At 36.7% G+C, this 57671-nt stretch carries 55 protein-coding genes, 2 pseudogenes and 2 riboswitches (2 of these 59 running past the window's edge); of the genes and pseudogenes, 17 read left to right on the top strand and 40 right to left on the bottom strand.

Features of this window, described 5'->3' with window-relative positions:
• Window positions 1-492 carry the 5' end (the start) of a malolactic enzyme gene (locus H3R29_RS07655; protein WP_198202981.1) on the bottom strand. It extends 1152 nt beyond the left edge of the window, so the window shows 492 of its 1644 coding nt (coding positions 1-492); it begins with the start codon at window positions 490-492; the stop codon falls past the left edge of the window.
• 202 nt (window positions 493-694) lie between these two features.
• Window positions 695-1849, bottom strand: a complete 1155-nt coding sequence (nagA, locus tag H3R29_RS07650) for an N-acetylglucosamine-6-phosphate deacetylase (protein ID WP_174794721.1) — start codon at window positions 1847-1849, stop codon at window positions 695-697.
• A gap of 157 nt (window positions 1850-2006) precedes the next feature.
• Between nagA and H3R29_RS07645 the strand changes: the two genes are divergently transcribed.
• The 4 genes from H3R29_RS07645 to H3R29_RS09260 all read left to right on the top strand — a co-directional run bounded on the left by H3R29_RS07645 (window position 2007) and on the right by H3R29_RS09260 (window position 6298).
• Window positions 2007-4994, top strand: a complete 2988-nt coding sequence (locus tag H3R29_RS07645) for a TIM-barrel domain-containing protein (protein ID WP_198202980.1) — start codon at window positions 2007-2009, stop codon at window positions 4992-4994.
• A gap of 311 nt (window positions 4995-5305) precedes the next feature.
• On the top strand, window positions 5306-5566 hold the full coding sequence (locus H3R29_RS07640; RefSeq protein WP_198202979.1) for a hypothetical protein: 261 nt from the start codon (window positions 5306-5308) through the stop codon (window positions 5564-5566).
• Window positions 5560-5928: a type II toxin-antitoxin system PemK/MazF family toxin gene (locus H3R29_RS07635; protein ID WP_198202978.1), complete on the top strand. Its 369-nt coding sequence runs from the start codon at window positions 5560-5562 to the stop codon at window positions 5926-5928. The genes H3R29_RS07640 and H3R29_RS07635 overlap by 7 nt, the downstream gene beginning before the upstream one ends.
• 289 nt (window positions 5929-6217) lie before the next feature.
• Entirely contained in the window at window positions 6218-6298 is an 81-nt protein-coding gene (locus H3R29_RS09260; RefSeq protein WP_366125493.1) for a putative holin-like toxin, read from the top strand.
• 186 nt (window positions 6299-6484) lie between these two features.
• On the opposite strand, the gene H3R29_RS09255 is transcribed toward H3R29_RS09260, so the two are convergent.
• The 7 genes and pseudogenes from H3R29_RS09255 to tenA all read right to left on the bottom strand — a co-directional run bounded on the left by H3R29_RS09255 (window position 6485) and on the right by tenA (window position 12507).
• Complete coding sequence (locus H3R29_RS09255) at window positions 6485-6610, bottom strand: hypothetical protein (RefSeq protein ID WP_366125492.1); 126 nt, start codon at window positions 6608-6610, stop codon at window positions 6485-6487.
• Window positions 6611-7374: 764 nt separating this feature from the next.
• Entirely contained in the window at window positions 7375-7890 is a 516-nt protein-coding gene (locus H3R29_RS07625; protein WP_198202977.1) for a hypothetical protein, read from the bottom strand.
• Between the two features lie 641 nt (window positions 7891-8531).
• A complete protein-coding gene (locus H3R29_RS07620; protein WP_198202976.1) occupies window positions 8532-9506 on the bottom strand; it encodes a Fic family protein in 975 nt (324 codons plus the stop codon).
• A 39-nt stretch (window positions 9507-9545) separates the two neighbouring features.
• Window positions 9546-10367: pseudogene (locus tag H3R29_RS07615) on the bottom strand (Fic family protein).
• Between the two features lie 17 nt (window positions 10368-10384).
• Entirely contained in the window at window positions 10385-11080 is a 696-nt protein-coding gene (locus tag H3R29_RS07610; RefSeq protein ID WP_198202975.1) for a Fic family protein, read from the bottom strand.
• Entirely contained in the window at window positions 11073-11495 is a 423-nt protein-coding gene (locus tag H3R29_RS07605) for a helix-turn-helix transcriptional regulator (protein ID WP_187157081.1), read from the bottom strand. The genes H3R29_RS07610 and H3R29_RS07605 overlap by 8 nt, the downstream gene beginning before the upstream one ends.
• 352 nt (window positions 11496-11847) lie before the next feature.
• Complete coding sequence (gene tenA / locus H3R29_RS07600) at window positions 11848-12507, bottom strand: thiaminase II (protein ID WP_198202974.1); 660 nt, start codon at window positions 12505-12507, stop codon at window positions 11848-11850.
• A gap of 199 nt (window positions 12508-12706) precedes the next feature.
• Window positions 12707-12804: riboswitch (TPP riboswitch) on the top strand.
• Window positions 12805-12880: 76 nt separating this feature from the next.
• Here tenA and thiM point away from each other — a divergent pair.
• Genes thiM through thiE form a run of 3 tightly spaced genes read left to right on the top strand, consistent with a single transcriptional unit; the run spans window position 12881 to window position 15160 of the window.
• A complete protein-coding gene (thiM, locus tag H3R29_RS07595; protein WP_110446763.1) occupies window positions 12881-13669 on the top strand; it encodes a hydroxyethylthiazole kinase in 789 nt (262 codons plus the stop codon).
• 11 nt (window positions 13670-13680) lie between these two features.
• Window positions 13681-14484, top strand: a complete 804-nt coding sequence (gene thiD, locus H3R29_RS07590) for a bifunctional hydroxymethylpyrimidine kinase/phosphomethylpyrimidine kinase (protein WP_198202973.1) — start codon at window positions 13681-13683, stop codon at window positions 14482-14484.
• 10 nt (window positions 14485-14494) lie between these two features.
• Complete coding sequence (gene thiE / locus H3R29_RS07585) at window positions 14495-15160, top strand: thiamine phosphate synthase (RefSeq protein ID WP_370567393.1); 666 nt, start codon at window positions 14495-14497, stop codon at window positions 15158-15160.
• A 99-nt stretch (window positions 15161-15259) separates the two neighbouring features.
• On the opposite strand, the gene gap is transcribed toward thiE, so the two are convergent.
• Window positions 15260-16279, bottom strand: coding sequence for a type I glyceraldehyde-3-phosphate dehydrogenase (gene gap / locus H3R29_RS07580; protein WP_110446766.1), 1020 nt, complete (start codon window positions 16277-16279; stop codon window positions 15260-15262).
• Window positions 16280-16384: 105 nt separating this feature from the next.
• Between gap and H3R29_RS07575 the strand changes: the two genes are divergently transcribed.
• Window positions 16385-17116: a LysR family transcriptional regulator gene (locus H3R29_RS07575; RefSeq protein WP_198202971.1), complete on the top strand. Its 732-nt coding sequence runs from the start codon at window positions 16385-16387 to the stop codon at window positions 17114-17116.
• Between the two features lie 89 nt (window positions 17117-17205).
• Here H3R29_RS07575 and H3R29_RS07570 read toward each other — a convergent pair whose 3' ends face one another.
• From H3R29_RS07570 to H3R29_RS07560, 3 genes are read right to left on the bottom strand one after another with little or no spacing between them, the layout of a single operon-like run.
• Window positions 17206-17541, bottom strand: a complete 336-nt coding sequence (locus tag H3R29_RS07570) for a hypothetical protein (RefSeq protein WP_198202970.1) — start codon at window positions 17539-17541, stop codon at window positions 17206-17208.
• 16 nt (window positions 17542-17557) lie between these two features.
• Complete coding sequence (locus tag H3R29_RS07565) at window positions 17558-18373, bottom strand: LiaF domain-containing protein (protein ID WP_198202969.1); 816 nt, start codon at window positions 18371-18373, stop codon at window positions 17558-17560.
• Window positions 18373-18834 (bottom strand): LytTR family DNA-binding domain-containing protein, encoded by a 462-nt coding sequence (locus tag H3R29_RS07560; RefSeq protein ID WP_110446771.1) that lies wholly within the window; start codon window positions 18832-18834, stop codon window positions 18373-18375. The genes H3R29_RS07565 and H3R29_RS07560 overlap by 1 nt, the downstream gene beginning before the upstream one ends.
• A gap of 269 nt (window positions 18835-19103) precedes the next feature.
• Here H3R29_RS07560 and H3R29_RS07555 point away from each other — a divergent pair, with 269 nt between their 5' ends.
• Both H3R29_RS07555 and H3R29_RS07550 read left to right on the top strand, forming a co-directional pair.
• Window positions 19104-19376, top strand: coding sequence for a type II toxin-antitoxin system RelB/DinJ family antitoxin (locus H3R29_RS07555; RefSeq protein ID WP_038524621.1), 273 nt, complete (start codon window positions 19104-19106; stop codon window positions 19374-19376).
• 12 nt (window positions 19377-19388) lie between these two features.
• Window positions 19389-19706, top strand: coding sequence for a type II toxin-antitoxin system PemK/MazF family toxin (locus H3R29_RS07550; protein WP_198202968.1), 318 nt, complete (start codon window positions 19389-19391; stop codon window positions 19704-19706).
• A gap of 112 nt (window positions 19707-19818) precedes the next feature.
• Here H3R29_RS07550 and H3R29_RS07545 read toward each other — a convergent pair whose 3' ends face one another.
• The 4 genes from H3R29_RS07545 to H3R29_RS07530 form a co-directional block, all read right to left on the bottom strand.
• Entirely contained in the window at window positions 19819-21630 is a 1812-nt protein-coding gene (locus H3R29_RS07545) for an FAD-binding protein (protein ID WP_198202967.1), read from the bottom strand.
• Between the two features lie 36 nt (window positions 21631-21666).
• On the bottom strand, window positions 21667-21894 hold the full coding sequence (locus tag H3R29_RS07540; RefSeq protein WP_198202966.1) for an aryl-alcohol dehydrogenase: 228 nt from the start codon (window positions 21892-21894) through the stop codon (window positions 21667-21669).
• Between the two features lie 167 nt (window positions 21895-22061).
• A complete protein-coding gene (gene purB / locus H3R29_RS07535; RefSeq protein WP_198202965.1) occupies window positions 22062-23357 on the bottom strand; it encodes an adenylosuccinate lyase in 1296 nt (431 codons plus the stop codon).
• 3 nt (window positions 23358-23360) lie between these two features.
• Window positions 23361-24650 (bottom strand): adenylosuccinate synthase, encoded by a 1290-nt coding sequence (locus tag H3R29_RS07530; RefSeq protein WP_198202964.1) that lies wholly within the window; start codon window positions 24648-24650, stop codon window positions 23361-23363.
• 196 nt (window positions 24651-24846) lie between these two features.
• Between H3R29_RS07530 and H3R29_RS07525 the strand changes: the two genes are divergently transcribed.
• Window positions 24847-25839 (top strand): GMP reductase, encoded by a 993-nt coding sequence (locus tag H3R29_RS07525; RefSeq protein WP_046325668.1) that lies wholly within the window; start codon window positions 24847-24849, stop codon window positions 25837-25839.
• A 254-nt stretch (window positions 25840-26093) separates the two neighbouring features.
• Here H3R29_RS07525 and H3R29_RS07520 read toward each other — a convergent pair whose 3' ends face one another.
• The 4 genes from H3R29_RS07520 to H3R29_RS07505 all read right to left on the bottom strand — a co-directional run bounded on the left by H3R29_RS07520 (window position 26094) and on the right by H3R29_RS07505 (window position 30187).
• Window positions 26094-26408, bottom strand: coding sequence for a PTS sugar transporter subunit IIB (locus tag H3R29_RS07520; RefSeq protein WP_198202963.1), 315 nt, complete (start codon window positions 26406-26408; stop codon window positions 26094-26096).
• Between the two features lie 10 nt (window positions 26409-26418).
• Window positions 26419-27870 (bottom strand): sialate O-acetylesterase, encoded by a 1452-nt coding sequence (locus H3R29_RS07515; protein ID WP_198214721.1) that lies wholly within the window; start codon window positions 27868-27870, stop codon window positions 26419-26421.
• Between the two features lie 69 nt (window positions 27871-27939).
• The gene (locus H3R29_RS07510) at window positions 27940-29340 is read right to left on the bottom strand and encodes a PTS sugar transporter subunit IIC (RefSeq protein ID WP_198202961.1); all 1401 of its coding nucleotides are present in this window, start codon (window positions 29338-29340) and stop codon (window positions 27940-27942) included.
• A 130-nt stretch (window positions 29341-29470) separates the two neighbouring features.
• Entirely contained in the window at window positions 29471-30187 is a 717-nt protein-coding gene (locus H3R29_RS07505) for a GntR family transcriptional regulator (protein ID WP_198202960.1), read from the bottom strand.
• Window positions 30188-30360: 173 nt separating this feature from the next.
• Between H3R29_RS07505 and H3R29_RS09250 the strand changes: the two are divergent.
• Window positions 30361-30429, top strand: a pseudogene (locus tag H3R29_RS09250) (IS3 family transposase); the annotation flags it as partial.
• Window positions 30430-30575: 146 nt separating this feature from the next.
• Here H3R29_RS09250 and H3R29_RS07500 read toward each other — a convergent pair.
• The 13 genes from H3R29_RS07500 to lysA form a co-directional block, all read right to left on the bottom strand.
• Window positions 30576-32477 carry a helix-turn-helix domain-containing protein gene (locus H3R29_RS07500; protein ID WP_198202959.1) on the bottom strand — a complete coding sequence of 634 codons (1902 nt, stop codon included), beginning with the start codon at window positions 32475-32477 and terminating at the stop codon, window positions 30576-30578.
• Window positions 32478-32531: 54 nt separating this feature from the next.
• Complete coding sequence (locus H3R29_RS07495; RefSeq protein WP_198202958.1) at window positions 32532-33590, bottom strand: tyrosine-protein phosphatase; 1059 nt, start codon at window positions 33588-33590, stop codon at window positions 32532-32534.
• Window positions 33590-34081: a PTS sugar transporter subunit IIB gene (locus tag H3R29_RS07490; protein WP_187157064.1), complete on the bottom strand. Its 492-nt coding sequence runs from the start codon at window positions 34079-34081 to the stop codon at window positions 33590-33592. Before H3R29_RS07490 ends, H3R29_RS07495 begins: the two co-directional genes overlap by 1 nt.
• The gene (locus H3R29_RS07485) at window positions 34056-34499 is read right to left on the bottom strand and encodes a PTS sugar transporter subunit IIA (RefSeq protein ID WP_046325672.1); all 444 of its coding nucleotides are present in this window, start codon (window positions 34497-34499) and stop codon (window positions 34056-34058) included. The genes H3R29_RS07490 and H3R29_RS07485 overlap by 26 nt, the downstream gene beginning before the upstream one ends.
• 18 nt (window positions 34500-34517) lie before the next feature.
• On the bottom strand, window positions 34518-35354 hold the full coding sequence (locus H3R29_RS07480; RefSeq protein ID WP_046325673.1) for a PTS system mannose/fructose/sorbose family transporter subunit IID: 837 nt from the start codon (window positions 35352-35354) through the stop codon (window positions 34518-34520).
• The gene (locus H3R29_RS07475) at window positions 35351-36169 is read right to left on the bottom strand and encodes a PTS sugar transporter subunit IIC (RefSeq protein ID WP_198202957.1); all 819 of its coding nucleotides are present in this window, start codon (window positions 36167-36169) and stop codon (window positions 35351-35353) included. The genes H3R29_RS07480 and H3R29_RS07475 overlap by 4 nt, the downstream gene beginning before the upstream one ends.
• Before the next feature lie 204 nt (window positions 36170-36373).
• The gene (locus tag H3R29_RS07470) at window positions 36374-37444 is read right to left on the bottom strand and encodes an aspartate-semialdehyde dehydrogenase (RefSeq protein ID WP_198202956.1); all 1071 of its coding nucleotides are present in this window, start codon (window positions 37442-37444) and stop codon (window positions 36374-36376) included.
• Window positions 37441-38628, bottom strand: a complete 1188-nt coding sequence (locus H3R29_RS07465; RefSeq protein ID WP_198202955.1) for an aminotransferase class I/II-fold pyridoxal phosphate-dependent enzyme — start codon at window positions 38626-38628, stop codon at window positions 37441-37443. Before H3R29_RS07465 ends, H3R29_RS07470 begins: the two co-directional genes overlap by 4 nt.
• A 16-nt stretch (window positions 38629-38644) precedes the next feature.
• On the bottom strand, window positions 38645-39403 hold the full coding sequence (dapB, locus tag H3R29_RS07460; RefSeq protein WP_198202954.1) for a 4-hydroxy-tetrahydrodipicolinate reductase: 759 nt from the start codon (window positions 39401-39403) through the stop codon (window positions 38645-38647).
• A complete protein-coding gene (gene dapA / locus H3R29_RS07455; protein WP_198202953.1) occupies window positions 39403-40326 on the bottom strand; it encodes a 4-hydroxy-tetrahydrodipicolinate synthase in 924 nt (307 codons plus the stop codon). Before dapA ends, dapB begins: the two co-directional genes overlap by 1 nt.
• Before the next feature lie 18 nt (window positions 40327-40344).
• Window positions 40345-41484: an N-acetyldiaminopimelate deacetylase gene (locus H3R29_RS07450; RefSeq protein WP_198202952.1), complete on the bottom strand. Its 1140-nt coding sequence runs from the start codon at window positions 41482-41484 to the stop codon at window positions 40345-40347.
• A 4-nt stretch (window positions 41485-41488) separates the two neighbouring features.
• On the bottom strand, window positions 41489-42199 hold the full coding sequence (gene dapD / locus H3R29_RS07445) for a 2,3,4,5-tetrahydropyridine-2,6-dicarboxylate N-acetyltransferase (protein WP_198202951.1): 711 nt from the start codon (window positions 42197-42199) through the stop codon (window positions 41489-41491).
• 9 nt (window positions 42200-42208) lie between these two features.
• Window positions 42209-43522 carry a diaminopimelate decarboxylase gene (gene lysA / locus H3R29_RS07440; protein WP_198202950.1) on the bottom strand — a complete coding sequence of 438 codons (1314 nt, stop codon included), beginning with the start codon at window positions 43520-43522 and terminating at the stop codon, window positions 42209-42211.
• Window positions 43523-43607: 85 nt separating this feature from the next.
• Window positions 43608-43786: riboswitch (Lysine riboswitch) on the bottom strand.
• Between the two features lie 279 nt (window positions 43787-44065).
• Here lysA and H3R29_RS07430 point away from each other — a divergent pair.
• Together H3R29_RS07430 and dapF are read left to right on the top strand one after the other, a co-directional pair.
• On the top strand, window positions 44066-45418 hold the full coding sequence (locus H3R29_RS07430) for an aspartate kinase (RefSeq protein ID WP_198202949.1): 1353 nt from the start codon (window positions 44066-44068) through the stop codon (window positions 45416-45418).
• Between the two features lie 17 nt (window positions 45419-45435).
• Window positions 45436-46425: a diaminopimelate epimerase gene (gene dapF / locus H3R29_RS07425; RefSeq protein WP_198202948.1), complete on the top strand. Its 990-nt coding sequence runs from the start codon at window positions 45436-45438 to the stop codon at window positions 46423-46425.
• Window positions 46426-46570: 145 nt separating this feature from the next.
• Here dapF and H3R29_RS07420 read toward each other — a convergent pair whose 3' ends face one another.
• The 3 genes from H3R29_RS07420 to H3R29_RS07410 are packed head-to-tail and all read right to left on the bottom strand — an operon-like array spanning window position 46571 to window position 50714.
• Entirely contained in the window at window positions 46571-48433 is a 1863-nt protein-coding gene (locus tag H3R29_RS07420) for a beta-glucoside-specific PTS transporter subunit IIABC (protein ID WP_198202947.1), read from the bottom strand.
• The gene (locus H3R29_RS07415; RefSeq protein WP_198202946.1) at window positions 48430-49281 is read right to left on the bottom strand and encodes a PRD domain-containing protein; all 852 of its coding nucleotides are present in this window, start codon (window positions 49279-49281) and stop codon (window positions 48430-48432) included. Before H3R29_RS07415 ends, H3R29_RS07420 begins: the two co-directional genes overlap by 4 nt.
• Window positions 49282-49301: 20 nt before the next feature.
• The gene (locus H3R29_RS07410; protein WP_198202945.1) at window positions 49302-50714 is read right to left on the bottom strand and encodes a glycoside hydrolase family 1 protein; all 1413 of its coding nucleotides are present in this window, start codon (window positions 50712-50714) and stop codon (window positions 49302-49304) included.
• A gap of 298 nt (window positions 50715-51012) precedes the next feature.
• Here H3R29_RS07410 and H3R29_RS07405 point away from each other — a divergent pair, with 298 nt between their 5' ends.
• The 3 genes from H3R29_RS07405 (at window position 51013) to H3R29_RS07395 (ending at window position 54111) form a co-directional block, all read left to right on the top strand.
• A complete protein-coding gene (locus H3R29_RS07405; protein WP_232352251.1) occupies window positions 51013-51909 on the top strand; it encodes an alpha/beta hydrolase in 897 nt (298 codons plus the stop codon).
• A gap of 70 nt (window positions 51910-51979) precedes the next feature.
• On the top strand, window positions 51980-52858 hold the full coding sequence (locus tag H3R29_RS07400) for an AraC family transcriptional regulator (RefSeq protein WP_198202944.1): 879 nt from the start codon (window positions 51980-51982) through the stop codon (window positions 52856-52858).
• Window positions 52859-52932: 74 nt separating this feature from the next.
• Window positions 52933-54111 (top strand): MFS transporter, encoded by a 1179-nt coding sequence (locus H3R29_RS07395; RefSeq protein ID WP_198202943.1) that lies wholly within the window; start codon window positions 52933-52935, stop codon window positions 54109-54111.
• Between the two features lie 80 nt (window positions 54112-54191).
• Here H3R29_RS07395 and H3R29_RS07390 read toward each other — a convergent pair whose 3' ends face one another.
• The 3 genes from H3R29_RS07390 to H3R29_RS07380 all read right to left on the bottom strand — a co-directional run.
• Entirely contained in the window at window positions 54192-55595 is a 1404-nt protein-coding gene (locus tag H3R29_RS07390; RefSeq protein WP_198202942.1) for an APC family permease, read from the bottom strand.
• A 9-nt stretch (window positions 55596-55604) separates the two neighbouring features.
• Entirely contained in the window at window positions 55605-56333 is a 729-nt protein-coding gene (locus H3R29_RS07385; RefSeq protein WP_046325689.1) for a gamma-glutamyl-gamma-aminobutyrate hydrolase family protein, read from the bottom strand.
• A gap of 173 nt (window positions 56334-56506) precedes the next feature.
• Window positions 56507-57671: the 3' portion of an ATP-binding cassette domain-containing protein gene (locus H3R29_RS07380; protein ID WP_198202941.1), read on the bottom strand. It continues 389 nt past the right edge of the window; only the last 1165 of its 1554 coding nucleotides appear in the window; the start codon falls outside the window, past its right edge; the stop codon is at window positions 56507-56509.

The raw sequence follows: 57671 nt of genomic DNA, 5'->3' as shown, positions 1-57671 counted from the left end.
GCCAACAGAAATGTCGACGCCTTGAGTGCCCCAGTCACCAATTCCTAAAATTTCTTCACCGTCAGTAACCACTATTAGTTTTATATCACGGCCATCAGCCGCATTTTTTAATGTTTCTGCCATTTTATCCGGTTCATTAATTGACAGAAATGCGGCATATTGCGGATTCACAAACAAATGACTGTAATTTTCAATAGTTTCAGCTATTGTCGGGTCATACACAATAGGCATAAATTCAGTGACATGTTCACTAAAAATTTTAAAGAACAGCACGCGGTTAGTATTAAAAATCGTCATTAGAAAAATTCGTTTTTCTAGATTCGTTGATTTTTCCTGGTATTGTAAATAAACTTCGCGAGCTTGTTCTTCAAGAGTCTGCACCTTTGGCGGTAACATCCCTACTAAATGATATTGTTCTCGCTGCTCTTCTGTAAAAGCAGTCCCTTTATTCAAAAATGGGTCATTCAACCTATCTTGTCCTGTTTTAGCCATTTTCTCACTCTCCGTCTATTTAATTATTAATAGCACGTACTATATTCTTAGACTATATCCGGGGTGAAAAAAGTGCAATTAATTTAACTTATAGTAAAAGCGTATAGTGTATAATAAAGAGCTAAATATAGTTAATAATAGCAAGCAAAAAGCCAATTCAACTTGATGAATTGGCTTTTTATAATTTAATCGATCATTTATCTTATGCTTTGTAACGTGATTCACCATTTAAGTAAGTTTCGCTTAAAGTCATATCTGGGTTTAATACTAAGAAATCAGCGTCCTTATCAGGAGCAATTGAACCACATTTATCCAAAACATGAGCGCTCTTAGCCGGTACGTAAGAGGCCATCATGATTGCTTCTTCCGGCGTAGCAACATTCCAGTCAACAACGTTTTTAACTGCAGTCTTCAATTGTAAAATACTACCGGCTAAATTATTGCCACCCTTTAAGCGAGCCATGCCTTCCTTAACATAAACCGGCAATTCACCTAACATGTAGTCACCATCAGGCATCATGCCAGCTTCCATACAATCCGTAATTAAGCAAATATGTTCGGCACCTTTAAGTTGAACTAATGCCCGTACCATTTCTTTTTGAACATGGTGACCATCACAGATCAACTCATCAGTCACGTTATGCAGCGCCATTGCCGCGTTAGAAATTGATGTATCGTGGTGTGACGGATCAGGCATCCCGTTAAAGGTATGAGTAAACATAGTGGCACCAGCTTCAACACCAGCTTTAGCTTCTGCAAAAGTAGCGCTTGAGTGTCCTAAAGCTACAACTACACCCTCTTTAACAGCTGCACGAATGAATTCTTTAGCACCTTTTCTTTCAGGAGCAAGAGAAATTTTATTTAAAAGTCCTTTTGATTCTTCGCGCCATTGATTAAACTGGTTAATATCAGGGTCAAGCAAGTATTTAGGGTTTTCCGCACCAGCATGTTCTGCAGTAAAGTATGGGCCCTCAAAGTGAAGTCCCTGAATTTTAGCACCAGTTTCTTCACCCTTATGGGCGCCAAACATCTGACAAATTTTGCTTAATGTATCAGCACCGGCAGTGTAAGTCGTTGGCAACCAGCTGGTAACACCTGAACGCAAGAAGCCTTCTGACAAGTGGTTAATTCCCGCCCAGTCACTTTTCATTACGTCTTCTTTTAGTGAACCGTGAACGTGAGTGTCAACAAGTCCCGGTGCTATCCACTTACCTTTATAATCGATAATTTTACCTTCCGGCTTTTGGTCTTCAGTATAATAAAAGCCGAATTTGCCATCATCTTGTACTTCTAAGTAACCACCTTGTTCAGTTACATTTTCAAGAAAGAATTTATCTGCATGAATATAATAAGTCATAATATTTTGGCCTTTCTTTTATAAAATAAACCTCTTACTTATAGTTTCATTTTAGCTTAATCAACTGGTCTTTACCAGTTCAATTTCAAATAGTACGGAAAGTTTTAGTTTTTTAGTTATAATAGTGGTGTAGGTAACTAATTAGGAAGCAAAAATCATGATTCAAAATACGCAAACAAATAAACACTCATTGGGAGCACTTACTGGTGCCAGCAAGTGTGACCACTATTATGAATTACACTTTGCCACTGGCGAAATTGCGCACTTTTACGTCTTAGCTGACGGTATTTTTCGCCTTTTAATTGATCCAGAGCAAAATTTTAGTGAAAATCGGACCGCAAACGTTCAGCTGTCCCAATTTGATAATACTGCTTTTACCAATTCTCAGGTCAGAGCTACCAACGATTCCTTAATCATTCATACAGGCAACTATCAAATTATCTTCGGTCAAAATCCGGCTGTGCTCAGTATTTTTGATGAATCGCTGCATCATAATAGGATGCGTCAGTCGCAGCCGCTCGAATTTAGTGAAAACGAAACGCGGGAATTTTTAGCAGAAAACCAAAACGAATTTTTCTACGGTGGTGGACTGCAAAATGGTTACTTTAGTCATAAAGGCCATAAAATCGCAATTAAGCATGATCAAATAACGGGAAAAGGCGGTGTAATTATGCCTGTCCCCTTTTTCTGGTCGAATGCCGGTTATGGTGAATTAAGAAATACCACTGCAGCGGGAAGCTATGATTTTGGTAAAACTCAGCGGGGAGTTACTGTCCTCGCTCATCAAGATGCTGTTTTTGACACTTTTTACCTCCTTGGCACTACCCCCAAGGAAATTTTACAGCGCTATTTCACTTTAACGGGCAAGCCGATGTTACTGCCTAAATATGCTTTAGGTCTCGGCCATATCGGCAATTTCTGCACGACCTTATGGCAACCAAGCCATGCCCAGGAGCGAAATGCCAGCAAAATTGGCAACAATTATTATACCCGTACTAAAGATGAAAATGCCGCTTCGGGTAAGGCCTCACTTAATGGCGAAGAGAACTACCAGTTTTCCGCAAGGGCGCTAATTGATCGCTATCACGCCATGCATTTTCCAATAAGCTGGTTTATCCCTAATTATGGTGAGCAACCCGAAAATGAGCAGGCTCTTAGTTTCTTTAATGAATACGCGCAAACTCAGGGTGTTCATCCCGGATTTTGGCATCAGGGTGAAGTTGATCTACCTGAAAAAACTGACTTTACTTATACTGCAGCTGACCAAGCAGCTCAAGATACGGCAAAACTCCAAAGTGAATCGCAAAAAGAGCGGCCATTAGTGCTAGCTGATAGTGGCAGTACCGGCATGCAAAAAAACGCCGCACTTATTTTTGGCGACATCGGTGGTAATTGGGACAATATTACTAATCAAGTTGCAGGATTACTGGGAGCAAATCTTTCCGGTCAGCCTTTAGTTGGGGCAGCAGTTGATGGTCTGCAAGGCGGCGGCAATGCGCAAATCAATGTCCGTGACTTTGAATGGAAAAGTTTTACCGCTTTACTATTTAACTTTGATGATCAAGGTAATTTCAGTAAAAACCCGTTTGCTTATAATAAGAAAATAACTGAAATTAATCTGGCTTATCTTAAATTGCGCCAGCATTTAGCCAGTTACATTTATACCTTAAATGAACGGGCAAAAAGCGGCGAGCTGATTATGCGACCACTATTCAGCGAGTTTCCTGATGAGCGTGCTAATTATACAGCTCAGTTTGGCAACGAATTTATGTTAGGGCCCAACCTTTTAATTGCTCCTATTACGAATGGTCGCGAAGACAAAAACGGTGATTCTCGTAAGGATAATTTATATTTGCCAGGCAAAAAAACGCTGTGGATCGACCTTTTTACCGGTAAAAAATATGCTGGCGGCAAGGTCTACAATAACTTAACTTTCCCATTATGGCATCTACCGGTTTTTGTTCGGGGTGGCAGTATTTTTGACTGGAATAAACGTGATTTTCTACTTTATCCCCAAGAGCAGAGTGAAGCCATTAGCTATGACGATGATGGGACAATTGCTGCAAATAACAGCTACACTACTAAAATCTGCAGTAAAGTTGAGCAGGAAAAACTGATGGTCACTATTGCACCGACTGAGGGTAACTTGACAAAGAAATTCGTTGAACAACCTACCAGTCTGACAATTATGTGCGATTCTTACCCTGATGCTGTAACTATTAAAATTAATGATCAAGTTGTCCCCGTAGAAGAATACGGCTCGCTGGCTGCTTTCAATCATGCTCATGAAGGTATTTTTTATAATACTAATTACGGCCTCGATGAATTTAAAAAATACCATAAGAATTCGCAGACTGCACTGCAAATAAAATTAGCCGCTAGAGATATTACCGCCACTGAAATAGAAATCACAGTCCGTAACTTCAACTATGGCAAAAACGTGTTAGTACACGAAATTACCAGTGGCGTCTTGCCGTCACCAAAACTACCGGCAGTTGATTCAAGTAAAATTTCTGCTCATTCATTTGAACTTGCCTGGCCTCATGAGAGTGCCGTGCAGATTGAAATTAATAATCTTCTTTATGTTGGCATTACCGGCAAAAGTTTTACTTTTCATGAGTTAGCGCCTAATACCCGCTATATTATTAGGATGCGTTATGCCATTAGAAATAAAGTTTCTGAATGGTCTGACCTTTTCGGTGTCATTACGAAACACGCTGCCAAAGACTATGCGATTGAAAACATTGAGGTAACCAGCAACTGTGATAGTAAAGAAAACCATCCCCTGTCCTATTTGACTGACCTGAAATTGGCGAGCGAATGGCAAACTAGCCAAACTGTTTCACCTGAACAACCGCTGGAATTAACTTTTAGCTTTGAAAAGGTTGAAAAGCTAAGCAGAATGGTTTTTGTGCCCCGGAATATTGATCATAATGGTGATCCTCTTATTGTTTCAATTGCTGTTTCAACAGATGGTGAAAACTACACTACTTACACAGACCACTTACAGTGGAAGGCTGATACTAAAAACAAGGTAGTAGGCTTGCGGGATGTGCGTGCTAAAAAAGTGCATCTGACGATTTATCAATCATCCGGTCCAATTGTTGCAGCAAGAGAAATTATCTTTTTCAGGGCAAAAAGATAACTAAATATAAGAAAAACGCGAAATTAATATGTACTGAGCTCCTAAAAGTTGTCCTAAATTTGGGGCTCTTTTATTTAAAAATTATATTAGACATTTAATTATGCTTTGACTCATGATTTGTCTATGTATTTTTGTTTTAAGGCTTTATCGAATTGAAAATATGATTATGGTTTCTATTAATTATGCAAAATAACTGTTAAGACTATATTGCTGATTAAAATCAAGATGACCTAAATTTTGGAGAGATATAATTGAAATCTTCTCGGATGTGGTGTATACTTGTACTAACATAAATTAAGGAGTTGATAGTAATGGAAAAGAAACTAGGTAGCTTTTCTGTTAGAAAAGTTGGTAATTCTACAGCCCTCACGGTTCCAAGTAAGGCGGGAGTTAAACTTGGTGAACGATTTGATTTGACTCAAAAAGATAACGATACTTTAATCTATAAGAAGGCTATTGACTCTAATCCGTGGTTTAATGGAGACTATGATGATATTGATTTTAAAAAAGAAATTGCAAAAGTAGGTAATCCTGATACTATGCAGGTTGGTAAGGAGAATATTCCGTGGTAGCACCCAAACAAGGAGATATTATTTGGATAGATGCTGAACCACATGCAGGACGAGAAGAAGGCGGTCATAATCCCCAATCTGGCAATATTCAAAGACCAGCAATAGTGATATCAAATAATGCATATAATCAAAAAACAGGACTCGTTATCTGCATGCCTCTTACGCATGATCTTAAAAAAGATAATCGTGGTCTATACTATCGTCTTGCTGATATCAGCAGTGGGATATCTGGTAGTGTAGTTACTTTTCAAATGCCTAATTATGATTTTTCCGGTCGAAATGGTAAAATTGTCGGACATGTTAATGATAAAGATTTGGATAACTTGCTATCTAAAGCATATCAAATTTTAGATAAGCGCTAATTTTCATCAAAATATTACTTAACCTAAAATAAAAACCCAAAAAGTGAAGTGCTCCATAATAGTTAGACATTAATCCGACTATTAGGAGCACTTTTTTCATGACTAAATATTCGATTACTTTAAAAATTAATTTGGGGTTCACATCATTTTTAGGAATAAGGCAATACTTGCTATAATTAAGTTTGAATTGATAGCAAATTGTTTTGAGTGAGGGCGGCTGGCTGTTTCACTTGAAGGGAGAGGGTGCCTATGGCACGAAATCTTTTAGAAAGGTGTCCAGCTATTGAGTGTGTACCATGCGCTAGAATTAGCGCTAACATTTGCCTCGTTTATTATTGTCTTGTTGACCTATATCGACAAACACAAATAAAAAAAGACCGTCCCAACAATAACTTTAGCACGTTATGGGATTGGTCTTTAACCAAACTATAATCTAGCTAACCGCCTTTAAAGCGGCTACTTGAAATTCAGAGAGGAAGTCTTGTTTTTGCAAGGCTTCTTTTTTCTCTATAGTTATATTCTAGCATGATTAAACTGATCTTGCACAAGAACCTGATTAACTTATCTGGGTAATCCCTAATTTTTCTCTATATCGTTTGAATGTTATCCGATTGATTCCAGTTACCTTGCTGACAGCAATATCAGTCATACCACTTTGGTAAAGTTTAAAGGCGTGTTGCAATTGGAGACTGTTCTTATTGAATTTGGGCTTGCGGCCATGATAGCGGCTCTCAGATTTAGCAATTGGGATGTGTCCTGCCGTTTCCGCTCCTTAATTCTCTTACGTTCGCTCTCAGTTTGGTACTTATAAAGCTCTAGAATGATGTTATTCATCAACTCTACAGGTTAGAATCTTCAAAAAGCCTCGCAAAGACGAAAAAATGCAGTGTGACTCCCTTATGCTTAATTGCGCTCATAATCTTAGTTAAATCCTGTTTATTTTGAAGACCAAAAGGGGTGTAATCTAATGAACAACTGGTGCTAACTTAAAATTAAAAAGTATACGAAAAATCGTTTAGTAATTAATGTTAACCACCAAAATTAAGATAATTTAACCATAAAAATACGACCTCAAAAATTATCTTAATTTCAGAGGTCGTATCAATATCAAAATCGTACATTGGCTTTTGCATAATAATTGGATGTCTAAGTTCTAGTTATACGTCACATTTATTGACTACAAAATATTTGATTTAAATTATTTTTTGTTGCGGTCATACCAATGAAGCACACAATTAACTATAAAAATATCCAAAAGTATAATGCAAAATTGTACAAAAATATTTGTCCACCTATTAGTTATGTAAGGTGATAAATATATTTGATATATGAAAACTATAATTCCAGTCGATATTCCGTACGCTAATGCGTTACGATATTTCACCGATTCATAATAATCAGATTCAGTCTTTTTCTTTCTATTCATTTTGTCTTTTATAAATTGAATTATTGCCAGCCCCACTGAGTAATTACTGGATAGTGATTGATGCCAGTAAGTATCCAATTAACATCAAACCAAACGCCACCTTTAATATTGTCACCAATTGTCGAACTTAGAAAAGCACCAATTGCAGCTACTATAGGGCCTCCATCAGAGCCAACAGCAGCGGTGATAATAGCTGTGAGACCTGTAAGACCGCCTGAAGCAATAGCTTTAGCAGTGCGTTTATCTATAAAAACTCTAATGTAATTCCATCCAAATCCAACCTTATTTACACCAAAATGATGATTTGCGCGGGGTTGAATTTTGGAATCTTCTGTTGATGGTAAAACTCTAACTGATTTTTCAGAATTATTAATTTCAAATTCTAGAGTTGCAGTTTTTGTGCTTTTATTTATTACAAAAGATGATCCATTAATAAGTTGATTGGTATGGGCTATTACTTCTTGAGCAGAGACATATTCAGCATAAGTAATAACCTTTTTAACATCGTCATTAAGAACATATTTATTATTTTTCACTTCTACATATGGGTCAATTTTGTTTACGACGTCTTGACTTAAGACATTAGATGGTTGAGCGTAAGCGGAATTATCAATAGAAGCTGCTGATACAGTATTTGTGACAGCAAAAGCATTATTATATACTTTTCTTAATCATATATGATTAATTACAATATAATATGTAATTAATAAAAAGTCAACAATATTTTTAATTTATTTTTATTAATTCAAAATTGAATTGGAATTAATGCAGGCTTTGATCATTTCCTCATTTTTTCTCGGATAGTCGATCACTTGGCCACGACTAGCAGCATGTTAGTAAAATTATTTTTGGCAGCACAAATATCATTAAGGATAATATGCTTTTTGCTACTTTTTCCCACAAATATACCAGTGATTTTCAAAGTAAATCCTTCTGAATATCTTTTTTATGGTCTTGATACGAAATTAAGCATGTGTGAATTTGATTTTCCTTTTCTATATAGCAGTTTGAGCAATTTTGCTTAGCAATATAGTAGAAGCAAACAAGCCACTTTTAATTCCTGCAATTGTTGATTAGCTGCTTGATTGTATTCATTTATTCTTTATCAACTGGATTTGACAAAGAGTTAAAAAAGACCCAACCATTGCTTGATCCTATAATGAAGTTTTGGATCTAATTAAAGCTCAAGTCCATCGTCATGATCAAGCCCCTGCTTCTTTCTATTCTGTTGTTCAGCGCAGTTTTTAGTAAGTTTCGCTTGACTATCGGTTGGCTTTGACTGCTGTTTTTTCTTAGATGCCTCATATTCTTTCTGTAGCTTGTCCCAATCAAGTTGACTGTTTTTGAAATCTTTTTGAGCTTCCTCTTCATTTTTTTTAGCATATTGCAGACTTAAAATCCGATTTTTAAGTTCTGTTTCTACATAATCAGCGATCAAATTTCTAAATGGTTGAGGATCATTATTGGGCTGCTGGGAAACAGCTAATGCTTTCATGTATTGCTCTCGTGCGGGTTTAGATGGATTAACATTAACCACTGGATAACCATTTTCTGTTAAGACTAGGTTCATTAAAAGCCGTGCTGTACGTCCGTTGCCATCTTTAAACGGGTGAATAGTAACGAATTTTTGGTGCAAGTCGGTCGCATACTGCACCGGGTGCAACTTGTCTTGTGCTTCATTACTCCAAGCTTGTAATTGTTGCATTTTCTCGGGTATTTCATAAAAGTGGGCGTAAGGACGTGATTCTGAACCATAAGGGTAAACATCAATATTGCGATACTTACCGGCTTCTTCTTGCGGTTGAATTGTTGTCAAAGTTGCAATTCGGTTCAAGTTTCTAATATCCTCATTGCGAATTGGCTGTTTTTTAATTGCTAAATTTTGCATATAGTCATAAGCTTCATTTAAGTTAATGATTTCCAGTGTTTCCTTAATGGTCTTACCGTGAATAGTTGCGCCTAGCCCGCCGTTAAGAATCTCGGCAGTTTCAGCCTCGGTCATGGTGTTGCCCTCAATTGCAGCAGAAGACCATACATGCTCAATTCTGATATTTTGCTCGAGCTGCTTTACTTCAAGCGGAGATAATGGTCTATAGGTATCCATCTTATTTTTTAGGTTTGTAATCACAGCTAATTTTTGTCCGTATTCCATTGTAATACCTTCTTAATTTAAGCTAATATTTTGGGCCAACTAAAGCTCAAGTCCATCGTCACGATCAAGCCCCCGCTGCTTTTTATTCTGTTTGCTCTTCTTAGCTGATTTGAGCATCTTTTTGAATTCGGCAATAGTTTCTTTTTCATCGCTTTCGGATAATTCCTGACTTTTATGTTCCGCCCGCGCCTGCAAGTTTGGCTCCATACCGAAAATACCATTTTGATACGTCCAGTCCTTGAGGTCAGTCATGTCATTGGAAAAGTAATAATCTGCCAGCTTTTGCTGCAACGTGGGCCACTTGTCAAGCGGTACGTTAATCAGACCGGCTCCGTTATCAATCATTATCTTGTTAGCTGCAATTGTGGCGGTTCGCTTGTTACCGTCGTAGAACATTTGCTGGCGCATATTGTGATACATCAGGGTCAGTGCCTTATCGGTGGCGGTACGATCACTGACTAACAACTGCTTTAAATATTCCTGTTCCTTGTTCTCTTCGATCATAGGTGGTTCAAACTCGCCCTGGTAAGTTGCTACACCGCCTGAACCATTACGCAAATATCCTGGAAAGGCCGCCGTATCGCGGGCAACAATCGCATTAAGCCTCTTTTCCATGTTTAAGTCCAGGGGCTTTTTTTCATTGATAGCAAACTGCCAGCCTCGCTTCAATTGAACAATAATATTAATATCATCGATTGGAATGCCGTCAACACCCAGGCCATCAATGATTGTCTAGGTTTGCGGCATGGTGGTAGTCAGGCCTTCAAAGCGTGAGTTAGTGAAGACTAATTTGTTTAGATTGGTTTTGGCAAAGCGTCTATTTTTTTCAGGCGTTAGCCTGAATTTGTCTTCATACTTCAATTGATTTATCCTGCTTTCTACTCTAATTCAAGGCCTTCATCTTGATCAAACTCCTGCTGCTCTTTGTTCTGTTGTTCAGCGTATTTTTGGGCAAGTTCAGCTTGGCTAAGTGTCTTTCCAGCACTTTGCTGCGAGGCTAGTACTTGGAACGCCCGATTGCGGCTGGGGGTGTTCTCAACTTTAATCAGTTTAGCAATTTTGCCAACGTTAGCTTCATTTTGCGCTTCAATCATCTCTTTGTTTCTTCGCGGATAGTCAATTACTTGGCCATGATTAGCCGCGTATGCAGAAAGAAAAACTTTGCAACTACGGCCGTTGCCCTCTCTAAACGGGTGCATGAAATTAATTGCGTCTAGCAGCTCAGCATAGTCTTTGTTAGCCAAAGGCTTGCCCGCGGGGTGCTTGTGCAGCATGTTATTAATATCTTTTTCGGCAAAATCGAATCTGGTATGATCAAAAAATTCATACCCGTTTTTATTGAAATTGCCGGGGCGATATTTACCGGCCCAATCGTATAGTTCACCAAATAAGAATTGGTGTACCTTCTTAAGGTCTCCGATATCGTTTATTTGGGGCTTTTTTTGCAACAAGAACAAAGCATTCCGAGCGGATAGCTCATATTCCTTTTTCTCTAACTCCTTTGGGTCATGGATATGGAGCTTATTTTTTAGGACGCCATTTGAATACAAGGTTTCACTAATCCAATCATTCATTATCCTTGCCCCAAATTTCTTCAAAGCGCTCAGCCACTACTGGATCAGGCTGGATAGCTTCATCAAATAATTTCTGGATATCTGATTCTGTAGGATTCCACCCTTCCAGGTGGTTGACTTCCACGACAGTTCTAATTTGTTGGTAAATTTCTTTATTAGCAATGAAAACGCCTTGGATAGTCTGCGTTTCATCGTTTATATCTAAAATATATGGTTGTGTTTCTAGCATATTGAGTAAATCTCCTGGCTTCTCTTTAAGTGCGATTGCAAAGGCATTAAGGACCCTAATTGACCAGGTCTCAATTGGTTTAACAATTGAGTTTCTTAAAGTACTAAGTGGGACGTTGCTGGCCTCAGCGACTTTAGCGACGCTTATATTTTTGCTTTTGAGTAGTTTAACGATTGTTGCACTCATTTTAAAACCTCCAATATCCTTACTTATATTATACCATATTTAATCACTTTTATAGTGATATATGGTAAAAAGCGATATTAGATTTTAAAGTAGTGCTATTCAAGTTCTATACCTGTGGATTGTATTACCTGCTTATTGGAAATCACAACACTATCTGTTTTGTCTTTATTTAATTGTATCTCCGCTTAGTAGAATTTTCTTGTTTTTTACTATTAACTAGCACATCGTTCCAATCTTTACCAATAGTTTTGGCAGGCTGTAAATTGCATTTATCAAATCAAGTAGGGTATTCAACTTAAAATTGCAATTTCCGATTTGCATTATTACAAAATAAAAGTACTTTTTGCAAAAGTTACTTCCAATCTTGCTTTTCATAAGCCATCTGCCAAAACTGCAATTCATAATAGCTGCTGCGCACAAACGCAGTTTGCATTTGCTCAAGTTCTTCATTAGTCGCACTTTCAGCCAAAGAGTTGGTTAAATGCAGCATTTTTGCTACGTTGGCGCCATACCATTCGCCATCATAAGTATCAATCCATTCCTGATAATAAGAAACCGGTGAGCCCTTTTCTGCCATTTTTTGGCCAATTTCCTGATAGAGCCAGTAACATGGTAAAAGTGCTGCAACCGCTGGTTTAACACCAGATCGATTTAATGTCATATGCATATGGTTAACGTAGTTATAAGCTGTTGGCGCCACCGGAGTTTCAGCAATTTCAGACGCAGTTATGTTTAATTCTTCAAAAAAATGGCCGCGTACTGATATTTCAACATCTTTTAAGTCTTGTGCCCCTGCCAGTAAAAATTCCTTTACTTCCTGATTATCCGTTTTTGCTGCAATTAATTCATGCAACTTGCTAAATTCTCTTAAATAATAGCGATCCTGCAACAAGTAAAATTTAAAAGTAGCAATCGGAAGTTCGCCACTTTGCAACTCCTTAATAAAGGGATGCACCATACTTTTATGCCACAATGCCGTCCCTGCTTCATGCAGCTCATCCGTGAATTTCATATTTACTTTCCTCCAAATTAAATAACTGTTAATTATTACTAACTACACTTTATTCAAAATTAACTATAATCACTATGCTTTTTTTGCTTTTTAGCATATTTTTAATAATAGCTAAAATACTAGTACTTATGGCGTATACAGATAGCATCTTTATTAACCCAGCATTGTAATCAATAGTATAATACGCTATAATTGAAAGCGATAACACGAGGGGTGCCTTTTTGGCTGAGATGAATTTTTTCAGACCCTTTGAACCTGTAAGCTAATACTTGCGTAGGAACGTGTCAAAAACGCTTAAGCTTTGGCATTTCCACGTGCCAAGGCTTTTTTATTAATCAAAATTTTTCAAAAACATTTAGTCGGGAGTAATAAAATGCAGTTAGACTTATTAGATAAATTACGAGCGCAAAATCCGGTTATTTTTAACATCGCCAATTTTGTGACAGTTCAAGACGTGGCCAATGCTGTCAATGCTATTGGTGCTTCGCCAATTATGAGCAATGAAGTCGCTGAAGCTGAAGAAATAGTGCGAATGGCTGCCGCAGTGGCAGTTAATATTGGCTGTTTAACTAAAGAGCAAATCAATCATATTAAAAAGGTAGAAGACCTAGCACGGCAATATAACAAGCCGATAGTATTTGATCCTGTTGCCGTTGGTGCAGTCGAATATCGCTACAAAATCGCAGATAAGCTTTTATGGGATTTTCATACCAGTATTATTCGCGGCAACATTGGTGAAATCGCTGCCTTAGGTGACTTCAACTGGAATTCAAAGGGCATCGATGCAGGTTCCGGCTCTGGTAATATTGATGATATTGCTATGAAAACTGCTCAGAAATATCATTGTACGGTCATTGCCAGCGGTCCTACAGATACAATTAGTGATGGTAAAAGACTGGCTCATGTTCACAATGGCTCACCCCTTTTTAAAACTCATGTCGGCTCAGGAGATATGTTAACCAGTATCGTCACAGCTTTTACAGCAGTTGCTGACGATCCTTTTGAAGCAGCTCAAATAGGTGCTTTAGTTTTCAGTTGTGCAGGGCAAATGGTTGTCCAAGATCATCCCGGTGTTGGACCAGGTACTTTTGGCATGTATCTCATGGATTATTTGTATAAAGTAACAGTCGCTGATATTAAGCAAATTGCTGATTTTGATTAAGGAACTTTATGATGACAGAAAAAATTAATTCTTTCCCCCAGGTTTTAACTATTGCCGGTACAGATTCAGGTGGTGGTGCCGGAATCATGGCTGACCTTAAAACTTTTCAAATGCAAAAAGTATTTGGAACAGCTGTTGTAGTAGCAGTGACAGCACAAAACACTTTAGGTGTCCAAAAATCTTTTTTACTACCACTGGAAATGGTTGACGCCCAATTCGCATCTCTAGCAGCAGATTTTCATATTCGTGCTTGTAAAACGGGAATGTTGGGCGATGCGGCTCATGTTCACCAAGTTGCTCTTAACCTGCAAAAGTATGACTTTGGCCCCATTACCATCGATCCCGTGATGATTGCTAAGGGTGGTGCACCATTATTAAGTCAAGATGCTGTCGCCACCGTTAAAAACGAGCTGCTGCCTTTAGCCGATCTAATCACACCTAACTTACCAGAAGCAGAAACTTTAACTGGCATCAAGGTGCAAATGCAAGATCAATTTCCTGAATTAGCCCATAAACTACAAGATATGGGTGTTAAAAATGTACTAATTAAAGGTGGTCACACTAATAGCGCAGAAGTAAAAGATTATGCTTTATTTGCCGATGGTACTGATCTTTGGGTCAGCAGTTCCAGAGTACATACTAAACGCACTCACGGCACCGGTGATACTTTAGCTGCAGCAATTACGGCTCAGCTGGCTTTAGGTCAAAGTTTACCGTCTGCAATTACAATTGCTAAAAAGTACGTTACCAAAACTATTAAAGAAACTATTCAAGTTGGTCATGGTCATGGCCCTTTAAATCATTGGGCTCAGTAATTTAGGAGAAATAATGAAAAACTTTAACACTGATTTTTTACATGCTTATTTTATTTGCGGCAATCAAGATGTGCCCAAAGGTAAAACACTACCTGGTATAGTCGCAGAAGCCCTTGCTGCCGGCATCACGGCTTTTCAGTTTCGGGACAAGGGTCCTAATTCAACTTTAAGTAAAACTGAGAGACTGCCTATGGCGCAAAAGCTGCATCAATTGTGTTATGCGTATCACGTGCCCTTCTTCATTGATGATGATGTTCAGCTCGCCCAACAAGTTCATGCCGAGGGCGTCCATGTTGGTCAAAGTGATGAAGAAATAAAACAGGTTATTAAAGAAGTTGGCGAGCAAATGATTATCGGCTATTCCTGTTCGAATTCAACGCAAGTTGAACAAGCCAATAAAATTAGCGGAATTGATTATTATGGCAGTGGCCCAATTTATGCCACCCAGTCTAAAAGTGATGCCGACCCCGAAATTGGTATTGCCGGCTTAAGCCAACTGGTCAAAAATGCTACTCGGCCAATTGTTGCTATTGGTGGGATTACCGCTAGCGACTTAAGCGCAATCGCTAAAACTAAGGCAGCTGGGGCTGCAGTAATCTCAATGATTGCTCAAAGCAATAATATTAAGCAGACAGTTAGTCAAATGCTCACAGCGCCATGGATAAAAAATGACTAGCATATTTTAAAGAAACAAAAATGATTCTGCACTCGGCAGAACCATTTTTTATTGATGATAAACAGTTTTTAATTGTAAAAATATGAGTTATATTGATAATTAACCTAATTGGGCAACTTTTTGCAGTGTTCTAATCATTTGAGCTACAAAGCCGGATTCATTATCATACCAGGCGTAACCCTTAACTAATTGTGCACCGTCATCACCAGTTTCAACCTGAGTCAGAGTCGGATCAAAGACCGAGCCATACTCAGTACCAATAATATCTGATGATACAATCTGATCATCATTATAACCAAAAGAAGGATTACCTTCAGTGTGCTTTTTAATTTTGGCATTAAACTCTTCAGCTGTAACTTTTTGCTTTAAAATAGCGGCTAGTTCAGTAATTGAACCGGAAATAACAGGGACTCGTTGAGCAATACCTGTAAGTTTGCCGTCTAATTCAGGTATAACTAGTCCTATCGCTTTAGCTGCTCCTGTAGAATGGGGAATAACATTAGCAACTGCGGCACGGGCATTACGGACATTGCCGCCACGGTCAGGTCCATCCTGCAACATTTGCGAAGCAGTATAAGCATGAGTGGTAGACATGATTCCTACCTGAATGCCAAATTCATCGTTCATTGCTTGTGCTAACGGTGCCAAGCAATTAGTGGTACATGAGCCAGCGGAAATAATTTGATCAGAGTCATTTAGTTGATCATCATTTACACTGTAGACAATTGTCTTCATGTTACCTGCAGGAGCAGAAATTAATACTCTTTTAACACCGGCATCAAGATGAGCCTGTGATTTTGCAGTTGAAGTGTAAAAGCCGGTACATTCAAGCACTATTTTGACACCATCATTTTTGACCCACGGAATTTGACTGGCATCTTTTTCCGCATAAACCGGAATATTTTTACCGTCAATTACAATACTATTAGTGGTAGCAGTTACTTCATGATGAAATTGGCCATGCGCGGTATCATACTTCAATAAATGTGCTAACATAGCTGGTGAAGTCAAATCATTGATTGCGACAATTTCGATATCATCACTGGCCACTTCATATATTCGCCGTAATGCAAGTCGGCCAATGCGGCCAAAGCCGTTAATACCAATTTTTGTAGTCATAATAAGTTCCTCCTTTTAGATTACAAAATTAGTATATTAAGATAAAATAGCCTTGCATAATCCAAGTTTATAATAGAGTTATCACTTTTAATGATATGGAGCAACATGAATTTCAACGACTTACATATTTACCAAACAATTTATGAAACTAGATCGCTTAACAAAGCAGCACTGAAATTAGGCTACACCCAATCCAATATTACAGCCAGGCTCAAAGCACTGGAGCAAGAATTGAATACGCCCCTTTTTGTGCGTTCTAATTTAGGAGTCAAACCAACCAAAAACGGACAAAAAATGCATGATTTCGCCACTAAAGTTTTACAAAACTACCAAAACCTGAAAGAGGATTTGTCTATTAACAAGCCCAAAGTCCTCATTTCTGAGTTGCTTTTTGGCTATATTATTACCCAAAAAGCACCATTTTCATTTGAGCACTACGACATTATCATTAAAAATACCAATGAAATTCAAGAATTAATAACTAAGCATGCATATGACATGGTCTGGACTTTTACCCCTATTACTCTACCCAAATATTCGCTAATCAAAAAAAGTCATTTAGAAGCCTGCTTTTTAAAAGGCAATAAAAAAACAGCCGGCAAAGTACCAGTTGCCATAAACGCAGACATAAATTGTCCGTTTCGTAACTTGACTCTCAAATTAACGCAGAATAAAAACAGCGTCACTGAAATCGACTCACTGGAAATGATTTTAGAGCTGGTCAAAAAAGGTCAGGCAACTGCATTATTGCCTAAATACTTAATGAATGATGATTTAGTTGCAGCTGATTCGCAAAGCTGGAATATCCCCTATTATTTTTATCGCTACCAGCTGTAAATAAAACATCCAATTTTTACAATTTAAAGTCTAATTGAAATAAAATGTACCAGGCACTTCTAGCCTGGTACATTGAATTTTTAGAAAAATTATTTTTTCGCCCGTAAAATTTTGGCCTTGGCATCATTGTAGCCGTCAATGTAGCGTTCTATTTCAATTGCTTTATTCTGGGTAACACGATTAACTAAGTTAACACCTTTTTTAGGAAAAGCTTTGAAAGAATGACTCTCTGCATAGTCCTTTTTGGCTTGTTCACAACCCATTTGATAATTACTGAGAGAACTCTTTTTCACAGCAGTTTTTGCTGTATGATAGGTATAATCATTGGTATCACGCCATTTTTTATAGGTTTTTTCAGCTTCTTTATAGTTTCCGGCTTCATAATTTTCTTTGACATAATCATGTAATTGTTTTAAATTAACCATTTTATTTTTCCAAAAGTTAAACATAATTAACTTCAACTTCACCCATGCTGAAATGGCCTGTTAACATTAATGTAGGACCGCCACCGGTAGATTCGTCATTAATATCTAATTCTCCCAGAGCTAGGTTTAAGTTATCACTGTTGACTTTCCATGAAGTTGGAACGTAAATTTCAATCTCACCCATGGTACCGTTAATATCTACTGTCACTACATCGCCAGCAGCCTTAGCCTGATCAAGGTAGACTTCAACTTCACCTAATGAAGAATTAATCATGACACTACGTAAATTTTGTGAATGAACATAGCGTGAAACTGATGACAGCTTCTGATTTATTACTATATCTTCACCATCAGTATGTTCTTTACTGTCATTAATGGTATTGCCATCAGTTGTATAATCTTTACTGTCATTAATGGTATTATTATCAGTCGTTTTATAACTTTTATCAAAGTCTGACCAATCATCATAGTAATCCCTAGGATTAAATTTATGTTTAAAGTAGTTTCCTCCTAAAAACCAGCTTTTTCTAAAAATTAATGTCAAACCTATATAAATCAGCAATGCAGCAATCAATACTGTCCATGGAACAATTTTGGTAATATGCAATGGTTCAGCGTAAACAATTAAGAGAAAAGCAATAGAAAAAGTCGTACCAAACAAGCTTCTATCTGCTAGACTTTCAATTAAAGCCGCTCCAAACACAATAGTCCAAATAATCATGCTTACTTTCAAATGAAAAGCAAACAGGTGCAGCTGGTTCATTACCAAGAAAATAGCAGCAGCCACTAATGCTATCCCCCAAAATATTTCTCTAATTTTATTTTTTCTCATTATGATGACCTTCTCTCGTTTAACCTATCATTTAAGTTATGGTAGTAATGACGTGAAACATAGACAGTTTTATAAGAATCGCGAAAATTAATTTTACAGTTAGAAATCGAACGTGTTAACGCATAAATTTGATTTAAATTTAAAATTGTTGACTTAGAGACCCGCATGAATTGATTGTTTAATAAATTTTCTAATTCATAGAGTTTGTAATCTACTGTAAAAGCATCCCTCGCAGTATGTGCAATCACTTGTTTATCTTCTGTTTCAAAAAATAAAATTTCGTTCATACTCAAGTAATAGGACACGTTGTCTTTTTTACATTCAATTTGATCAGGATGGCTGTTGATACCTTGAAGTTGACGGTAAATTTGTTCAACTTCTGGTGTCACAGCTTTAGCACGGATAGTTACACTAGTTTCATCATTATCCAGATCCGGATCCAGCTCTATTTTTATTTTCACGCTTCTCACCTGCCCTTCATCACTTGATGATTTAATTAAACTCTTATTTTTATGTAAAATCTAGCCTTTTTAACTAAGTGGTAATCTTAAGAAACCAAGTGGTATATTTTTTTGGTTCAGAAGAAAAGAAAAAATTCAAAGTCAGTTTTAGTATAGTATTTTATTTAAGACAATTTTTAGGTTAAAATTTGCAAAAAGTACCTAAAATATGCTATTTTAGGTACTTTTATGATATTATTATGTAACAAAGTAATTTCGGGAGGCAAATTATGGCAACTAAGATTGTTACTAAAAGATATTCTGTTAATATAGACAAACAAATAGCGGATACTGCAGAGCTAGTTATCCGAAAAATTGGTCTTAAACCTAATGATGTAATTTCAATGATGCTTACACAGATTGCGGACAAAGGTAAACTACCCGTAGCATTTTCAGTTGACGATTATGACCATCTAAAAGATGAAATTATTGCAGCTAGTCGTAAAATTCCTGCACAAAAGGTTGAAACCTCCGAAGAAATAGCTGACTTTTTCGCAGATTAAGGAGACCAGTTAATGAATTTGGGCGATATTTTTATAACATACCTTGAATACGAAGATGTACCAAACGGAAAAAGTCGGCCAGTTTTATACATTGAGCAGGATGATGAATTTTATTATGTATTTAAAATTACTAGTAAATATCAAAATAAGTCAAAAAGCATTCGCGCAAAGTATGCTAAAATTACCGATTGGCAAAAGTCGGGCCTTTACAAGGAATCGTGGATAGACTGTAATAAACGGTATCAGCTGAGAATTGATAAAACGAGACTAAAAGGTATAGGTAATTTAACGATAACCGATTTGAATAATCTTAAGAAATTTATGTGGTAGAGAACAACAAGGACAAGTATGAAAAAGGTACTGAGTTTTATTATTCAATGCCTTTTAATTGTTCTAAGAGAAGCCGGGGTTTTTCAAACCCTTCTAAATTCCAAACAACTATTTATTTAATTTTACTTAATGCATCCCTGACAGCGTCTTTTAATCCTCTAGTGGTATTAGAGGCACCAGAAATTGCATCGACATCAACTGTATTTGCGTTAACCATCTTTGCTGGTAATTCATTAATTGCCTTTTGACCATAATCATCGGATTCAGCTTGTTTCAAAACTTCGATGTTTTTGAGATTCTTTTGCTTATCAGCCGTTACCCTGACAACAATTTCATCTCCCATTCCTTTAGTAGATTTACCAATATATTGTTCAGGGCCAGTCGGATATTCTTCTTTCTTAATATCAGAAGCAAGTGGACGTGGCTTTAACGGCTTTTCATGCTTAGGAGAAGGTACATTAACTTCTGCGATATCGTCTTTAGGATGAGCTGCATTTTGACCGGCAATTTTACCGAAAATCAAGCAGTCTGCAAGATCGGATCCACCTTGATATAAGTTAGACATATTACTGCCTAGCTCCCCGGCACCATACAAATGCGGAATTGCTTTGTGCTCAGGATCAAGAATTTCAGCACGAGCATTTCTTCTAGGACCAGCTTCAGACCAGCCAATAGTCTGTACCAATGGAATTGCATAATACGGACCCTCTTCAGAAAATGCACTTAAAGTAGCGGGAGCACGATGATAAGCATAATCATGTTTCTTTTCGGCAAAGAAGTTAAATTCGTCAATTGTACTTTGCAGTTTATCCGCAGCAACTCCCATCTTTTCTGCTAATTCAGAAACAGAATCAGCTTTAAGAACGGAATTAAGTGCTTTATTATCAGGGAAAGTATCAATCTCACTGATCTTGTCATATTGCTTTTGATCAAAGACAAAGTAAGGGTGAATTGGATTCAATGGTTTATACCATGAACCATGATTTTCTACATAGCCTTCACGTGCTCCTTGATCTTCCTTAAAGTAGCGTGTGCCGTCATCGCCAACCGTAAAAATACTGCCTGTATAGAAGACTGGATTACCCATATAAAATGGTGCACGCTTCATCCCAGGTTCATAAAAAGCAAAAGCTTGTTGCATTCCACCGGCCGCATACATTGACATATGCCACATATCCGCACCTGCTTCGTGGGCCAGGTCAATACCCTTACCTTTATTATAAAGTGAACCCAGTGGTACTAACTTGTGTGAACCAATGTAATCCTGAATCATTTGCGGATTATTTTCGATACCACCAGTGGTTAACACTACACCATTTTTAGCGTAAACGTTTAATAAAACATGATCCCGCTCAATTTGAGCTCCGACAACTTTTTTACCAGGAGTTTGCAAGATGTGCTTAACAGGTGCAGAATACCAAACATCAATTTTATCACTACGATCAAGTACTTTTTGCCGTAAAATATTCCACAATGAAGCGTTAAAAATACCTTTCTCCATTGTGATCATGTCATAGCTTTTAGCACCAGGTAAATTAGGATGATCGGCAATTACTGCATCATCTGGCAATCCTAAAATAGTTTTGTAGCTAACAGGTTCATTAACATCCAGATATTTTCTAAAATATTCTTTCATGTGTGTAATGCCATGAACAACTGTATCCTCTATTTCAGGGTCAATGCTAAAGTGCTGGGCCAAATGCTCGTAGTAAGCACGATAATCTTCTTCGCTGCTGCTATAACCTACAAGTTCAGCAGCATATCTTGTGTTACCACCTTCGTGACCTTCTGGAGCTGAGTCAACTATTAGCACTTTAGCACCACTATCAGCCGCAAAACGAGCCGCAGTTGCTCCAGCTCCACCAAAGCCTAAAACTACTACATCATAGCTTGCATCATAATATGTATGATCATTAACTATCATATGTTTACCTTTCTTTCACAATAATAATTTTTAAAACTATTTATATTTTTCATCAAAAACAATAATTGGTTTTATCGTACTGCCATTTACAGAATCCCTGATGGCTTCATTAATTCTCTCTGATTGATAAAACTTAACCATTTTAGCAAGTGGAAACTTGCATGAACGATAAAGATCAACCATTTCAGGAATAAATTCCTGCGGTACAGATTCAACCTCAATAACACCAGTAAAACTCTTTGACGCCGACAAAAGATTAATCATCGGACCGAGCTCCTTAATTGTCTTGATTCCTATAGTTTTACTTCAATTTCATTTTATCTTTAATAAGTTCAGCTTATCACATAACCACTTACATAAAACACTGCTTATCCAAAATTTAATTTTTGAGTATAAAAAAGTTCACATTCAAGTGAACTTTTATTTATTAATTATTCCAAACCAACTTTTTTAAAGATTTCATCAACATGCCGCAAATGGTAATGATAGTCAAAGGCATCGGCTACATCATCTTCAGAAAGGTAATTCATAATTCGACTATCTTCAACTAATTTTCTAAAGGAAATTCCCTCATTCCAAGACTTGTTAGTTAGCTTTTGGACCATATCATAAGCATCTTCACGAGAAAGACCAGCCTCATCAATAAGCTTTAACAGCAAGCGTTGTGAGTAAATCAGGCCATAAGTTTTATCCATGTTCTTAAGCATTGTTTCTGGAAAAACATCTAGATTGGTCAAAATACGGTTAAAGCGATCAAGCATATAATCAATACCAATTGTTGTGTCTGGCAGAATCACTCTTTCGGCACTGGAATGGGAAATATCGCGCTCATGCCAAAGTGATACATCTTCATAAGCAGTAATAATATGACCCCGTAGAACCCGCGCCATTCCGCAAAGATTTTCTGAGCCAATAGGGTTGCGTTTATGAGGCATTGCCGACGAGCCCTTTTGTCCCGCACGGAAGTGCTCCTCCACTTCGTGAATTTCAGAGCGTTGCAAACTTCTAATTTCGGTAGCCCAGTTCTCAATACTGGTAGCTATTAGCGCCAAAGTCGCAATATATTCAGCGTGTAAATCACGCGGCAAGACCTGGCTGGTAATAGGCTGCTGGGTCAGGCCCAATTGTCTTAAGACACTAGTTTCAACAGCTGGTGGGACGTTAGCAAAAGTCCCAACGGCTCCGGAAATTTTCCCTGATTCTACCCCTTTTGCTGCATGTTCGAAGCGTTCAATATCACGCTTAATTTCCGCATACCAGCGAGCGAGCTTCAGACCGAAAGTAGTAGGTTCAGCTTGCACACCATGCGTGCGCCCCATTTCCACCGTATTTTTATATTTACGTGCTTTTTCAGCAATCGTCTTTTTTAAATCTTGCAAATCTTGCCGAATAATTGCATCAGCCTGTTTTAAAATATAACCCTGCGCCGTATCAACCACATCAGTCGAAGTTAAACCAAAGTGCACCCATTTTTTCTCTGGACCCAGACTTTCGGAAACAGTACGGGTAAAAGCCACCACATCATGGTGCGTTATCTGCTCCAATTCTGCCACCCGTTCAGGCGTAAAACTGGCATTTTGGGCAATTTTAGCAGCATCTGCTTTTGGTACTTCATCTAATTCACTCCAGGCATTGGTGGCGGCTATTTCTACCTTTAACCATGCTTCATATTTATTTTCATCCGACCATATTTTGCCCATTTCAGGGCGAGTATAACGTTCTAACATAAATTACATTTCCCATGGATTCTGTAACACGATTGTTTGTTCACGATCCGGTCCTACTGAAACAGTAACAAGGGGAATACCAACAAGCTCTGAAACACGGTTTAAAAACTTCTGTGCATTTTCCGGCAAGTCAGACCAACTTTTAGCACCCGTGATATCTTCTTTCCAAGCAGGTAATTCCTCATAAACAGGCTTACACCGGTATAGTTCTTTCAGGCTGGCAGGATAATAGTCAATTTTTTGACCATCGAGTTCATAAGCAGTTGCAATTTTAATAGTGTCAAAGCCGCTGAAAATATCAAGTAAGTTTAGACTTAAGCCGTTAATACCAGCTACACGTTTGGCATGACGTAACGCCACTGAATCAAACCAACCTACGCGACGAGGACGACCGGTAACCGTCCCATATTCATGAGCAGTTTCACGAATCCGGTCGCCAGTTTCATCTAATAATTCAGTTGGAAAAGGACCGGCACCAACACGAGTAGTATAAGCTTTGCAGACGCCAATAACAGTTTTTAACCGGTTGGCACCAACGCCAATACCACTGGCAATCCCGCCGGAAATGGTATTTGATGAGGTAACAAATGGATAGGTACCTTCATCTATATCAAGCATAATTCCCTGTGCCCCTTCAAACAGGACTTTTTCATTGTTATCAAGAGCATCATTAACTAGTACTGAAGTATCTGTAACATATTTTTTCATTTTTTGACCGTATTCATAATATTTGGCAAAAATATCCTCAAATTTAAGAGCCGGTTTACCATAAATTTTGGTAAATACTTCATTTTTTTGCTCTAAGTTAGTACGCAATTTTGCTGCAAAAGTATCCTTCTCAAGTAAGTCACAAACGCGAATACCAATTCTGGAAGCTTTGTCCATGTATGCTGGACCAATACCGTTTTTAGTAGTACCGATTTTTTGATCGCCCTTTGCTTCTTCTTGGTATTCATCTTGCTTGATATGGTAAGGCATAATGATGTGAGCACGATTAGAAATCTTTAATTTACTGGTGTCTATGCCCTTTTCTTCAAGATTTTTTAATTCATTAAATAAAACTTCAGGATTAATTACCACGCCATTACCAATTACAGCACCTTCTTTTGACGCAAAAATGCCTGACGGAATTAAGCGCATCTTAAAATCTTGGCCATTGATTTCAATAGTATGACCAGCATTATTACCACCGTTTGAGCGTACAGTATACGCTGCTTCATTACTCAAAAAGTCAGTGATTTTGCCCTTTCCTTCGTCGCCCCATTGACTACCAACAACTGCAACTGCTGTCATTCTTATTCACCTCATTAAATTTCTACAAATATCACGTAAATAGTCTAGCAATTTGCCTACATTTAGTCAAATTTAAATGCGAATTATTATAGGAGCCAGATTTTTAATAGTTCGATTTCTCTGTTGACAAAAAAAGTATTTTTGATTATAGTTACTTCGTTTGCAAAGATTATTTATTCTAGGAGCCGATTTATTTATGAGTAATTATTTCAGTATGGAAGCCTTTGATTATGACGACATCCAGCTTGTGCCCAACAAGGGAATTATCAAAAGCCGTCATGATGCTGATACGAGTGTAAAGTTTGGAAACCGAACATTTAAAATACCGGTTGTGCCAGCAAACATGGAAAGTGTCATTAACGATGACTTGGCAGTCTGGCTGGCTCAAAATGGCTACTACTACGTCATGCACCGCTTTCAGCCTGAGAAGCGTCTTAATTTTATCAAAATGATGCATGAAAAAGGCTTATTTGCTTCAATATCCGTAGGTATCAAAAAAGGCGAATATGATTTTATCGACCAATTAGTTAATGAAAATATCAAACCTGAATATATCACAATTGATGTTGCCCACGGTCATTCTATCTATGTCATTGATATGATTAAGTATATTAAAGAAAAATTACCTGATACTTTCTTAACAGCAGGTAATATTGCAACTCCTGAAGCCGTCCGTGAATTAGAAGGCGCAGGAGCTGATGCCACTAAGGTGGGTGTTGGACCTGGCCGTGCATGTATCACCAAACTTAAAACTGGTTTTGGTACTGGTGGCTGGCAACTAGCTGCTTTAAGAATGTGCAGTAAAGTGGCCAGCAAGCCATTGATTGCAGATGGCGGTATCCGCTATAACGGCGATATAGCAAAATCAATTCGGTTTGGCGCTACCATGGTCATGATTGGTTCCATGCTTGCGGGACACGAGGAGTCTCCAGGTAATGTGATCAAAATTAATGGCAAAACTTACAAACAATATTGGGGTTCAGCTTCTGAAGTCCAAAAGGGAGCTTATCGCAATGTTGAAGGTAAACAAATGCTCGTTCCCTACCGTGGTCACATTGCCGACACGTTAAGAGAAATGCAGGAAGATTTGCAATCTTCGATTTCTTACGCGGGTGGCAAAGACCTTAGTTCAATTAAATTAGTTGATTATGTAATTGTTAAAAACACGATTATGGATGGCGATAAATAGCTAATTTCATGATTTTATCGCCAAATTATTAATAAATATGGTAATTATTTCTTTTTTTCGTTAAAATAAGATTTATCTCAGCTCTGGTAGGTAGTCGGTGCTGGGATTTTTTATAGCTAAATTTTACTTTATTCAAAAAACGAAATTTCTTCTCCTAAAATAAAGAGCCGCAATATTTAAAATGAGTTCTGAAGGTCATATTCCTTTCAGAACTCATTTCAATAGAGCTTTAACTTATATATTTTTTGTATATATCAAATTTGCATTAATCTTTCAGCTTGCTTTAATACGGCCAATCCGTTCATTCTGCCATAATCTTGTATTGGTATGACTGCAAGCGGAATATTATTTTTTTCAGTAATTGGTTTTAAACCATCAACCATGTACCGAATCTGTGGTCCAAGCAAAATGCAGTCTGGCATATCTTTTTCTACTAAGTTAGAAATTAAATCTGCAGAAACTGCTTTAATTTGATAATTTTTATTAGACTTATTAGCTTCTTCTTTCATTTTATTTACCAAAAGTGAAGTTGAAAAGCCACCTGCACAAGATAATAGAATTTTTTTCAATTTATATACCTCATAATTCTATTCTAAAAGGCGATACTGGGTAATTTAGTTCATTATATAAACCTAAATCTTTAGTGAAATTTGTATAAGCGTAAGAAATCATAGTTGGTTTTTGGTTAAGTGAAACAATTATTTCATTTTTGGCTAAATGATTATTAACAAGCAATATATTATATTTTTTATCTAAAATTGTTACTTGTAATACAGCCTTCCTAATTAGTTTTAATTCTAAACACCTAGCTATTGTTAAAATAAGTTTGCCGTTATTAAACTTTATTTGGTCAACATAGGGAGTGCCAGCATAGTCATTACCTACCAAAATTTTTCCTAACCGTTTACCCATTATTTTTTTGTTTTCTGGATGAATATTATGTTCTTCGCCACCGTCTATAAAAGAAACTAAATCTACACCAGGAGTATTTGCCGCTACATCTAACTGAGTCTGTCTAATCACTGCCGCAGCGTTCTCAGGGTAATCCGCATATCCGGGCAATTGTATCAACTTAATCGGTAGAGAAGGGTCTTGTAACTCTTTTCTCCATGTTTTAATTAATATGGGTAATAACTTACCGTATTCTGCTGCATTATCAGTATCATTTTCTCCTTGATACCAAACCATACCGTTAAATACACCATATCGAACTTGTTTTACCATCGTTTCATACAAACCACCAGGCCGCGTAAACAAGTCTGGCCGTGCAGGCGGTGGCCATGGAGTATGCCCCACTTTGTTTTTAGCTGTACTCAATGAAGCTCGGGGATGTTCTCTTAAATATTTTTTTAAATCAATTTTGTGTTGATTAACTTTTTCGTTATAAACTGCCGTTTCACGATTAAAATCAATAAAAGTTTTATTTGCAATCTCGTGATTATATTTTTCCAAAAAGGATTTATTCAAGTCTGGATCATTAGCTAGATCTTCTGTTTTTACCCATGAGCTGGCAGAAGTTCCACCTTTGTAGCAATCAACCACTGCTATTGGACAAGTTAGTCCTTCTTTTCTCATAGCTTTCATCATATAAAATCCTATGGCAGATACCATTCCACAATTTTTGGCATTTATTTTATGCCAAGTTTCAAATTGTAAGTCACTGGGTTTAACCTGATCATTTATCGGATCAATATAATCTATTTGAGGCACATTATAGTAATATAATTCATCATACTTGTTACTTTTTAAATCTTTTAAAACTTGTGAATAATTTGCCTCATCTTTTAAACGAAATTCAATATTAGATTGTCCACTAAGTAAATAAACCATGCCAAAATGAATATTACTAATTTGTTGGCAATCACCTTTAACATTTACAGTAATTTCAGCAATCGTATCTGTGTTATTAATAGCTGGCAAAGTTATTTGCCATTCCCCAGTGTTATTTGATACTGTTTGGTATCTTTTTTTGTTAAAAGTAATATTTACTTCTTGATTAGCTTTAATTTCTCCTCCAATTTTAAAATCCATATTAACTGGTAATACCATGTTTGACTGAAACAAATCAGCTAACAAATTTTGATTAAATTTCATTTTTCCTTATGAATTAGCACTTTCCATTTCATCAATAGCAATAGAATCAGCATTAATTTTATTATCCATTTTTACAAAAGGAATATAAATCAAAGTTGTAATTATTAAACTTACCGCTTGTACAATCACACCACGAATATTTCCCGTGTAAAGCAATCCTGATAACAATGTCGGTACAGTCCATGGTACATTATTAACAATTGGAGCAATAAAGCCTATTTTAGTAAAGAAATAACCAATATAAAATGCCAGTGGTTGAGCAATAACAAATGGAACAATATAAATTGGATTCAAAACAATTGGTAAACCAAACGTAATTGGTTCTGAAATGTTAAAGATTGCAGGTAAAAGCGCAATCTTGGAAATTTTCTTTGCTGCAACCCGTTTTGAAGCAATTAATATTGCTAAAACTGGGGATAAGGAGAAAGTTCCTGCCGCAATTGATGAAAAGTTCATAAATAAGGTTGAAAAAATATGGTGTGCCTGTCCTAACATATTTTGGGTATCATTGATAGTCCAAGTCATGCCAAAAATAGCTCCCCAGATCGATGTTGGATGTATACCAAACCATTGGAGTAAACTCCATGTAAATTGTGATACAAACGCAAAAGCATTTGTTTTAGATATTGCTAAAGCTGGAGCTTGTAAAATGGCTAAAAATAATGCTGGCATAGTTTTTCCTGTTGTTGCAGTACTTAAGCCAGTTAAAACAATAAAAATTCCCAATGTAATTGAACCTGGAATTAATGACGAGAAACTTTGGGCAACTGCAGGTGGAACTGATTCAGGTAGTTTTATAGTAATATTTTTTTGCATTATCTTGTTATAAATCCAGACTGCACTGCCACTGATTAAAATTGCGGCAAACACACCCTGAGTTCCAAGGTATTGAGTATCCAAATAATTTAAAACGTTTATTGCTTTTTTAGTATTTGGAATAGTATATTGAAAATTCCATGGAATTGATATAAAAAATGCAGCAAGTCCAAACAAAACATCTGTCATATGTTCTGCTCTGTTATTAAAAAATCTTGTTGAAACTTCCCAGCTAAAAATCACAGCCAGTAGCAACGCAAAGACGCTCAAAGTACCATTTGAAACAAGACCTATTAAATTTGCCGTTGTTTGAAGGCCGTGCTCAAAGCCACTTTGTTGCCAAGCTGACCAAGAACCTGAAATTAGTCGACCTAACTGAAGCCCCTGATTACCAAAAATTAATCCATTCATCGGATCGATAACAACATTCTGGAGCATGATTCCAAAACCGGCAATCATTGTTGTAGCCGAAACAATAACAAATGTATCACGCAAAGTTAACAATAATCTGTTACCAGATATTTTCCCGGCAACTCTAATAAATCCATTTTCCAGTTTTTTCATACCGGATGATTCTGAACTGTCATTCATAACTATCTCCCTCTTTGACTCACATTTTTGTAACCGCTTTATTTAGATTACAATAATATGATATAACAAATATTTAAATTGTCAACTTTTGATATAACAAAAAATAGGAAGCTTAATTACTTCCTATTTTTTATAATACTACCGCCTCTTTAATTAAAAACTTAGTTATACGATAATATGTCTCATTACATTCAAAAATACGACCATCACTTAAATATGATTTTTGAAACCATTTAAGGAGTGGCTCATTATTATCAACTTTTTCTTGAACTTTGTTTTCTCTTAGCAATTCCTGTTTTGCAAAAACTAAAGATATTTCTCGCATTGCACTTTTTGGTTCAATACCAATTTTTTTACTTATTAATGGATAAATCGAAGTTTCTAACATCTCCATATTTAATCCTTGGATTACTTTTGCAGGAATAGATATCTTTTGAAAAGCGACCAATTGTTTGCTGGCAGTCATCGCCGCTCGTTTTATTGTATATACTATATCGTAGGGGTTTATCCCAAGAGCTTCAGTAATTTTTGAGGTTCCTTGTCCAACTTCAAAATCGAGGAGCTTTAATTTATACTTTTTTAAATTGATTAGTTCTAATTGATTTGAATTTACTGATGACTGATATTGATTGTTGTCTTTTACATAAGTACCAGCTCCCTGAATTCTATAAATTAAGCCTTGGTTTTCGAGTTCTTTTAATGCATTTCTAACTGTAATCCTGCTAACGTTGTATGATTTAGCCAAATCATACTCTTTAGGAAGACGGTCATTTGGCTGATATTCATCAGTCTCAATTTCATGTTTAAGCTTCTTAGCTATAAGTAAATACTTAGGCAATTCTTTCATAATTTCATCTCTATAATTAATTTGTTATATCAAATAGATTCTAACATGTTTAATCGCATAGCGCATATAACAAATCTTTATGTTAATTATTAAAATTGGGTATATTCAAGTGAAAAAATGATTTACAGCTTTGAAAAGTAATTTAAAAATTTCAATGAACCGAAAGACGCAATCAGAAAAGAATTAAGCTCAAACTAAAAGGACTAACTCCGATTGAATATCGAAAACTAGTCCTCAGTTAGTAGCTAATATAAGGTCCTAATTTTAGGGTTCACATCAAATTTTAAAAGTCATTTTTCTAAAAGAATAATTTTTTCAGACTCTTTAAAATTAATTATTAGCAGTAGAGTTTAGCACTTTTAAAACAAATTATTTTGCCACAAGATACTCATCTCATAATCTGGTCATTCCTAACAATGTTAAAGTATTGTTGTAATTCAGAATCACCGTTTTTAATTTCCAATAATCCTTTACTGGGATCCAGAATTATAAACTGTAAATTAAAGACCTTATGATAATTTATATATACAGGCTCCTTAAACTTAAAAACAAAATAACGTTTCTTAATTTCATGAGGGCCCAGAAGAGTGAGGTACATATTATAAGGGTAGGCATGGTAGCCTTCATTTGTTATTAAAGCTGCAACATAACTAACAAAATTGTTTTTATGTTTTTGGGGGATGCCTAGTTGGTTAATCAAATGATTAGCTACTATGTCCTGAATTTTTCCTTTTAAAGCATCTATTTTAATTATCACTGGCCGTTTAAAATAATTGACAATTGAACCAATTGTTCGTTTAGTGGACAGTATTCTTTGCCACAGTGCCATTCTTAGCCCATCATCTGAAAAAAAGGAAAAAGTTATTTTGGGAATATTTATATTTTTATAACCTGGTTTAGTCTTTGAGGAAACTAATAAATAATCGTATTTTGAATAATCAATATTTTCCAATTCATAAGAATAAACAAAAGTATAATTTGCATTATATTTATTTAAATCAAGTTTACCTATTAAATGTTCACTGGCTAATTTACCATAGTCGTTTACAACCAAGAAGTTAGTGGGAAAGTAACTGTTTTGTTTTTGATGAATCTTACTGTATAAGCCCAGAACTATATCGTTAAACAGGCTGTCATTTAACTCTTTTTTATTATAATCAGCGCAAGAACTATATAAAGCAACGGTTAAAGAACTTGTTGCAAAAATTTTGCGAGCAACCTTTTCAGTTGCTAGTTCTAAATTGAAGCAAACAAAGTCATATTTTTTCTTAAGGTATCTGATAAAGAAACTGCGATAAATGTATGCAGCAATATCAGAACCTTTATTAATGCATAGTGACAATTGCTCTTTTAAAGCAGCACAAACTTGTTTAACCTGTAATTTTACTTGCTGAGAGCAGGTTTTTAATTTATCCAGATCAGAAATTTGATTAATTTCGGAATTAATTAGTAAAAAAATAGTTAAGCATAGTTCTTCCTGGATATTATTTTTAATTAATTTATCAGCAATTATAAACGCCTTAGCATGCATCAATTCAGCTTTAAGATTATGACTAATCTTTAAACTAATATCTGGCCGTAATTTATAAATCAGCAGATATTTTGTTACTTGCCTAAAGCCCTTATCTGTTAAAGGAAAATCATATTCATGAATTAATTGGAGTAAAGTCTGACTTTTATTTAGTAATTCAGTTTTAGTAACACCATATTCAGTAAAAGCATATTCTGGTAGCAAAGCGTCTTTTGGTTCAAAACTATAGACATCAAATAAATCTATCAAGCATGAACGAACAGCACCCGTTTTACCTACTACTTTCATGCCATAGTATGGAACAGACTTCACTTTTAAATTATAAATACTTAAAAATTTTTTTACATCACGCATATCCTTATTGATAGTCGCGGTACTAAAATTTAGTTTTCTCGCCAACTGGTCGATTTTAATGTAGTTTGGACTCGCACACAGAAATCTGCAAATTTTGGCAATACGTAACTTATTACGAAATAAGTGATTAAACTTGAGATTTAAATATTCAGAGCAATTCTCCTTTAATAATTTCAACCAGTCACTTTCTGCTAAAGAATAATCAAGTAAATATCCTTTAGCTCTTTGATTGATAATTTTGACATCATGACCGTTATTACGTAAAGCCTTATTAATCTGCTCAAATTCTGTATTCAGCGTTCGCGCAGAAATCCCGCTTTTCTTTTTTAATTCAGAAATAGTAAGTAAATCATTGTTTAAAAAAAGATTTAACAATTCAATTTCTCGGTAAGTTAAATTCAACATTGTTTTACCGTCTTCCTTTTTAAGACAATATTAATACTTACTTTAACTGAAAACTTATGCTTTTTCTAATAATGACTTGCGTAAATTCAAATATTCTGATTCAGTCAGGCCCAATTTGTCAGTTGCATACTGATAAATTGTGCCGTATTCGCGCATTATTTTGGTAATTGAAGCAGTAATAAATTCTTCTCTAGTGTCAAAAAGGGCATACATATAATCCGCAACTTCTTTATTACCAGTTTGTTGCAAAAATTTTTGATAATAACGAGCATTCTTCTTAACACGTGCTCGTTTAGTTAGCATATAATCATAAACCAGTAATTCTGCTGGTACGCCCAGAATTCCTTCCAGGACCATGAAGCCAAAACCGGTTCTGTCTTTACCACCACGGCAATGTTGCAAGCTGGGTAAATACTTACTTTGAGCTGTAACTTTAATGGTATTACTAAAAGCCTCTATGCTTGCAGGACTATCGACAAAGGATTCTTGTTGTCTGATCATTTGATCATTACCAGTTTCTCCTTTAGCCAGTGCTTCTTTGGCCCTTTCTTTCATATCTTTACCGGTATCTAAGTTTTGTGCTCTGCCGGCGATAGCAGCTGTTTCTGCATTAGGATCAAAAGCAAAAGTATGAATTGCAGGATCAATAACAGGATCAGGTGTATCTTTAACTTCAATTGCACCCCGAAAATCAATTATTGAGCGTAACCCCAAATTTTTGACAAAAGTATAGCCCGAAGGCTCTAGATTGTGCAAATAATCAGAGCGATAAACTTGCCCCCATTTGATTCTCATGCCAGCACTTGTGCGGTAGCCACCAATATCACGCAGATTATACATCCCCGGAACGGGCAGTATGCGATAGCCAAATAATAAGGGCTCGTGCTTCTTAAAATTCAGAATGAAATAAGTTGGTCTAACAGTTGAATAGGTAAATTGAAAGCAGACCTTAGTTTTATTACTGGTTAACAAATACTTTTTTTCTTTAGTATATTTGTCGTTATTCATAGTCCAATATAATTCATAATCAGGTAAGTTTTGTTCATCTGTCTTAATATCTACTTCTGTTTGACCATCATCTAAAACATATGCTTCTGCGTAGTCTATTTTCATTAGTTATTTCCTTGCACTTGTTCAATATATTCTTTGATTGGTGTAGGCGCATCATAAGCTGCCATTTGAAAGTTTATTTCGAGTCCTGAGTCAACCAATTTATCTAGTGCATCCTTTTCTTCTGGAGTAAAGCACAGGTCATTGTTGTAGCGAATTGTACGTTCTTTACGCTCTCTCATACCACCAAAATTAACTGACTTAATGTCAACCCCGCCTTCGATTAAGTGCAATAAATCAAGGGTACTGGTCAATATTAAAAAGGTGGTCTTTTTTATAGGATTTTTCTTGTAAACTCGAATAAATTTATCAACTCCAAAAACATGCACGATATAACCAGGAGCAGCCATTTTCAACACTTGCTCTTGTACTGGGTTACTAGCTGCCCTATCACTGATGCATATGATTTGCTCAGCACCAACATGACGCAGCCAGGAACTAGCAACCTGACCATGAATTAATCTGTCATCAATACGAGTCCACTTGATTGGCATTTTGTTTCTCTCCTTCTTTTGCTTTTTCAGTAATATTCACTAACGCTTGCGGATAAGTTCTTTCAATAATCTTTTTAGCTTCTGCTAAATTTTCAGGATTGCTCAAGCATAGTTCCAGTAAAACTGGCATATTTAATCCTGAATAAACTAAGACATTCTCATTTGTCAAAGTTAAATACGTAGATACATTAGCAGGGGTACCACCAAAAATATCAACTAAGATAAGAGTTTCCGTATTTTTTTCGTTGAGCGCCTTTAATTTAGTTTGAATTTCCTCAAGACTTTCTTCATAAGTTTTACCTTTAGTAACAGATAAAACTGCAACATTTTTTTGCGGCAGTCCAATAATCATTTCAGCCGACTTTAATGCTTCCTGAGCAAACAAGCCGTGACTGGCCAAGATAATATTTATAGCCATTAGTAACCTCCTTACAAATTATTTGATAATTCCCATTACTGCTAAAACTGTTCCTAAAATCAAAATAGCAAATATTAACCAAGTTAAGTATTTACGTGGTAAATATGAGTGTAATTTATAAAGGCCTAAGGTAAACAGCAAAGGTAACAGCTTTGGCATCACGCCGTCTAATAATTTTTGGATGACAATTTTTGTACCCTTGGTATAAATGACTGTACCAACATTTATCTTGACGTATTGGGCAATAAGTGCGCCTATAACCATGACACCGATCGCTGTTGAAATATTAATTATCTTTTGCATAACCTTCTTTTGGTTACCACTTTTAATAAATTCTGTACCCTTTTCGTAACCAAAAATAATTCCATAATATTTAACAACAATATTGATTCCGTTATAAATGACAAACATCAAAATTGGCCCTAATACATTTCCTTGTAATGCATAGGCTGCACCGATACTGCCGGCAATAGCCTGAATGGTTATTTTAAAGACACTGTCACCAATACCAGCTAATGGTCCCATCATTCCGGCTTTGATAGCAACAACTGCTTCTTTTTCATCTTCGCTGGTTGTCTCTTCAACAGCCGCGGTAATTCCCAGAATCATACCTGTTGCCGTAATTTGTGATAAAAAGTAGGTCAGATGGCGCTTCATGGCTTCTATTCTAAGTTCCTTATTATCACCATAGAGACGGCGAATAATTGGTACCATCGCATTTAAAAAGCCAATAGCCTGAGTCAAGACCAGCGTCGAAGTAACGTTTAGTCCCCAAATTTGCAATCGCCAAAAGACTTTATTTAAATCCTTACGGGTAATTTTTTTACTGTTTTTAGTTTCCACTTCATTACTCATAGGTCGTACCCCGTATCTTCATCAACTTGCTGATTATTAGAACTACTATTTTCTGTACCCATTTCATTTTGCTTATCTATAATTTCCATAATATAGGAATAGATCACGGCAAAAATTAAAGAAATTAAGGTAACTGGTAAAATGCCTAAGTTTAAATAGGCTGATAAAACAAAGCCAAAAATTAAGAATGGCCACAATGTGCCCTTCATCATCATTGTCATTAAGATGGATAATCCCACAGCAGGCAATAAGGATGACGCTGTTCCCAAACCATTTAAGATATTACTTGGTACAACAGCCAGTATTTTATCTATTATGCCCTTTTGGAAATAAACAAACAGAAATGTTGGTATTGCTCGAATTGAAAACTGTATAAGAAAAGCAACAATATTTATTTGCATTATCCCACTTAAATCACCGTTATCAGCCAATCTTTGAGCCCATGGTTCGAAAAACTGTTTTAATACCCGTGTAACTACTATTAACTGTTGAATTAAAACGGCTACAGTAGTTGCGGCTGCGACTCCGGCAGCAATTCCTTTTGGCGTAGCACCTGTTCCTGAAGTAATTGAAACAGTAACTCCGATAATTGTCCCGACAATCATATCTGGTGTTTGATAACCCGCCATGTTGCCCAGGCCCATCCACATTAATTCCAATGTAGCGGAAATCACAAGTGCTGTTGGTAAATCTCCCAGGATAAGTCCTACAACCGGTCCAACCAGCAAAGGCCTCCGAAACATTTGCGGTCCTTGATCGTCAAATGAACAATATCCTGCCCAAATTGCGATTAGCAAAGCTTTTACAAGACTCATTAACGTACTCCTTTCATCTAAATAACTTTTTAGTTATTCAATTAATACATTGTCAGTATAAAATAGCGCTTTCATAACCTCCATGGATTTTTTATCGTTTAAAATTGCAAAAAAATAGTAGGAAGTCAGCTTAAAAGTAATCAAATAAACCAAGCTTATATTATTTATACAAACTTGGTTTATTTCATTTAATTAAATATAGATCTACCTATTTTTTGGCACACGCACTAAATTATCTCTCACTAAACATTCAGCAATTTCTACTGTATTGCTGGCAGCACCCCTTAATAAGTTATCAGCTACGATCCACATATTAAATGCACCAGAATTTTCTTGATCTGGGCGAATACGCCCCACGAAAGTCTCTTTTTTACCAGCTGCTAAAAGTGGTTGGGGATAAATCTGATTTTCAGGGTCATCCTGTAACACAAGTCCAGGAGTTTTCACAATTTCCTGCTTTATTGCTGCTGTTGTTGCAGTTTCGTCTTGCAACACAAAATAAACCGTTTCCCCATGACCAATTTCAACCGGCACGCGAACACAAGTAGCAGTGACTTTAATCTTCTTTGAATCCTGATCATTAAACAAAATCTTTTTGGTTTCATGAATCATTTTCCATTCTTCATGCGTGTACCCATCATCTTCAAAAACATCAATTTGCGGTAACAAGTTAAACGCCAGAGGATAATGCTTTTTAGCAGATGCGGTTGGCAGAATTTTAGCTGCTGTCTTTTGCTTATTCAACCTATCTTGTGCTTGCTGCAGCAGCTCAGCCCAAGCTGCCTTACCAGCACCCGAGACGGCTTGATAAGTTGAAACAATAATTTGCTTAATTCCCCATTTAACGTGCAGCGGATAAAGCGCAGCTACCATCTGAATGGTCGAGCAATTAGGATTAGCAATGATGCCATGATGATTAACTAATTGGTCATCGTTAACTCCCGGAACAATTAAGGGCACATCATCAGCCATACGAAAAGCACTAGTATTGTCCACACATACCGCTCCTCTTTTGACAGCTTCAGGCAATAATTTTTGTGACACCGCACCACCTGCAGATGATAAAACTAAGTCCACTCCCTTAAATGAATCAGGTTGTGCTTCTTCTACTGTAATTGCTTGATTTTTAAATTTTAGTTTTTTACCTGCTGACCGTTTAGAAGCTAGTAGCTTGATTTGTTTGACAGGAATTTTAGACTTTTCTAGTTCATTAATTAACCGCTGACCTACTGCACCTGTGGCACCCAGAACTGCAACTGCGTATTTTCTCATCAATTTTCACCTTTTTCTGCTAAAAATTTTTGCATACGGTTCATAGCCGTATGCAAGTTTTCATCGCTGGCAGCGTATGAAAAACGAATATACCCTTCACCGCCAGGACCAAAAGCATTTCCGGGCGTGCCCCCGACTTTAGCCTTGTGAGCTAAGTCCAGTGCAAAGGCCTCATCGTCTTGACCATAACTTGCTGGTATTTTGGCAAAAACATAGAATGCCCCTTCACTGGCATGGGTTTCAAGGCCCATATTGTTTAGCGCACTAACAATATAGTCCCGCCTTTTTTGATAAATTGGCCGGGCCTTTGCTGGATCCTGATCACCATTTTCCAAGGCCTCAGTGGCTGCCGCTTGTGCAGGATTAGATGGAGCTGTTACCAAAAATGCGTGCATCTTTGCAATTAAACTAATTAAAGCAGCTGGTCCTGTTACATAACCCAGACGGTAACCAGTCATCGCGTGAGACTTGGACAAGCCATTAATTAACAAAGTACGTTCGGGTAAATAACGCGCAAGCGAAATATGATTAAAGTCATACGTTAATTCACTATAAATTTCATCAGAAATAACATAAAGATGATGTTTTTTAATAATCGGTGCGATTTGCTCTAAAACAGAGCTGGGACATTCTCTGCCAGTAGGATTAGTAGGATAGTTAAATAAAATCGCTTTAGCATGAGGATGCTCATTTAACGTCTTTTCCAGCGCCTGCGGAGTTAACACGAAATTTGTATCTGCCGTATTGATGGCGACCAATTCAGCTTTAGTGTATTGAATTAGCGGAAAATAAAGAGCATAGGATGGCGTAGGCACAATAATTTCATCACCTGGTTGAAATAATGCCAACATGGTTGCAGCTATGGCCTCCGTCGCACCAACTGTGACGATAATTTCACTTTCAGGATCATAAGTTAAGTCTTGCTTGCGTTTTAGATAATTGCTGATAGCCTGACGCAATCTGGGTGTTCCTTTTTGAGCCGAGTAATGCGAATCATTATCTAAGATGCTTTGGGCTGCAGCTTTTTTGACATGTTCAGGTGTATTTAAATCGGGTTCTCCTAAAGTTAACTTGATTAAATCAGGAACATCGTCAACTTTTTGGGCAAAAGCACGGATACCAGAAGGTGGAATTTTTGCCAATGGAGTATGAATAATTGAAGTTAAATCAGTAGCTAATTGGGGCATTTTGTTCTCCTTGTAATTACAAAATCTGGTCTAAACCGACCACTAAATCTGTTAAATCCATTACTCGGCTCAAGGCTACTTTAACGCCCTGCATAAATGAAGAACGGGAAAATGAATCTTGTCTGATAGTTAAAGCTTCGCCAGGGCCGCCAAAAAGGACCTGCTCATGAGCTATATAGCCAGGTAATCGCACAGAGTGAACAGGAACGCCATCATAATCGGCACCGCGAGCTTGAGAATCATTCTCAGTTTGTGAACAATTTGCTGAATTGCGGTTTTCTGCAATTAATTTAGCAGTCGCAATAGCCGTAGCACTAGGGGCATCCCTTTTATCAGCATGATGCATCTCAATAACCTCTGCATCAGGAAAATAACGGGCAGCTTCTTGCGCAAACTTCATTAATAAGACAGCCGATAAGCCAAAGTTAGGAACAATAATGCCGCCTACCTTTTCTTTTTGTGCAATTGCTTGCAACTTTTTAGTTTGTTCTGGCGTTAAACCGCTTGTCCCCACAATTGGATGCATATGATGCTCCAACGCAAATTTAGTATTTTCATAAACTGCTTGTGGAGTCGTAAAATCAATCCAAACATCAGCAGCAATATCGACCATTGCTAAATTATCAAATCGCTTAACCTCAGGCTTGAAATCCGAACTCTCAGATGCAGTAGGTGCCAAAACTGCTACCAATTGACAGTCAGGTAACTTTTCAACTAATTGGACAGTTTGCCTGCCCATGGATCCTGTGGCACCAGCTATCAAAATTTTTTTCATTACTCTACTCCTAGTTCTAGTGGCAATTCATGCAATAATGCTGCTTCACTTAAACCTAAATGAACAGCTAATTGCCGTTTTTCTGTTTCATTTAAAGCCACAAGCGGTAACCGGCAGCCGCCAGCTGGCAACCCTTGGGCGTTAAGGACGGCTTTAACAGGTGCCGGTGAAGGATACATAAACAAAGCTTGCATTTTTGGCATTAATTGTCTTTGCAATTTGCCCGCTGCAGCGATTTTCCCCTGATCTAAGTCATCATACATTTCCCGCATAGCTTTGCCATAAATATGAGAGGCTACCGAGATCACGCCTCTTGCCCCTAAGACCTTAGCCGTTAAAGACTGCAGGTCTTCACCTGTATACACCAAAAAATCATTGGCTGCATGTTCAACAATATATTCCAAATCTTCTAAATCTGAACATTGCTTAACACCAGCAATTTTTGGATTATGCGATAACTCAACCAAAGTTTCTTTAGTGATCTTAATTCCTGTTCGACCCGGAATGTTATAAATAATGATTGGTACCGGCGAATTTTCAGCCACCTTTTCAAAATGGGCTGTAATTCCCCTTTGATCTGGCTTGTTATAGTAAGGTGCTACTACCAGTGCCATATCAATACCGGGAATTTGTCCTACTTCTTGTGTAAACGCAACGGTCTGTGCAGTATTATTGCTGCCCGTACCGGCAACCACTGGCACACGCCCAGCAATTATTTGAGCAAATTTAGTATATAATTCAATCTTTTCGTCATGGGTCATTGTTGCTGTTTCACCAGTCGTACCGCCAATGACGAAACCATTGCTGCCAGTGTTGAGTAAATGCTCGGTTAAGCGCTTCAGACCAAGATAGTCAACTTTATCTTCCTTATTAAAGGGCGTAATTAGCGCGGTCATTAAATCTGCCTTGTCAAAATTAGTCATGTTTTTTCTCCTTTTGAGCTACATGTGACTCAGTAAAAAACCTACCACTGCTTTAATTCCTACTTCTATGGCTTCTTCATGCGGGTTAAAGGTTGCAGAATGAAGTTGCGCATCATCATCCACTCCCAGCCAGAACATGGTGCCGGGAATTTGTGCTAGTAAATAGCCAAAGTCTTCACCTGTCATAGCCGGTTGCATCTCTTGGTAATTAATTTGAGGATTTTCCTTCATGTAATTAATAAACTCGCTTGTGATTTGCGGATCATTTTCAACTGGCCAATAGCCACCCTGATTAAGTTGCAAATCAACTTTAGCATTATAGCTGTGTGCTATTCCTTGAGTTATCTCCTGCAGACGCTGATCAATTTTTTCAATCATTTTTTGGGTTAATCCCCGAATGGTCCCTTCTAAATGAGCATGACCGGCAATCGCATTTCTAACTGTTCCAGCCCTAACTTTTCCTATTGTAATAACACCACCTGCAATGGGATCAATACTGCGCGAAATAATTGTTTGAATTTGCTCTATTAACGCAGCTGCAGCCACTACCATATCGTTAGCTTGCTGCGGATACGCCGCATGTCCATCCTTACCATATAAATCAATATTGATTTCAGTTGTCCCCGCAAATAATGTTCCTAAGCGGCAGCCAATTGTACCGGTAGGTAAATCTGGAGTGTCGTGCAAAGCAAAGAATTCATCTGGGCGCCATTTACCAGTAAAAATTCCTGCCTCATAGGCTTTTTTACCACCACTCTCACTTTCTTCAGCTGGCTGGAAAAAGAACAACAAATTGTCCTGTGGTTGGTGCTCGCAAAAATAAGCCAAAATTCCAAGCGCTACTGTCATGTGGATATCGTGACCACAAGCATGCATTTGACCTTGATTGTGGGAAGCAAACGGCAGGCCGGTCTGTTCTTGAACTGGCAAGCCATCTATATCTGCGCGATAGCCAATTGTTTTTTGAGATTTTTTCCCTCTAACTCTAACTAAAATAGCTGTAGGCAGTTCAGAACATGTGCGAATTTCAATGTATTTTTGATTAAAATTACCAATGACCTGCAAGAGATATTTTTGTGTTTGATATTCATGCAACGCTAATTCCGGTATTTGATGCAAGTCACGGCGAATTTTAATAAGTTGCGCAGAAGTTAACATTAATTCACAGCTTTCTTAGTCCCTGTTCAATTCCTGTCTTAGAGGCAGTTTTTTGATCACGCATTTTAATAATTTTTGCTGGTACTCCGGCAACGACGCTGTTTGCAGGTACATCTTTTGTTACTACCGCTCCTGCCGCTACTACCGCATGGTCACCAACTTGGACTCCTTCTAAAACTACTGCATTAGCACCTATCAAAACATTTTTGCCTATTTTTACAGGTTGTGCTGAGGCTGGTTCTACGACTCCGGCAATTACCGCTCCTGCTCCTATGTGGCTGTTCGCACCAACGATTGCTCGGCCGCCCAAAACAGCATTCATATCAATCATGGCATTTTCGCCAATTTCTGCTCCAATATTAATGACAGCCCCCATCATAATTACCGCATTTTTGCCTATTTCAACATTTTCACGAATAAGGGCACCCGGTTCAATTCTGGCAGAAATATTTTTAAAATCTAGCAACGGAATGGCAGAATTACGACTAACATTTTCCACTTGGTAATCAGCAAATTTGTCAGAGTTTTTTGCTATAAAAGGACCCAAGACTTGCCAGTCTCCCAAAACGACTCCAGTACGAGTTTCAATAAAAGTTTTGCAGTCTGCTGGCCAATTTAACTGAGACAAATTTCCTTTGACATAAACTTTAACTGGTGTTTTTTTGGTTGAATTAGCAATAAAATCAATGATTTCAGTTGCCGACATTTTTTTCATATTTATAATTTATCCTTCCATTTGATAAAAGCGATCATGACTAACTAGATCCGCATAAGTTTCACGTGTAACTACTTCTTGTGCTTGCCCATTTTCTGCAAAAACAACAGCTGGCCTAGGAACACGATTATAATTAGCTGCCATACTATAGCCGTAAGCACCAGTTGCTAAAACCGCAATTACATCTCCGGGTTTGCTTTTAGGCAGTGCCAATTTGTTAATAATAATGTCACCAGATTCACAATAGCGACCTGCGAGCTTGACTGTTTCTACAGGCTTTGCTTGTGGGTTTTCTGCTAACAGTGCCTCATATTCTGCCTGATAAAGTGCTGGTCTGATATTATCTCCCATACCACCATCAACTGCTACATAAGGCAAAAGCCCTGGCACATCTTTCCGTGAGCCAATTGTATACAAGTTATAGCCGGCCTCGCCGACAATCGAACGTCCTGGTTCAATCCAAATTGTAGGCATTTTTAAGTGGCTGGCTTGCGCACATTTTTTAACTGTCTGCACTATTTGACTGATGAAGGTTTGAGCAGTCAAAGTATCATCCTGCGCGGTATATCTAATACCAAATCCGCCTCCTAAGTTTAAAACGCGCGGCTGGTAATCATATTTTTGTTTCCAATCGTTCACTAACTTCATCAACTTCTCTACTTCAAGTTTAAAGCCCTCAGCTGCCAAAATTTGCGAACCGATATGTGCGTGCAGTCCAATTAATTCCATTTGTGCGTTAGCTCTAACTTGCAAAAACGCCTGCTCAGCTTGACCTGAACGAATATCAAAACCAAATTTACTGTCCTCTTGACCGGTTTGGTCATATTCATGTGTATGAGCAGAGACCCCTGGAGTTACTCTCAACATTACCTGCACGCGAGTATTAGTTTGTTTTAAAATCCTTTTTAACAGTTTAATCTCAGTAAAATTATCTAAAATAATCACGCCCACATGGTTTTGGACAGCCATTAACAACTCATCTGGGGTTTTATTATTACCGTGAAAACTGATTTTTGCCGCAGGAAAACCGGCTTTAAGTGCAGTAAATAATTCACCTCCAGAAACAACATCCACATGTCCGCCCAGCTCATTAATTACTTGGTAAATTGCCATCGTAGCAAATGCCTTACTAGCATAACTAATGGCATAATTTATCTGCTCTTTTTCAAAAGCATTTTGGAAAGCCTGAAATTGCCGTTTGATTTTCTGGACGTCATAAACAACTAAGGGGGTACCAAACTTTTTTGCCAGTTTCAAAGCGTCTACTCCCCCAATTGTCAAATGACCCTGGGTATTAGTTTGATAATAATCATTAGCAGTCATTTAAGTCTCTCCCTTTTTGTTAAATAAAAAAGGCTCTTTTGTTGTACCTAACAAAAGAGTCCTTCAAGTTATTATCTGGTATCAATTTTGTCGATAGCGCTCCGCGAACATAAAATTGCGACAGTCCGTAACCTGTTTGATTACGTCCCAGCTTATTAATTACCGCAATAATTAATGCTTCGGCAACCGCCCCTTTGACTAGTTTCTTAGTTTTTGCAGAAACTCCACCAGCTACTCTTGTTGGTTGCAACCTCTTCGATTTATTAAAATATTATTATTAATTAATATGATTGTCAACCATTTTCACTGACAATTGCTTTTTAATTTTTAAAATAAAAATCTTGTTTTTCAAATTTATTTATTTTTTATCTTGTAAAATGCCATTAGCACCAATACTTTTAGCGCAAATTTTAATGCAATAATATGACCCAAAACAGCCGCTTTACTGAATAACAGCTTTCTTTTGCAGTTGAAGATTAAAATTTTAATGTTAAAATCCAATACTAATTACTTAAATTAAATTTAATTGTGAAAGGTATTAACATGAAAGTTGTTAAATTTGGTGGTAGTTCTCTAGCTGACGGAGAACAATTTCAAAAAGTTTTAAAAATTATTAATGCTGATCCAGCTCGTAAAGTGATCGTGACTTCTGCTCCTGGCAAAAGGTCTAAAAACGACACTAAAGTAACAGATTTATTAATTACGTATGCAGAAAATGTTCTTAATAACCAAGATTACAGTGCAACGGTAAAAGCAATTTGGTCCAGGTATCAGGATATCGCGACCTACTTTCAAATATCTGGGCAATTAGTAAAGCCTTTGTTACAGGAATTACTCAATCTTCCTCAACTCTCTTATCCAAACACAGATTTTTTAATGGCGGGTTTTAAAGCACATGGTGAAAAACTTAGTGCACAGCTTTTAACTTTAATTCTGCAAAAGCGCCATATAGCCGCTCGCTTTTTGGATCCCGCAGAAGCTGGCTTTATGGTTACTAGTAATGCTAACGATACTCAAGTTCTACCAGAAACTTACGAAAATTTACAAAAATGGGCACAAACTGCAGATTTATTAGTCATCCCCGGCTTTTATGGCATTACACAAGATGGCTTAATAGCAACCTTTTCTCGGGGTGGATCAGATATTACCGGAGCAATTTGGGCCCGTGGAATTAAAGCAGATTTATATGAAAACTTTACGGATGTAGATGCAATCTATGCAGCTGACCCTAGAATTATTGCGCATCCCCGTGCCATTAAGTTTATGACATACCGTGAGTTGCGGGAGCTATCATATGCTGGATTTTCTGTTTTCCATGATGAAGCCATTATTCCCGCAATTGAAGGCCGGATTCCCGTAAACGTCAAAAACACTAATCATCCGGAACTGCCAGGAACAATGATTGTCCCGCAAAATAGTTTTACCCCGCAAAGTACAATTACAGGTGTGGCAAGTTCTGGACATTTTGCCGCATTATATTTACATAAATATTTACTAAATAAAGAAGTGGGATTTACACTTAAATTACTGCAAATATTCTATAAATTTAATATATCATATGAACATATGCCATCAGGAATTGATGATTTGACCGTTATTTTTGATAAAAGGCAATTTGATAAACAAATTCGTCAGCAAATGTGTCTTGCAATTCAAAAAGCACTTCAACCTGATCAACTAGAATGGATTGATGATTATGCCATCATTATGGTGGTTGGAGAAGGGATGCGCAACAAGATTGGTGTAATGAAAAATATCACTCTGCCTTTAGCAAAAAAGCATATTGCCATTCATATGATTAACCAGGGTGCTTCACGCATTTCAATCATGCTAGGCACCAAAAAGGCAGACGCAGCTGCCGCTGTTAAAGAAATTTATCACCAGTTTTTTAATTAATTTAAGGAGAAATTTTCATGATACAACTACAAAAAGTTCACGGCTCACAGAATAAGTTTTTTCTACTTGATCAAACTCAATTTCAAACACCGTTATCTAAGGGAGAATTAGTCAACTTGACGCAACAGATAACTAAGCCGGAAAGTGGCTTACTTAATGGTGCTGACGGTTTACTAGTGGTCAGCAATTCAGACCATGCGCAAACTCTAGGAAAAATGGAAGTTATCAATGCTGACGGTTCTTTTGCTTCCATGTGTGGTAACGGGTTAAGGACAGTCGGCCGCTATTTAGCACAAAAATACCATAAAGAAACATTCAAAGTTGAAACTATGCAAAGCGATTTGCGTGTCAGCTGTCAGCCAGATTGGGCGCCAAAGGTTAAGGCAATCAGTGTTGAAATCAGCCCGGTTAGTTTTGCAGCTGCGGCTCTGCCCTTTACTAATCTAGGTTATTCTGAATTAAATAATCAAGAAGTGCCAGAACTGGCACCAGAATTGAAGTTTTCAGCAGTTGCTGTCCCTAACCCCCACTTGATCAGCTTTGTTTCAGACAGTGTCTTCAAAAGCGATTTATTAGCAAAATTAGGCACAAAACTAAATCAAAAAAATCCTTATTTTCCAGATGGGGTAAATGTTAGTTTTGCTCAAGTTTTGAGTGCGCACCATCTATTTGTACATACTTTTGAGCGAGGTGTAGGCTTCACCAATGCCTGTGGTACAGCCATGTCAGCTGCAAGTCTAATTTACGCTTTGACCTGCCAGTCAATGAATCTGTTTGACAAACTACTGACTGTTTCTAATCCTGGCGGCTTTGTTCAAACTAAAGTTCATCGCCGTGGCCATAACTATTGGATAGAATTAATCGGAAATGCTACGATTACACATTATATTGACGTTGCAGAAAGTGAATTGCACCAGAAGCATCCCAACTTTAATAACTTTAAGGTTACGACCACCTCTGAAAATGAGGCATATCAAGAATTTATTACCACACAAAGCAATAACTAATTGTTGCTTTAATACCGACAAAATTTATTGGCATAAAAAAAGTGAATCCAAAAGGTTGATTCCTTCTGAACTCACTTTATGCACCAAATTTTTAAAGTTTGGAATTTTTACGAAGAATAATATTCAAATAATACTCATGGAATTATTATATTGCATCTGCAGTACTTGCTTGTGCAAGTAGGGTATTATTATCAATTCCATCAACACGAACATTATCTTTTAAAGAAACTTTTCCACTAGTTACGATGACTGGACTAATAATATTATATTGCTTTTCTACTTCTTTTAGATCAAAAGAAATTAATTTTTGACCCTTTGAAACTTTCTGTCCCTGAGTTACGTAAGTTTGGAAAAATTTCCCGTTTAATTCAACTGTATCAATACCTACATGTATTAAAACTTCAATACCATTTTTCCCACGTATTCCGACAGCATGACCAGTCTGTGCTATAACCGCAATCGTGCCATCAAACGGAGCTTTTACAACACCATTTTTAGGTATAATTGCAAAGCCGTCACCCATTGCACCGGAAGAAAATGTTGTATCAGGTACTTCTTTCAAACTCACCAAATCACCTTCCATAGGTGCAAAAATATCTATTGTTGACAAATCTTCACGGGTTGTATTCTCTTTACTTACATCAATAACAGGTTTCTCATCTTCTACACCAACTTTAGGTTGCAAGACTAGTACTAATAATGCAGTCGATACTATTGCAATTCCCAGTCCAATTATTACATGAATAAATTTAGGCATAAGTGCATAGACAGCTAAACTTAATATATTTGATGGTGTGAAGCTGCCCAAATGATAGCCCATTGCTGAAACATAAGCTGCTCCAAGACCTCCACCTATACAAACGGATAGTAATACACGCTTATATTTTACGATCACACCATATAGTGCAGGTTCTGTAATACCTAAAATAGCAGAAATACCTGATGCATAAATGACTGATTTTTCTTTCTTGGATCTTGTCTTAAATACCATAGTTAAAACGCCTGTTGCCTGGGCAAAAGTTGATACTAACATTGTTGGCATCAAAACGTCATAGCCTTTTGAAGCGAAATTTTGGAAAACAATTGGGGTTAATGCTTGATGCATACCTGTCATGACCAGTAATGGACGTAATCCACCCAAAATAGCACCAGCTAACGCACCAGAAAATGAAAACAGTTTCATAGAAGCAGCAGATAATATACTGCCTAAATAATTTCCTAAAGGTCCTATGGCTATTAATTCAATGGGGATCATTATAATTAAAACAACAGTTGGTACAAAAATAACCTTTAGCATGTCAGGCATATGCTTATCTACAAACCTATATAAATAACTCATTATCCAGACAGAGAGAATAATAGGTAAAACAGATGCACTATAATTTATCACGGGAATAGGCAACCCTAAAAAATGATAGTTACTGATTTTGCCCACATTATTAATTAAGCTTGGATATAGTAAAGCGCCAGCTAGAACCGCTGATAATATTGCATTTGTCTTAAAGAGCTTTGCTGCTGATATAGCCAATAAAAAAGGTAAAAAATAAAATGTAGCATCGGCCATCAAATTAAGAATAATATAAGAATCAGATTTTTGTGATATTAATGAAAAAGATGACAGAAGTCCCAAAATTGCTTTCATCATACCGGCACCAGCAATAGCTGGAATAACCGGCAAGAAAACATTTGAAAAGATTTCAAGTAATTTGCTAAAAAAACCTTTCTTTTCTTTCACTTCAGTTTCTTGACTTTCTTCTTGACCAATACCTGTTAAATTCGAAATTTCGTCATACCAATCAGCGACTGCTGGTCCTATGACAATTTGTAATTGGCTATTTTGAAATTGAGTGTTTAATACTCCGTTAATTTTGCTAATTGCATCTAGATCAGCTTTTTTATCATCAGCAAGATTAAATCTTAACCTTGTCATGCAATGGGTCATACGTTGAATATTAGCAACCCCACCTACATCTTTAATGATTGAGTTTATCTCATCTTTATGTTTCATATTTGTTCTCCCCTTACATCAGCCAGCCGGGCTAAATGTATTGTTATATACATTTGTTCCTCATCGTTTATATCAACTTTAAAGTCGTGTAGTATTACTTTTCTTATTTTTTTAGCTAAAGAGTATTCGAAGGGATATTTTTCAAAAACAATCTTTGCAATATCAGCATCGATTTCATTTGTTTCCTTACCATTTTCAAAAATTCTAATAATCATATACTGTATGTGACGAACGAAACGGCTATATGCCAAAGAATCTTTGCTGATATTTGGCATTTCTTTTTCAACTATGGCTAAAACTTTCTTTAATGCTTCAGTTAAGCGCAGTATATTGTGAGTACTTTTATTATCTTTGATAGTTGCATCTACAAAATGCATTGCTATAAAGCCAGCTTCGTCTTCTTTTAATATCGTAAATTGATATTTTTTAACAACTTTTAAGGCATACTCACCAATCTTGTATTCTGTTGGATAAAACTTTTTTATATCTAAATTTAAGGGATTTGGAGTATATATTCCATCACGCGCCCTAGAAATAGCGTAATCTAAGTGATCAGTAAGACTAATAATAATATTCTGGTTTAAATTAGTATCTAATAGCTTTTTCCCATAATTAATTATTTTGTTACTTGTCTCAATTAAGTCAGTTGAAACTGAAGTTAAAATGTTTTTAACTGATGGAAAAAGATTTTTATTTGTCATCACAAAAACTTCGTCACTATTCTCAATAGAGATAGTCTGGCCTCTTTTTTTATCATGACCTATTCCTCGACCAACTATAATAACTTGGTCACCATCTTCATTAATAACTTGAACAGCATTGTTATTTAGTATTTTAATAATATGCATACTATCCCCTTCAACCACTATTAAAATAAGCAATTACCGTTCGTTTCTATTATTTCTTTATAAACATTGAAACTATCTTTCTTTATTCTCCTCATCGTTCCCTTGCCGTCATTATCACGATCAACATAAATAAATCCGTAACGCTTATTCATCTCACCCGTACCGGCAGAAACGATGTCAATTGGTCCCCACCAAGTGTAGCCAATCACTTTACAACCATCCTTTATTGCTTCACCAATTTGTTTAAGATGTTTTTTAAGATAATCCGAACGTTCTTTATCATGAATTTTGCCATCTTCACTTATTTTATCTACAGCGCCAAGACCATTTTCTACTATAAACATAGGACAATCGTATCTGTCTTGAACCAAATTACACATCCAACGTAATCCCAGGGGATCTACTGGCCAACCCCAAGCTGAATTCTTTAAATAAGGATTTGGTTTTCCAACCACTCCACCAGTATCACCATAAATTTTCATTCCATCTTCAAAAGTACTAGAACGATAATAGCTGAATGCTAAAAATTCAGATTTATATTTTCTTATTAAGTCAAGCTCCTCATCAGTAATGTCAAGTTTGACATTATATTCATCCCATATTCTCTTTACATATCCCGGATAGCAGCCTTTTAATTGCACATCCGAACTTACAAATGTTCTTCGCTGTAATTGGAGAGCACCAAAAACATCCTCAGGTTTGGGGCTTGCTGGATAAACAGCTGCTTGACTTAAAGAAAGCATAATACCCATATGAGCATCAGGCATTATTTCTTTAGCCAATTTATTAGCTAAAGCATTAGCAACATACATATTATGCTGAGCCTGATAAATTTGAGAAAGTTGGTGAGAATAAGTACCCGATAAGTCCATTGCTGCAGCTGCATATGGAATAGTTTGTGTATTGTTCATTTCATTAAATGTCATCCAATAGTGTACTTTATCGCCAAAACGTTCAAAAATTGTTTTACAAAATTTAATATAAAGAGATATTAACTTTTTGTTTTCCCAACCATTATATTTTTTATGTAATGCTAAGGGGGTTTCATAATGCGATATTGTTACTACAGGCTGAATTCCTAAGGAGAGCATTTTATCAAACAAAAAATCATAAAAATGAAGTCCCTTTTCGTTTGGACTCTCTTCCTCTCCTGTAGGATAAATTCTCGTCCAGGCAATAGAGGTACGAAAACATTTAAAGCCCATTTCAGCCATTAATTCCAAATCTCTTTCATAATTATGGTAAAAATCAATAGCTTCATGACTGGGATAAAAAGTATTTGGCAGAACTTCTTCGTCGTGCTCATTTTTCGCAATCCCATGTTGTGTAGTATCTGTAATTGCAACACCTTTTTCATCTATATTCCAAGCACCTTCTGCTTGATTTGCCGCTATCGCTCCACCCCATAAAAAGTCTTTCGGAAAAACAGACATATAATTTACCTCCAAAATAAAAAAGGCAATACCACTCGTTCTCTCGAACAAGAGGTATTGCCTGATCGTATCAGTTACAAACCGAATATTCAGTTAGAATTATTTTACCTCTTCTCTGTAAGCGGTGTCAACAGCAAAAATATTTTTTAAGCTGATTATAATTAAAATCTGCGCTAATTTTGATGAAACTTTTGTTTTTCCAATCGCCATTTTGAAGTGACTTTATAGCCTTTCTTTTTCATAATAGTGAAGTAAAATATACTTGATAAAGCGATTTCACAAAAAGGAGTGCTGTAAAATGTCAGAACCAGATTATCAAAAATTAGTTCAAGAAATGCGTAGCGAATTTAAAAAAGGTGACGACCAACGTGACGAAGGCTTACCAACACAAATTCCCGAAGTAGAAAGATTTGATAATATACCTTATGGTAATGATCCCAAGTATCAGATACTTGATGTGTACTTACCACAAAAAAGAACTAATGGAAAACTACCGGTTATCGTCAATATCCACGGTGGCGGCTGGGTATATGGCACTAAGGAAACATACCAGTTCTATTGTTTAGCTCTTGCTAAAGCAGGCTTTGCAGTAGTTAACGCCAATTATCGGTTAGCACCTGATGTTGTATACCCGGGCGAGTTAGATGATATTAATCGGGTATTTCATTGGGTAGCCAAAAAAGAAAATGCCGCTAAATATCAGTTTGACTTAGACAACGTCTTTATAGTTGGAGACAGTGCTGGCGGTCAAATGGGTGAACAAATTTTAGCAGTTTATACCAACAATGAATATCGTAAATATTTCGGCTATTCTGTACCTAACTTAACTATTAAAGCTGCTGCTTTAAACTGTGGCGCTTACTTCTTAACAGAAATTAATTCAATTGCCGGTACACCCGAAGCTTATTTCAGACCTGAAATTCGCATGGATAAACACGATGAATTAAATGTAGAACAATTCCTAACACCGGCATTGCCACCCCTGTTTATCATGACTTCTACCGATGATTTTCTGCGTGATAATGCCTACATGCTTTCAGGTTATCTCCACGCTAAAAACATTTACCATGAACTTCATTTTTATGGTGATAATGATCATCGCCGGGGACACGTTTTCCACGTTAACCAAAAAGACGATTTAGCCAAGCAGTGTAATGAAGATGAGTTAAACTTCTTCCGCAAATATCTCAATTAAATAATATCTACCAAAACTGGTTGAACTAGTATAATTTAGTTCGACCATTTTTAGTAAAGGAGAAAATATCATGGCACGTGATAAGCATGAGTTAGTGCAATTAGATGAACTTCCCGTTTTTATCAAGGTTCATCAATACCCGGGCTCTTCAGAAGTACCTCCTCACTGGCATCAAAGTATTGAGCTGAGTTTTACACTAAGAGGGAAAATTGACCATTTTATTATTGGTGGGGTAGATCATGAAACGCATCCTGGCGAAGTTTTAATAATTAATACCCAAGTTGTTCATAGCGTGCGCAATCTTAACAGCTCTAAAAATGATCTGGCTTTATCCCTGCTTTTTCCTTATCCCTTAGTATTACAAATGTTTCCTGAAATGGACCATTATCAATTTGAATTGCAATCCCTTGCAAAATTAAGTTTAGAGCAAGTAGAGCAATATCATTATTTACAAACTTTATTGAGTAAAATTATTGCCATCAAATCTGCACCAGCTAAAGCTTTTAAAAATCTGGACTTAACTATCCTTAGCTATCAAGTTTTAAATATTCTACTCAAATACTTTTTAAAACAACGAGATAATAAGGGGCAAATATCACGTAACTTAATTATTACCGAACATTTGCGTCATGCTCTAGATTATATTCAAGATCATTACCAAGAGCCAGTTACACCCCAAAACATTGCGGACAGCTGCCACTTATCACGGCAATATCTGCAACGAATTTTTCATCAAAATATGGGAACTACTATCGGTAAATATCTTAGGAATTTCCGGGCACAAAAAGCATATCAAGATTTATGTCATACTGCTATGACTCTCACAGCAATAGCAATGAAAAACGGCTTTAGTGGTATCCGCTCTTTAAATAGAGCAATGGTTGATTATTATGGCCAAACTAGTATGCAAATCAGAAAAAGTTCCTCAGCGCCAGATCAAAGCTACTGAAAGCGTTATTTTAACTGTTAAAAGAGAGTAATATATTATTAAAACTAGTATTAAATAAAAAAGAGGCAATTAATATGAAAAAATTTAATCCAAAATCTGGATTATTCAAATGTGCTTTATTATCAATATCATTAATGTTAATGATAGCACCACAAATTTCTTCAGTACTGCCGTTGATGTACTCATCATTTCCGCAAGTTTCACGGGCTGCCGTAGAGACATTAAGCACAATTCCTAATATTGGAATTGTTGTAGGTCTGATTATAAGTCCCTTTTTAATAAAACTGATCGGAACCAAGCCAACGGTTATTACTGGTTTAGCAATTGCTTTACTGGCAGGCACATACCCAATGTACGCAGCAAGTTATACACCAATTTTAATTTCCCGTTTTCTTTTAGGAGCCGGGATTGGTCTCTTTAATTCATTAGCTGTTAGTCTGCTGTCCAAATTCTATCAGGGCAACGAACTATCAACCATGCTTGGTTTTCAAAACTCAATGGGTAGTGTAGGTGCTGCTGTATTTTCATTTTGTGTTGGTCTCTTAGCCGTTATGGGTTGGCATGCAACTTTTGCAATCTACTTAGTAGCACTGCCAGTCATGCTATTATTCGGCTTAGTAGTGTCATTACCAAATGAAAAAAGTGAGGGAACTGATACTGAAAATTCACCAGTTAAAGAGGAAAATAAGATCAACGGCAGCGTCGTGGAAATCTCTCTTATTATGTTCTTCATGTACGTCTTCTTTATGCCAATGACTTTTAAATTACCACAATTAGCCACTACGCAAAAAATCGCCAACGTTAGTCAAATTGCTTTTGTTTCAAGTGTAGCAACTCTGGTTGGGATACCTGTCGGAATGTGTTATGGCTATTTGAAAAAGAAACTCCAAGATTTAATTTTACCTATAGGTTTGTTGCTGCAAGTTGTTGGACTATTGGCTCTTGCCTATGCTGCTAATTTACCAGTATTGGTTATTGCTGTTATTGTCTTAGGCACTGGGTTTGGTCTGTCAGTCCCTTATATTTTTAACTGGCTAGATGAAGCAGCTCCGCGAAATTCGGTCAACTTTGCTACAACGATTACTTTAGTGCTCGTAAATGTTGGTTGTGCCGCTTCACCGACGATTATAGACTGGTTAGGCAGCAATTTAGGTAATGGTTCACCTCGTGCCGATATGACGATGGCTGGAGCTGGTATGATTATTTTGTTCTGCTACAGCTTGATCCACTATTTTAAAGTAAGAAAGCACTAGAAATAACTAAATATAAAAAAGAGTTGACGTGATTTTTTCACGGCCAACTCTTTTTTTATATGTTAATTTATCCTGGCAAACTATTGCTGCTTGCTTCTTTCTTTTCTAGAGAGCCAAAACATAAATAGCGGTAAAATTACGAAGCCAAAGATCATCATGAAAATTGCATACCAGTTAACACCGACGACTTTACCATTCTCAATAATGCCAAATTGCGCTTGCCAGTTATATTTAACCAGCAAAAAGATTACTAAAATTATTGACAATATTGGTACAAATATATCAGTTAAAACATTCTTAGGAGCTGGTAAAATTGGTTGCTTATTTTTACCATAGTAAAAACAAATTACTGCCAGCGGAACAATGATAAAGCCTAAAAATCTGACCATGGCGCTTAATGTGATCAAATTAGTCATGTTATATTGAAAAGCTAAAGGTACTAAAATTGCTAACGCTTCAGAAATAAAAAATGTTTTAATAGGAAAGTTATTTTTAGTTCTTTTGGTTAAAGTACCTGGTAGTTGATGTTCACGTGCCATTGCCTCCAAAATGCGTGGCGCATTAAAGCTAGAGGCGACATTTATTCCCAGCATAGAAATAAGCGCACCAACTAAAATTACATCCCGCAATACTTCATTTTTAAAAATTGCACTGACTGCTACCACTTGTTTAGTCGTCATCAGCGCCTTAGGATCTAACACCATCGCTACGGCCACTACCCCAATATAAATAGCGGCGATAACTAAAATTGCTAGTGGAATAGCCTTTGGTAAGTTTTTTTCTGGCTCTTGCATGTCTTCTGAACCAGAGGCAACTGATTCAAAACCTGTAAAAGCATAGAACGCTGAAACAACGGCCATCACGAGTCCTGTAGTAGTTAAAGTTGGTACTATTCTTTGTCCGTTTTGCGTTATTTGGTCAACAGATGACAAACTATGTGTGGCTCCAGTGGTAATAAGTAAAACAACACCCGCCACAATAATTAAAATTAATGCAGCTAATTTACCTGCTGTAGCCATGTTCATAACAAGTTTCACAAACTTTTGTCCAAATAAGTTAATTACAGTAACTACTACCATTAAGATAATAAAACCAATAGTAACATTTAAAAATTTATCTGGATTGCCACCAAAAATAGAAATAGTCGATTTGATTACACCAACAGCCATTACTCCCCAGGCAACACTAGCAGAAAAGTAACGCAAAATGCCAACGTAAAAACCAACGTTATCACCAAAAGCAGCTTTAGAATAGGCATAAGAAGCACCAGATTTAGTTACATACTTAGCAGCTGCTGAAAATGAAATAGCTAAGACTGAGGCAAAAATTGCAGCAATGAAGTAGACAATTAAAGCTTTACTCCCTGCCTGACTAACTACACTACCAGGTGTTAAAAAGATACCGGAACCAATAATTGAGTTAATAGCTAAAAGAACAATCGACCAAAAGCCAAGTTTGTCTCCTGCGTTTTTGTTTTGAGTCATATTTACTCCCTACTTAGCATTTTCAACCACAAATTTAAATAAATTATTCATATACTTAGTATTAGGATTGTTGTGTAGCATTTCTGGGTGCCATTGAATCGCCAAAACAGTACCCTGTTTATTTTCAAGCCCTTCCGGGACGCCATCGCTTGCATCTGCAACTTCAAGTAAATCTGGCGCTATGTCTTTAATTAATTGGTGGTGAAAAGAATTAACCATGCATTCAGTCTTACCCAATGTTTTAGCTAATAAGCTGTTTTCCTTAATTATTACTTTGTGAGTAGGCAAATCAGGTGTATGACCTTGTTCGTGTTTTAGAGTTTGCTCTGAGCGATAACTAATATCCTGGTAGAGACTGCCACCATGTGCTACATTAATAATCTGTGCCCCGCGGCAAACTCCCAGAACGGGTTTATCAGTTTCTTCAGCAATTTTTAATAAAAGCATGTCAAAGTGATCTCTCTGAGGCCAAATGGGACCAATTTTAGGCATTAATTCTTCACCATATAAGTGAGGATCAACATCATGTCCACCAGATAAAATCAATCCTTGCACATGAGCCATCTGGCTTTTAATAACTTCATCATCTTCAGTAAAAGGAATTATAAAGGGAATTCCGCCATTTTTAACAACAGAATCCACATAATCCTCATTAACATAACTACGTCTGTATCCTGGAAACATTCCAGCAGAATCAATCATTTCAGATCCTGCTATGCCAATAACTGGTTTAGTCATTTTTCCTCCTTAATTAAACTTATACTACTAGTTATTAACATTATAATAGTTATTAGCAATTTGCGTGTGCCATTTGTTTTTAATATTGACCCCTTAATTTGCTTTACAGTAAAATACTTAAAGTAAAACAAGCTATCCATAATTTTTGCTACTGTTGTCCCAATTAATAAAACCTAGTTCTTTTTTGAAATTCTATTTATTTCCCGGGAAATATTTTCAATGTCATTAAATGAAGCATTAGGATCGGAAATCAGTTGGTCTAATTTGAATTGTAATAAACTGATCTGATTAGCAGTCTTAGCATTTTCTTTACTCGAAAAATCACTAGGAGTTATTAACTTGTGATTTTTTATTTTCCAAGAAGTAAAGTTTAAATCTTTTAATAATTTCTGATCGTGAGAAACTACAATAACAGCAAACGGATAGTTTCTTAGAAATTCTGCTAAAGCATTAATAGATGAAATGTCTAAAAAGTTGTCCGGCTCATCAAGGATCAGTAAGTTATGTTCACCTAAAAGCACTTTTGCCAATTTAAAACAAACAAGCTGTCCTCCACTCAAAGCACTAACGCGATTATCCAAAGACCTTTGCAAATGCAAGTCACCTAAAAGCTGCATTGTAGTAGTTTTATTAAAAATGCTGTTTTTATATATTACCTCTTTTACTGTAGCTGTTTCTTCAGTTTCCTGCGCCATATTTTGTTTGAAATAGCCCATTTTTAGCTGTGGATTAAGCCAGACAGCCAGTTTTTTGTGAAATAATTTTTCTAAAAAAACTGATTTTCCAGCACCATTTATACCAGTTAACGCTATTTTTTCTTTTCCTTTAATTTTCAACTCTTTAGTTATTGCAAATAATTGCTTTTTATGTAGAGTAACACTTTGCGTCTTGAATCTGACTATGCTGCTTTTCTGAGACAGCTCCAGATTCATATTTTCAATATTACCTAAAGTGATTGGCTGATTAACTTGCGGCTTTTCCAGCGTCGTTTCTGCTTTAGCTATACGCCTTTTCAGTAAAGTACTTTCACGAAAAAGGCTTTTTTCTATACCGCTGCTATCTTTTATTTTCCAATCGGACCAAGAAATACTTTTCTTTTTCTTAGTAGATTTTTTAGCCCTAGTTTCGTACTCCCTTTGATCTTTTTTTAGTCTTTTAATTTCAATTCGTTTTTGATAATACTCAGTATTCTGCCTTTTTTCTTGTGTTCTAAGAAATTGCTGGTATTCGTCATAAGTACCTTTAAATTCATGAACTTGCTGGTCCTTGATCTGCCAGATAACATTGACAAGTTTACTTAAAAAAGCCTGATCATGACTAATTAACAGAATTGGTTGT

It is taken from the genome of Lactobacillus sp. M0393 (genome assembly GCF_016102025.1).
Classification (GTDB): Bacteria; Bacillota; Bacilli; order Lactobacillales; family Lactobacillaceae; genus Lactobacillus; species Lactobacillus melliventris.
The sequence above is the reverse complement of the archived record's forward strand: the minus strand, read 5'-3'. Positions and strand labels throughout refer to the sequence as shown.

Excerpts from the sequence above, each read along its gene's own strand:
- nagA (WP_174794721.1), bottom strand. The coding sequence starts at position 1,849 with ATGACTTATTATATTCATGCAGATAAATTCTTTCTTGAAAATGTAACT.
- H3R29_RS07645 (WP_198202980.1), top strand. The coding sequence starts at position 2,007 with ATGATTCAAAATACGCAAACAAATAAACACTCATTGGGAGCACTTACT.
- H3R29_RS07640 (WP_198202979.1), top strand. The coding sequence starts at position 5,306 with ATGGAAAAGAAACTAGGTAGCTTTTCTGTTAGAAAAGTTGGTAATTCT.
- H3R29_RS07620 (WP_198202976.1), bottom strand. The coding sequence starts at position 9,506 with ATGGAATACGGACAAAAATTAGCTGTGATTACAAACCTAAAAAATAAG.
- H3R29_RS07610 (WP_198202975.1), bottom strand. The coding sequence starts at position 11,080 with ATGAATGATTGGATTAGTGAAACCTTGTATTCAAATGGCGTCCTAAAA.
- H3R29_RS07605 (WP_187157081.1), bottom strand. The coding sequence starts at position 11,495 with ATGAGTGCAACAATCGTTAAACTACTCAAAAGCAAAAATATAAGCGTC.
- tenA (WP_198202974.1), bottom strand. The coding sequence starts at position 12,507 with ATGAAATTCACGGATGAGCTGCATGAAGCAGGGACGGCATTGTGGCAT.
- thiM (WP_110446763.1), top strand. The coding sequence starts at position 12,881 with ATGCAGTTAGACTTATTAGATAAATTACGAGCGCAAAATCCGGTTATT.
- thiD (WP_198202973.1), top strand. The coding sequence starts at position 13,681 with ATGACAGAAAAAATTAATTCTTTCCCCCAGGTTTTAACTATTGCCGGT.
- gap (WP_110446766.1), bottom strand. The coding sequence starts at position 16,279 with ATGACTACAAAAATTGGTATTAACGGCTTTGGCCGCATTGGCCGACTT.
- H3R29_RS07575 (WP_198202971.1), top strand. The coding sequence starts at position 16,385 with ATGAATTTCAACGACTTACATATTTACCAAACAATTTATGAAACTAGA.
- H3R29_RS07570 (WP_198202970.1), bottom strand. The coding sequence starts at position 17,541 with ATGGTTAATTTAAAACAATTACATGATTATGTCAAAGAAAATTATGAA.
- H3R29_RS07565 (WP_198202969.1), bottom strand. The coding sequence starts at position 18,373 with ATGAGAAAAAATAAAATTAGAGAAATATTTTGGGGGATAGCATTAGTG.
- H3R29_RS07555 (WP_038524621.1), top strand. The coding sequence starts at position 19,104 with ATGGCAACTAAGATTGTTACTAAAAGATATTCTGTTAATATAGACAAA.
- H3R29_RS07550 (WP_198202968.1), top strand. The coding sequence starts at position 19,389 with ATGAATTTGGGCGATATTTTTATAACATACCTTGAATACGAAGATGTA.
- H3R29_RS07545 (WP_198202967.1), bottom strand. The coding sequence starts at position 21,630 with ATGATAGTTAATGATCATACATATTATGATGCAAGCTATGATGTAGTA.
- H3R29_RS07540 (WP_198202966.1), bottom strand. The coding sequence starts at position 21,894 with ATGATTAATCTTTTGTCGGCGTCAAAGAGTTTTACTGGTGTTATTGAG.
- purB (WP_198202965.1), bottom strand. The coding sequence starts at position 23,357 with ATGTTAGAACGTTATACTCGCCCTGAAATGGGCAAAATATGGTCGGAT.
- H3R29_RS07530 (WP_198202964.1), bottom strand. The coding sequence starts at position 24,650 with ATGACAGCAGTTGCAGTTGTTGGTAGTCAATGGGGCGACGAAGGAAAG.
- H3R29_RS07525 (WP_046325668.1), top strand. The coding sequence starts at position 24,847 with ATGAGTAATTATTTCAGTATGGAAGCCTTTGATTATGACGACATCCAG.
- H3R29_RS07515 (WP_198214721.1), bottom strand. The coding sequence starts at position 27,870 with ATGGATTTTAAAATTGGAGGAGAAATTAAAGCTAATCAAGAAGTAAAT.
- H3R29_RS07510 (WP_198202961.1), bottom strand. The coding sequence starts at position 29,340 with ATGAATGACAGTTCAGAATCATCCGGTATGAAAAAACTGGAAAATGGA.
- H3R29_RS07505 (WP_198202960.1), bottom strand. The coding sequence starts at position 30,187 with ATGAAAGAATTGCCTAAGTATTTACTTATAGCTAAGAAGCTTAAACAT.
- H3R29_RS07500 (WP_198202959.1), bottom strand. The coding sequence starts at position 32,477 with ATGTTGAATTTAACTTACCGAGAAATTGAATTGTTAAATCTTTTTTTA.
- H3R29_RS07495 (WP_198202958.1), bottom strand. The coding sequence starts at position 33,590 with ATGAAAATAGACTACGCAGAAGCATATGTTTTAGATGATGGTCAAACA.
- H3R29_RS07490 (WP_187157064.1), bottom strand. The coding sequence starts at position 34,081 with ATGCCAATCAAGTGGACTCGTATTGATGACAGATTAATTCATGGTCAG.
- H3R29_RS07485 (WP_046325672.1), bottom strand. The coding sequence starts at position 34,499 with ATGGCTATAAATATTATCTTGGCCAGTCACGGCTTGTTTGCTCAGGAA.
- H3R29_RS07480 (WP_046325673.1), bottom strand. The coding sequence starts at position 35,354 with ATGAGTAATGAAGTGGAAACTAAAAACAGTAAAAAAATTACCCGTAAG.
- H3R29_RS07475 (WP_198202957.1), bottom strand. The coding sequence starts at position 36,169 with ATGAGTCTTGTAAAAGCTTTGCTAATCGCAATTTGGGCAGGATATTGT.
- H3R29_RS07465 (WP_198202955.1), bottom strand. The coding sequence starts at position 38,628 with ATGCCCCAATTAGCTACTGATTTAACTTCAATTATTCATACTCCATTG.
- dapB (WP_198202954.1), bottom strand. The coding sequence starts at position 39,403 with ATGAAAAAAATTTTGATAGCTGGTGCCACAGGATCCATGGGCAGGCAA.
- dapA (WP_198202953.1), bottom strand. The coding sequence starts at position 40,326 with ATGACTAATTTTGACAAGGCAGATTTAATGACCGCGCTAATTACGCCC.
- H3R29_RS07450 (WP_198202952.1), bottom strand. The coding sequence starts at position 41,484 with ATGTTAACTTCTGCGCAACTTATTAAAATTCGCCGTGACTTGCATCAA.
- dapD (WP_198202951.1), bottom strand. The coding sequence starts at position 42,199 with ATGAAAAAAATGTCGGCAACTGAAATCATTGATTTTATTGCTAATTCA.
- lysA (WP_198202950.1), bottom strand. The coding sequence starts at position 43,522 with ATGACTGCTAATGATTATTATCAAACTAATACCCAGGGTCATTTGACA.
- H3R29_RS07430 (WP_198202949.1), top strand. The coding sequence starts at position 44,066 with ATGAAAGTTGTTAAATTTGGTGGTAGTTCTCTAGCTGACGGAGAACAA.
- dapF (WP_198202948.1), top strand. The coding sequence starts at position 45,436 with ATGATACAACTACAAAAAGTTCACGGCTCACAGAATAAGTTTTTTCTA.
- H3R29_RS07420 (WP_198202947.1), bottom strand. The coding sequence starts at position 48,433 with ATGAAACATAAAGATGAGATAAACTCAATCATTAAAGATGTAGGTGGG.
- H3R29_RS07415 (WP_198202946.1), bottom strand. The coding sequence starts at position 49,281 with ATGCATATTATTAAAATACTAAATAACAATGCTGTTCAAGTTATTAAT.
- H3R29_RS07410 (WP_198202945.1), bottom strand. The coding sequence starts at position 50,714 with ATGTCTGTTTTTCCGAAAGACTTTTTATGGGGTGGAGCGATAGCGGCA.
- H3R29_RS07405 (WP_232352251.1), top strand. The coding sequence starts at position 51,013 with ATGTCAGAACCAGATTATCAAAAATTAGTTCAAGAAATGCGTAGCGAA.
- H3R29_RS07400 (WP_198202944.1), top strand. The coding sequence starts at position 51,980 with ATGGCACGTGATAAGCATGAGTTAGTGCAATTAGATGAACTTCCCGTT.
- H3R29_RS07395 (WP_198202943.1), top strand. The coding sequence starts at position 52,933 with ATGAAAAAATTTAATCCAAAATCTGGATTATTCAAATGTGCTTTATTA.
- H3R29_RS07390 (WP_198202942.1), bottom strand. The coding sequence starts at position 55,595 with ATGACTCAAAACAAAAACGCAGGAGACAAACTTGGCTTTTGGTCGATT.
- H3R29_RS07385 (WP_046325689.1), bottom strand. The coding sequence starts at position 56,333 with ATGACTAAACCAGTTATTGGCATAGCAGGATCTGAAATGATTGATTCT.